This is a genomic window from Chengkuizengella axinellae (assembly GCF_030730905.1).
In the GTDB taxonomy this organism is placed as follows: domain Bacteria; phylum Bacillota; class Bacilli; order Paenibacillales; family KCTC-33759; genus Chengkuizengella; species Chengkuizengella axinellae.
On the sequence record NZ_JAVAMP010000001.1, the window covers coordinates 1 to 55,749 of the forward strand.

At 33.7% G+C, this 55,749-nt stretch carries 65 protein-coding genes, 17 tRNA genes and 1 other annotated feature (1 of these 83 only partly in view); of the genes, 65 read left to right on the forward strand and 17 right to left on the reverse strand.

The window, feature by feature from the left end:
* Window positions 1–130: 130 nt before the first annotated feature.
* The 24 genes from Q5Y73_RS00005 (at window position 131) to Q5Y73_RS00120 (ending at window position 8,018) form a co-directional block, all read left to right on the forward strand.
* Window positions 131–206, forward strand: a tRNA-Asn gene (locus tag Q5Y73_RS00005).
* A 1-nt stretch (window position 207) separates the two neighbouring features.
* Window positions 208–299, forward strand: a tRNA-Ser gene (locus Q5Y73_RS00010).
* A gap of 23 nt (window positions 300–322) precedes the next feature.
* Window positions 323–397, forward strand: a tRNA-Glu gene (locus tag Q5Y73_RS00015).
* 49 nt (window positions 398–446) lie between these two features.
* Window positions 447–522, forward strand: a tRNA-Val gene (locus Q5Y73_RS00020).
* Window positions 523–531: 9 nt separating this feature from the next.
* Window positions 532–608: transfer RNA gene (locus Q5Y73_RS00025), tRNA-Met, on the forward strand.
* A gap of 11 nt (window positions 609–619) precedes the next feature.
* Window positions 620–696: transfer RNA gene (locus tag Q5Y73_RS00030), tRNA-Asp, on the forward strand.
* 125 nt (window positions 697–821) lie between these two features.
* Window positions 822–897: transfer RNA gene (locus Q5Y73_RS00035), tRNA-Phe, on the forward strand.
* A 17-nt stretch (window positions 898–914) separates the two neighbouring features.
* A tRNA-Thr gene (locus Q5Y73_RS00040) sits at window positions 915–990 on the forward strand.
* A gap of 4 nt (window positions 991–994) precedes the next feature.
* Window positions 995–1,079: transfer RNA gene (locus Q5Y73_RS00045), tRNA-Tyr, on the forward strand.
* Window positions 1,080–1,084: 5 nt separating this feature from the next.
* Window positions 1,085–1,158: transfer RNA gene (locus Q5Y73_RS00050), tRNA-Trp, on the forward strand.
* A 26-nt stretch (window positions 1,159–1,184) separates the two neighbouring features.
* A tRNA-His gene (locus tag Q5Y73_RS00055) sits at window positions 1,185–1,260 on the forward strand.
* 1 nt (window position 1,261) lies between these two features.
* Window positions 1,262–1,336, forward strand: a tRNA-Gln gene (locus Q5Y73_RS00060).
* A gap of 6 nt (window positions 1,337–1,342) precedes the next feature.
* Window positions 1,343–1,417 (forward strand) — tRNA-Gly (locus Q5Y73_RS00065).
* Between the two features lie 10 nt (window positions 1,418–1,427).
* Window positions 1,428–1,501: transfer RNA gene (locus Q5Y73_RS00070), tRNA-Cys, on the forward strand.
* A gap of 26 nt (window positions 1,502–1,527) precedes the next feature.
* A tRNA-Leu gene (locus Q5Y73_RS00075) sits at window positions 1,528–1,616 on the forward strand.
* Window positions 1,617–1,623: 7 nt separating this feature from the next.
* A tRNA-Arg gene (locus Q5Y73_RS00080) sits at window positions 1,624–1,700 on the forward strand.
* Window positions 1,701–1,869: 169 nt separating this feature from the next.
* Window positions 1,870–1,956: transfer RNA gene (locus Q5Y73_RS00085), tRNA-Leu, on the forward strand.
* A 329-nt stretch (window positions 1,957–2,285) separates the two neighbouring features.
* Entirely contained in the window at window positions 2,286–3,005 is a 720-nt protein-coding gene (locus Q5Y73_RS00090) for a hypothetical protein (RefSeq protein ID WP_305989816.1), read from the forward strand.
* Between the two features lie 180 nt (window positions 3,006–3,185).
* Entirely contained in the window at window positions 3,186–3,410 is a 225-nt protein-coding gene (locus Q5Y73_RS00095; protein ID WP_305989817.1) for a hypothetical protein, read from the forward strand.
* Window positions 3,411–3,519: 109 nt separating this feature from the next.
* Entirely contained in the window at window positions 3,520–3,852 is a 333-nt protein-coding gene (locus Q5Y73_RS00100) for a metal-sensitive transcriptional regulator (RefSeq protein ID WP_305989818.1), read from the forward strand.
* 117 nt (window positions 3,853–3,969) lie between these two features.
* A complete protein-coding gene (locus tag Q5Y73_RS00105; RefSeq protein WP_305989819.1) occupies window positions 3,970–4,170 on the forward strand; it encodes a copper ion binding protein in 201 nt (66 codons plus the stop codon).
* 126 nt (window positions 4,171–4,296) lie between these two features.
* A complete protein-coding gene (locus Q5Y73_RS00110) occupies window positions 4,297–4,497 on the forward strand; it encodes a copper ion binding protein (protein WP_305989820.1) in 201 nt (66 codons plus the stop codon).
* A gap of 67 nt (window positions 4,498–4,564) precedes the next feature.
* Entirely contained in the window at window positions 4,565–6,985 is a 2,421-nt protein-coding gene (locus tag Q5Y73_RS00115) for a heavy metal translocating P-type ATPase (RefSeq protein WP_305989821.1), read from the forward strand.
* Window positions 6,986–7,289: 304 nt separating this feature from the next.
* Window positions 7,290–8,018, forward strand: coding sequence for a class I SAM-dependent methyltransferase (locus Q5Y73_RS00120; protein WP_305989822.1), 729 nt, complete (start codon window positions 7,290–7,292; stop codon window positions 8,016–8,018).
* A gap of 201 nt (window positions 8,019–8,219) precedes the next feature.
* Here the strand turns inward: Q5Y73_RS00120 and Q5Y73_RS00125 are convergent, their stop codons facing one another.
* Window positions 8,220–8,693, reverse strand: coding sequence for an Hsp20/alpha crystallin family protein (locus Q5Y73_RS00125; RefSeq protein ID WP_305989823.1), 474 nt, complete (start codon window positions 8,691–8,693; stop codon window positions 8,220–8,222).
* Between the two features lie 141 nt (window positions 8,694–8,834).
* Here Q5Y73_RS00125 and Q5Y73_RS00130 point away from each other — a divergent pair, with 141 nt between their 5' ends.
* The 12 genes from Q5Y73_RS00130 (at window position 8,835) to Q5Y73_RS00185 (ending at window position 15,680) form a co-directional block, all read left to right on the forward strand.
* Window positions 8,835–9,074 carry a spore germination protein gene (locus Q5Y73_RS00130; protein WP_305989824.1) on the forward strand — a complete coding sequence of 80 codons (240 nt, stop codon included), beginning with the start codon at window positions 8,835–8,837 and terminating at the stop codon, window positions 9,072–9,074.
* Window positions 9,071–9,280, forward strand: coding sequence for a spore germination protein GerPB (locus tag Q5Y73_RS00135; protein ID WP_305989825.1), 210 nt, complete (start codon window positions 9,071–9,073; stop codon window positions 9,278–9,280). Before Q5Y73_RS00130 ends, Q5Y73_RS00135 begins: the two co-directional genes overlap by 4 nt.
* A 31-nt stretch (window positions 9,281–9,311) precedes the next feature.
* Complete coding sequence (gerPC, locus tag Q5Y73_RS00140) at window positions 9,312–9,920, forward strand: spore germination protein GerPC (protein WP_305989826.1); 609 nt, start codon at window positions 9,312–9,314, stop codon at window positions 9,918–9,920.
* A 2-nt stretch (window positions 9,921–9,922) separates the two neighbouring features.
* The gene (locus tag Q5Y73_RS00145; RefSeq protein ID WP_305990829.1) at window positions 9,923–10,108 is read left to right on the forward strand and encodes a spore germination protein GerPD; all 186 of its coding nucleotides are present in this window, start codon (window positions 9,923–9,925) and stop codon (window positions 10,106–10,108) included.
* Window positions 10,109–10,121: 13 nt separating this feature from the next.
* Window positions 10,122–10,532 carry a spore germination protein GerPE gene (locus Q5Y73_RS00150; RefSeq protein ID WP_305989827.1) on the forward strand — a complete coding sequence of 137 codons (411 nt, stop codon included), beginning with the start codon at window positions 10,122–10,124 and terminating at the stop codon, window positions 10,530–10,532.
* Between the two features lie 334 nt (window positions 10,533–10,866).
* Window positions 10,867–11,163 carry a LiaF transmembrane domain-containing protein gene (locus tag Q5Y73_RS00155; RefSeq protein ID WP_305989828.1) on the forward strand — a complete coding sequence of 99 codons (297 nt, stop codon included), beginning with the start codon at window positions 10,867–10,869 and terminating at the stop codon, window positions 11,161–11,163.
* A gap of 15 nt (window positions 11,164–11,178) precedes the next feature.
* Window positions 11,179–11,847, forward strand: coding sequence for a PspA/IM30 family protein (locus tag Q5Y73_RS00160; protein WP_305989829.1), 669 nt, complete (start codon window positions 11,179–11,181; stop codon window positions 11,845–11,847).
* 7 nt (window positions 11,848–11,854) lie between these two features.
* Window positions 11,855–12,244 (forward strand): PspC domain-containing protein, encoded by a 390-nt coding sequence (locus Q5Y73_RS00165; RefSeq protein ID WP_305989830.1) that lies wholly within the window; start codon window positions 11,855–11,857, stop codon window positions 12,242–12,244.
* The gene (locus Q5Y73_RS00170; RefSeq protein ID WP_305989831.1) at window positions 12,244–12,918 is read left to right on the forward strand and encodes a PspA/IM30 family protein; all 675 of its coding nucleotides are present in this window, start codon (window positions 12,244–12,246) and stop codon (window positions 12,916–12,918) included. The genes Q5Y73_RS00165 and Q5Y73_RS00170 overlap by 1 nt, the downstream gene beginning before the upstream one ends.
* A gap of 151 nt (window positions 12,919–13,069) precedes the next feature.
* Window positions 13,070–13,717 carry a cell wall-active antibiotics response protein LiaF gene (liaF, locus tag Q5Y73_RS00175; RefSeq protein WP_305989832.1) on the forward strand — a complete coding sequence of 216 codons (648 nt, stop codon included), beginning with the start codon at window positions 13,070–13,072 and terminating at the stop codon, window positions 13,715–13,717.
* Between the two features lie 258 nt (window positions 13,718–13,975).
* Complete coding sequence (locus Q5Y73_RS00180; RefSeq protein WP_305989833.1) at window positions 13,976–15,052, forward strand: sensor histidine kinase; 1,077 nt, start codon at window positions 13,976–13,978, stop codon at window positions 15,050–15,052.
* Complete coding sequence (locus Q5Y73_RS00185; protein ID WP_305989834.1) at window positions 15,036–15,680, forward strand: response regulator; 645 nt, start codon at window positions 15,036–15,038, stop codon at window positions 15,678–15,680. Before Q5Y73_RS00180 ends, Q5Y73_RS00185 begins: the two co-directional genes overlap by 17 nt.
* Window positions 15,681–15,873: 193 nt before the next feature.
* Here Q5Y73_RS00185 and Q5Y73_RS00190 read toward each other — a convergent pair whose 3' ends face one another.
* Window positions 15,874–16,221: a hypothetical protein gene (locus Q5Y73_RS00190; RefSeq protein ID WP_305989835.1), complete on the reverse strand. Its 348-nt coding sequence runs from the start codon at window positions 16,219–16,221 to the stop codon at window positions 15,874–15,876.
* 254 nt (window positions 16,222–16,475) lie between these two features.
* Between Q5Y73_RS00190 and zwf the strand changes: the two genes are divergently transcribed.
* The 3 genes from zwf (at window position 16,476) to Q5Y73_RS00205 (ending at window position 20,395) form a co-directional block, all read left to right on the forward strand.
* The gene (zwf, locus tag Q5Y73_RS00195; protein WP_305989836.1) at window positions 16,476–18,023 is read left to right on the forward strand and encodes a glucose-6-phosphate dehydrogenase; all 1,548 of its coding nucleotides are present in this window, start codon (window positions 16,476–16,478) and stop codon (window positions 18,021–18,023) included.
* 12 nt (window positions 18,024–18,035) lie between these two features.
* Window positions 18,036–18,659 (forward strand): cyclase family protein, encoded by a 624-nt coding sequence (locus Q5Y73_RS00200; RefSeq protein ID WP_305989837.1) that lies wholly within the window; start codon window positions 18,036–18,038, stop codon window positions 18,657–18,659.
* A 149-nt stretch (window positions 18,660–18,808) separates the two neighbouring features.
* A complete protein-coding gene (locus tag Q5Y73_RS00205; RefSeq protein ID WP_305989838.1) occupies window positions 18,809–20,395 on the forward strand; it encodes a peptide chain release factor 3 in 1,587 nt (528 codons plus the stop codon).
* A 122-nt stretch (window positions 20,396–20,517) separates the two neighbouring features.
* On the opposite strand, the gene sspI is transcribed toward Q5Y73_RS00205, so the two are convergent.
* Window positions 20,518–20,721: a small acid-soluble spore protein SspI gene (gene sspI, locus Q5Y73_RS00210; RefSeq protein WP_305989839.1), complete on the reverse strand. Its 204-nt coding sequence runs from the start codon at window positions 20,719–20,721 to the stop codon at window positions 20,518–20,520.
* Window positions 20,722–20,817: 96 nt separating this feature from the next.
* Between sspI and Q5Y73_RS00215 the strand changes: the two genes are divergently transcribed.
* The 3 genes from Q5Y73_RS00215 (at window position 20,818) to yunB (ending at window position 23,195) form a co-directional block, all read left to right on the forward strand.
* The gene (locus tag Q5Y73_RS00215) at window positions 20,818–21,477 is read left to right on the forward strand and encodes a potassium channel family protein (protein WP_305989840.1); all 660 of its coding nucleotides are present in this window, start codon (window positions 20,818–20,820) and stop codon (window positions 21,475–21,477) included.
* A gap of 9 nt (window positions 21,478–21,486) precedes the next feature.
* Window positions 21,487–22,269, forward strand: a complete 783-nt coding sequence (locus tag Q5Y73_RS00220; RefSeq protein WP_305989841.1) for a TrmH family RNA methyltransferase — start codon at window positions 21,487–21,489, stop codon at window positions 22,267–22,269.
* 167 nt (window positions 22,270–22,436) lie between these two features.
* Window positions 22,437–23,195 carry a sporulation protein YunB gene (gene yunB, locus Q5Y73_RS00225; RefSeq protein WP_305989842.1) on the forward strand — a complete coding sequence of 253 codons (759 nt, stop codon included), beginning with the start codon at window positions 22,437–22,439 and terminating at the stop codon, window positions 23,193–23,195.
* Here the strand turns inward: yunB and Q5Y73_RS00230 are convergent, their stop codons facing one another.
* Entirely contained in the window at window positions 23,196–24,161 is a 966-nt protein-coding gene (locus Q5Y73_RS00230; protein ID WP_305990830.1) for a M23 family metallopeptidase, read from the reverse strand.
* Between the two features lie 254 nt (window positions 24,162–24,415).
* Here Q5Y73_RS00230 and lipA point away from each other — a divergent pair, with 254 nt between their 5' ends.
* Complete coding sequence (lipA, locus tag Q5Y73_RS00235) at window positions 24,416–25,312, forward strand: lipoyl synthase (RefSeq protein ID WP_305989843.1); 897 nt, start codon at window positions 24,416–24,418, stop codon at window positions 25,310–25,312.
* Between the two features lie 60 nt (window positions 25,313–25,372).
* Window positions 25,373–25,663 carry a YutD family protein gene (locus Q5Y73_RS00240; RefSeq protein ID WP_305989844.1) on the forward strand — a complete coding sequence of 97 codons (291 nt, stop codon included), beginning with the start codon at window positions 25,373–25,375 and terminating at the stop codon, window positions 25,661–25,663.
* A gap of 127 nt (window positions 25,664–25,790) precedes the next feature.
* Here Q5Y73_RS00240 and Q5Y73_RS00245 read toward each other — a convergent pair whose 3' ends face one another.
* On the reverse strand, window positions 25,791–26,597 hold the full coding sequence (locus tag Q5Y73_RS00245; protein WP_305989845.1) for an NAD kinase: 807 nt from the start codon (window positions 26,595–26,597) through the stop codon (window positions 25,791–25,793).
* 97 nt (window positions 26,598–26,694) lie between these two features.
* A complete protein-coding gene (gene spoVV, locus Q5Y73_RS00250) occupies window positions 26,695–27,927 on the reverse strand; it encodes a dipicolinic acid transporter SpoVV (protein ID WP_371320115.1) in 1,233 nt (410 codons plus the stop codon).
* A 148-nt stretch (window positions 27,928–28,075) separates the two neighbouring features.
* Between spoVV and Q5Y73_RS00255 the strand changes: the two genes are divergently transcribed.
* Window positions 28,076–28,447: a globin domain-containing protein gene (locus Q5Y73_RS00255; protein ID WP_305989846.1), complete on the forward strand. Its 372-nt coding sequence runs from the start codon at window positions 28,076–28,078 to the stop codon at window positions 28,445–28,447.
* 17 nt (window positions 28,448–28,464) lie between these two features.
* Here Q5Y73_RS00255 and Q5Y73_RS00260 read toward each other — a convergent pair whose 3' ends face one another.
* Window positions 28,465–28,614 (reverse strand): YycC family protein, encoded by a 150-nt coding sequence (locus tag Q5Y73_RS00260; protein WP_305989847.1) that lies wholly within the window; start codon window positions 28,612–28,614, stop codon window positions 28,465–28,467.
* A 239-nt stretch (window positions 28,615–28,853) separates the two neighbouring features.
* On the opposite strand from Q5Y73_RS00260, the gene Q5Y73_RS00265 reads away from it, so the two are divergent.
* Window positions 28,854–29,951 carry an SDR family oxidoreductase gene (locus tag Q5Y73_RS00265; protein ID WP_305989848.1) on the forward strand — a complete coding sequence of 366 codons (1,098 nt, stop codon included), beginning with the start codon at window positions 28,854–28,856 and terminating at the stop codon, window positions 29,949–29,951.
* 94 nt (window positions 29,952–30,045) lie between these two features.
* Here the strand turns inward: Q5Y73_RS00265 and Q5Y73_RS00270 are convergent, their stop codons facing one another.
* Complete coding sequence (locus Q5Y73_RS00270; protein ID WP_305989849.1) at window positions 30,046–31,296, reverse strand: methyl-accepting chemotaxis protein; 1,251 nt, start codon at window positions 31,294–31,296, stop codon at window positions 30,046–30,048.
* A 304-nt stretch (window positions 31,297–31,600) separates the two neighbouring features.
* Between Q5Y73_RS00270 and Q5Y73_RS00275 the strand changes: the two genes are divergently transcribed.
* The 3 genes from Q5Y73_RS00275 to trpS all read left to right on the forward strand — a co-directional run bounded on the left by Q5Y73_RS00275 (window position 31,601) and on the right by trpS (window position 33,880).
* Complete coding sequence (locus Q5Y73_RS00275) at window positions 31,601–31,990, forward strand: O-methyltransferase (protein ID WP_305989850.1); 390 nt, start codon at window positions 31,601–31,603, stop codon at window positions 31,988–31,990.
* A gap of 81 nt (window positions 31,991–32,071) precedes the next feature.
* Window positions 32,072–32,569: a hypothetical protein gene (locus tag Q5Y73_RS00280; protein WP_305989851.1), complete on the forward strand. Its 498-nt coding sequence runs from the start codon at window positions 32,072–32,074 to the stop codon at window positions 32,567–32,569.
* 30 nt (window positions 32,570–32,599) lie between these two features.
* Window positions 32,600–32,840, forward strand: a binding site (T-box leader).
* Between the two features lie 50 nt (window positions 32,841–32,890).
* Complete coding sequence (gene trpS, locus Q5Y73_RS00285; RefSeq protein ID WP_305989852.1) at window positions 32,891–33,880, forward strand: tryptophan--tRNA ligase; 990 nt, start codon at window positions 32,891–32,893, stop codon at window positions 33,878–33,880.
* Between the two features lie 21 nt (window positions 33,881–33,901).
* On the opposite strand, the gene Q5Y73_RS00290 is transcribed toward trpS, so the two are convergent.
* Window positions 33,902–34,075: a DUF5325 family protein gene (locus Q5Y73_RS00290; protein ID WP_305989853.1), complete on the reverse strand. Its 174-nt coding sequence runs from the start codon at window positions 34,073–34,075 to the stop codon at window positions 33,902–33,904.
* Window positions 34,076–34,191: 116 nt separating this feature from the next.
* Between Q5Y73_RS00290 and Q5Y73_RS00295 the strand changes: the two genes are divergently transcribed.
* Complete coding sequence (locus Q5Y73_RS00295) at window positions 34,192–34,410, forward strand: alpha/beta-type small acid-soluble spore protein (RefSeq protein WP_305989854.1); 219 nt, start codon at window positions 34,192–34,194, stop codon at window positions 34,408–34,410.
* 186 nt (window positions 34,411–34,596) lie between these two features.
* On the opposite strand, the gene Q5Y73_RS00300 is transcribed toward Q5Y73_RS00295, so the two are convergent.
* From Q5Y73_RS00300 to Q5Y73_RS00310, 3 genes are all read right to left on the reverse strand, one after another.
* The gene (locus Q5Y73_RS00300) at window positions 34,597–35,592 is read right to left on the reverse strand and encodes a metal-dependent hydrolase (protein ID WP_305989855.1); all 996 of its coding nucleotides are present in this window, start codon (window positions 35,590–35,592) and stop codon (window positions 34,597–34,599) included.
* 166 nt (window positions 35,593–35,758) lie between these two features.
* Window positions 35,759–36,220, reverse strand: a complete 462-nt coding sequence (gene gerQ / locus Q5Y73_RS00305) for a spore coat protein GerQ (RefSeq protein WP_371320150.1) — start codon at window positions 36,218–36,220, stop codon at window positions 35,759–35,761.
* 153 nt (window positions 36,221–36,373) lie between these two features.
* Complete coding sequence (locus Q5Y73_RS00310) at window positions 36,374–36,796, reverse strand: cell wall hydrolase (protein WP_305989857.1); 423 nt, start codon at window positions 36,794–36,796, stop codon at window positions 36,374–36,376.
* A gap of 377 nt (window positions 36,797–37,173) precedes the next feature.
* Between Q5Y73_RS00310 and cyoE the strand changes: the two genes are divergently transcribed.
* Together cyoE and Q5Y73_RS00320 are read left to right on the forward strand one after the other, a co-directional pair.
* Window positions 37,174–38,097: a heme o synthase gene (cyoE, locus tag Q5Y73_RS00315; protein ID WP_371320116.1), complete on the forward strand. Its 924-nt coding sequence runs from the start codon at window positions 37,174–37,176 to the stop codon at window positions 38,095–38,097.
* A 10-nt stretch (window positions 38,098–38,107) separates the two neighbouring features.
* The gene (locus Q5Y73_RS00320; protein WP_305989858.1) at window positions 38,108–38,740 is read left to right on the forward strand and encodes an SCO family protein; all 633 of its coding nucleotides are present in this window, start codon (window positions 38,108–38,110) and stop codon (window positions 38,738–38,740) included.
* Between the two features lie 109 nt (window positions 38,741–38,849).
* Here the strand turns inward: Q5Y73_RS00320 and Q5Y73_RS00325 are convergent, their stop codons facing one another.
* The 3 genes from Q5Y73_RS00325 to Q5Y73_RS00335 form a co-directional block, all read right to left on the reverse strand.
* A complete protein-coding gene (locus Q5Y73_RS00325; protein WP_305989859.1) occupies window positions 38,850–39,179 on the reverse strand; it encodes a toprim domain-containing protein in 330 nt (109 codons plus the stop codon).
* A 147-nt stretch (window positions 39,180–39,326) separates the two neighbouring features.
* On the reverse strand, window positions 39,327–40,178 hold the full coding sequence (locus Q5Y73_RS00330) for an SDR family oxidoreductase (RefSeq protein ID WP_305989860.1): 852 nt from the start codon (window positions 40,176–40,178) through the stop codon (window positions 39,327–39,329).
* 85 nt (window positions 40,179–40,263) lie between these two features.
* Entirely contained in the window at window positions 40,264–41,409 is a 1,146-nt protein-coding gene (locus Q5Y73_RS00335; protein ID WP_305989861.1) for an MFS transporter, read from the reverse strand.
* 193 nt (window positions 41,410–41,602) lie between these two features.
* Between Q5Y73_RS00335 and Q5Y73_RS00340 the strand changes: the two genes are divergently transcribed.
* From Q5Y73_RS00340 to Q5Y73_RS00370, 7 genes are all read left to right on the forward strand, one after another.
* Entirely contained in the window at window positions 41,603–42,019 is a 417-nt protein-coding gene (locus Q5Y73_RS00340) for a hypothetical protein (protein ID WP_305989862.1), read from the forward strand.
* Window positions 42,020–42,055: 36 nt separating this feature from the next.
* Window positions 42,056–43,213 carry a transglutaminase domain-containing protein gene (locus Q5Y73_RS00345; RefSeq protein WP_305989863.1) on the forward strand — a complete coding sequence of 386 codons (1,158 nt, stop codon included), beginning with the start codon at window positions 42,056–42,058 and terminating at the stop codon, window positions 43,211–43,213.
* A 52-nt stretch (window positions 43,214–43,265) separates the two neighbouring features.
* Entirely contained in the window at window positions 43,266–45,347 is a 2,082-nt protein-coding gene (locus tag Q5Y73_RS00350) for a peptidoglycan D,D-transpeptidase FtsI family protein (RefSeq protein WP_305989864.1), read from the forward strand.
* Between the two features lie 261 nt (window positions 45,348–45,608).
* The gene (locus Q5Y73_RS00355; protein ID WP_305989865.1) at window positions 45,609–46,352 is read left to right on the forward strand and encodes a metal ABC transporter ATP-binding protein; all 744 of its coding nucleotides are present in this window, start codon (window positions 45,609–45,611) and stop codon (window positions 46,350–46,352) included.
* Window positions 46,352–47,227 (forward strand): metal ABC transporter permease, encoded by an 876-nt coding sequence (locus tag Q5Y73_RS00360; RefSeq protein WP_305989866.1) that lies wholly within the window; start codon window positions 46,352–46,354, stop codon window positions 47,225–47,227. The genes Q5Y73_RS00355 and Q5Y73_RS00360 overlap by 1 nt, the downstream gene beginning before the upstream one ends.
* 136 nt (window positions 47,228–47,363) lie before the next feature.
* Window positions 47,364–48,257, forward strand: coding sequence for a metal ABC transporter substrate-binding protein (locus Q5Y73_RS00365; protein WP_371320151.1), 894 nt, complete (start codon window positions 47,364–47,366; stop codon window positions 48,255–48,257).
* A gap of 214 nt (window positions 48,258–48,471) precedes the next feature.
* Window positions 48,472–48,648 (forward strand): hypothetical protein, encoded by a 177-nt coding sequence (locus Q5Y73_RS00370; protein ID WP_305989868.1) that lies wholly within the window; start codon window positions 48,472–48,474, stop codon window positions 48,646–48,648.
* Between the two features lie 169 nt (window positions 48,649–48,817).
* Here the strand turns inward: Q5Y73_RS00370 and Q5Y73_RS00375 are convergent, their stop codons facing one another.
* Window positions 48,818–49,438 carry an HAD-IA family hydrolase gene (locus tag Q5Y73_RS00375; protein WP_305989869.1) on the reverse strand — a complete coding sequence of 207 codons (621 nt, stop codon included), beginning with the start codon at window positions 49,436–49,438 and terminating at the stop codon, window positions 48,818–48,820.
* A 326-nt stretch (window positions 49,439–49,764) separates the two neighbouring features.
* Here Q5Y73_RS00375 and Q5Y73_RS00380 point away from each other — a divergent pair, with 326 nt between their 5' ends.
* From Q5Y73_RS00380 to Q5Y73_RS00395, 4 genes are all read left to right on the forward strand, one after another.
* A complete protein-coding gene (locus Q5Y73_RS00380) occupies window positions 49,765–50,364 on the forward strand; it encodes a response regulator (RefSeq protein WP_305989870.1) in 600 nt (199 codons plus the stop codon).
* Window positions 50,365–50,623: 259 nt separating this feature from the next.
* Window positions 50,624–51,784, forward strand: a complete 1,161-nt coding sequence (locus tag Q5Y73_RS00385; protein ID WP_305989871.1) for an ATP-binding protein — start codon at window positions 50,624–50,626, stop codon at window positions 51,782–51,784.
* Between the two features lie 257 nt (window positions 51,785–52,041).
* Entirely contained in the window at window positions 52,042–52,554 is a 513-nt protein-coding gene (locus Q5Y73_RS00390; protein ID WP_305989872.1) for an accessory gene regulator B family protein, read from the forward strand.
* Window positions 52,555–52,595: 41 nt separating this feature from the next.
* Complete coding sequence (locus Q5Y73_RS00395) at window positions 52,596–52,718, forward strand: cyclic lactone autoinducer peptide (RefSeq protein WP_305989873.1); 123 nt, start codon at window positions 52,596–52,598, stop codon at window positions 52,716–52,718.
* 128 nt (window positions 52,719–52,846) lie between these two features.
* Here Q5Y73_RS00395 and Q5Y73_RS00400 read toward each other — a convergent pair whose 3' ends face one another.
* The gene (locus Q5Y73_RS00400; RefSeq protein WP_305989874.1) at window positions 52,847–54,205 is read right to left on the reverse strand and encodes a sensor histidine kinase; all 1,359 of its coding nucleotides are present in this window, start codon (window positions 54,203–54,205) and stop codon (window positions 52,847–52,849) included.
* 241 nt (window positions 54,206–54,446) lie between these two features.
* Between Q5Y73_RS00400 and Q5Y73_RS00405 the strand changes: the two genes are divergently transcribed.
* Window positions 54,447–55,184 (forward strand): Cof-type HAD-IIB family hydrolase, encoded by a 738-nt coding sequence (locus tag Q5Y73_RS00405; protein WP_305989875.1) that lies wholly within the window; start codon window positions 54,447–54,449, stop codon window positions 55,182–55,184.
* An 87-nt stretch (window positions 55,185–55,271) separates the two neighbouring features.
* Window positions 55,272–55,749: the 5' portion of a Cof-type HAD-IIB family hydrolase gene (locus Q5Y73_RS00410; RefSeq protein WP_305989876.1), read on the forward strand. 266 nt of this gene lie beyond the right edge of the window; 478 of the gene's 744 nt are visible here — the first part of the coding sequence; its start codon is at window positions 55,272–55,274; its stop codon lies off the right edge, out of view.

The window sequence follows — 55,749 nt, forward strand, 5'->3', positions numbered from 1 at the left end:
AATTTGCACACAAAATTGGTGTTGACATTTGATTCATCATTTGATAAACTCGCTTTTGTGACATTAATTAATCACTTTCTTTCGTATCTAGTTTTCAGGGAACAACCCTGGAATGGTTAGTCTCTAATATTCCCTGATAGCTCAGTTGGTAGAGCACTCGGCTGTTAACCGAGTTGTCACAGGTTCGAGTCCTGTTCGGGGAGCCATGGAGAGGTGTCCGAGCTGGCCGAAGGAGCACGATTGGAAATCGTGTAGGCGTCACAAGCGTCTCGAGGGTTCGAATCCCTCTCTCTCCGCCACTCTCGTTCATATATATATCTGTGGCCCGTTGGTCAAGCGGTTAAGACACCGCCCTTTCACGGCGGTAACACGGGTTCGAATCCCGTACGGGTCACCACTTAACAAATTAACATCAAGGGATCTAGAATCTCGAAACAACTACATATGGACGCTTAGCTCAGCTGGGAGAGCATCTGCCTTACAAGCAGAGGGTCGGCGGTTCGATCCCGTCAGCGTCCACCATAATAACATCGCGGGGTGGAGCAGTCTGGTAGCTCGTCGGGCTCATAACCCGAAGGTCGTAGGTTCAAATCCTGCCCCCGCAACCAAATAAGGACATGGAGCTGTGGTGTAGAGGCCTAACATGCCTGCCTGTCACGCAGGAGATCGCGGGTTCGAATCCCGTCAGCTCCGCCATTAAAGAAACACATCAGGGGTGATGAACCCAGCAGGGTTCGTTGAAGCATAAGCTTCCTAAGGAATACTTCGCAGTTTCGTAACAAAGTGAAAAGTATCCCGTCAGCTCTGCCATTATAAAGTTTGGCTCGATAGCTCAGTCGGTAGAGCAGAGGACTGAAAATCCTCGTGTCGGCAGTTCGATTCTGTCTCGAGCCACCATTTTATAAATCATACTTGCCGTTGTAGCTCAACTGGTAGAGCAACTGACTTGTAATCAGTAGGTTGGGGGTTCAAGTCCTCTCGACGGCACCATTTTGGAGGATTAGCGAAGTGGCCAAACGCAGCAGACTGTAAATCTGTTCCCATCGGGTTCGGTGGTTCGAATCCATCATCCTCCACCATATATAGGGGCATAGTTTAAAGGTAGAACAGCGGTCTCCAAAACCGTTAGTGTGGGTTCAATTCCTGCTGCCCCTGCCAGAAAGATTTTGGATGAAAGTTATACGGCGGTCGTGGCGAAGTGGTGAACGCACCGGATTGTGGCTCCGGCATTCGAGGGTTCGATTCCCTTCGATCGCCCCATTGGGGATTAGCCAAGCGGTAAGGCAACGGACTTTGACTCCGTCATGCACAGGTTCGAATCCTGTATCCCCAGCCAATTTTTGCGGACGTGGCTCAGTGGTAGAGCATCGCCTTGCCAAGGCGAGGGTCGCGAGTTCGAATCTCGTCGTCCGCTCCAGAAATAATTTGGCGCCATAGCCAAGTGGTAAGGCAGAGCTCTGCAAAAGCTTTATCCCCAGTTCAAATCTGGGTGGCGCCTCCACAAATTTAATAGAATATGTATAATGTGCCGGGGTGGCGGAATTGGCAGACGCACAGGACTTAAAATCCTGCGGTAGGTGACTACCGTACCGGTTCGACTCCGGTCCTCGGCACCATTTTTATACGCCCTTAGCTCAGCTGGATAGAGCGTTTGACTACGAATCAAAAGGTCGGGAGTTCGAATCTCTCAGGGCGTGCCATCTGAAACAATATTGAACTACTAAACGCTTGAGATAATTCGAACATTAGAGTTCGTCGAAGCATATGCCTCGAAAGCAATAACTTCGCAGTCAGGTAAACTGTATCTCTCAGGGCGTGCCATTTAGAACATCATAGAATTATAAAGCGAAAATTAAATAATAATAATATGCCGGTGTGGCGGAATTGGCAGACGCGACGGACTCAAAATCCGTTTCCAGCAATGGAGTGGGGGTTCAAGTCCCTTCACCGGCACCATATATAAACAATAACATCTATCACAGGTGTTTTTTTTGTTTTTTAAAAATATATGAAATAAAGTTTATTATTTCATATATTCAGATCTATTTATATAAAATAGGAGAAAATTATATCTATATTTTGATTTTATCCTCGTTTACTTATCGATTATTCAAATACTGATATAGATCCTCATAACTTTTCTTTAAGTCATTAATCATGGATTAGTTAATATCAAAATAAATGTGATGATTAATTTTTCTTATTTAATTTATTCCCCTGATGCACTCATCTTATTACAAACACATACAATTTTATATAATTTATTAAATTGGTGGTGTATTTAAATGGAAATTACGCCTATTGAAGCTGCTAAAAAGTTTATTAATATGACTTTTCCTAACTGTAGCGCTGCATTTTTAGCAGCTAGTGCAAAAAAAGGTAGTATTAAAAAAAATTCTGACCTAGATCTAGTTATATTTGATGATTCGTTCGATATTCATTTTAGAAAGGTTTATGATTTTGAACCATGGCCTGTCGAGGCATTTGGATTTAATATAGACTCTTTTGATCATTTTCTTAATGAAAACAGTGTATTTGCATTACCAACAATAGCTAGAATTTGTACAAAGGGTATGCTTGTGTGTGATAAGGGAAATGCTCAATGCATTATAGACATGTGTTCAAAGAATTTAGAAGAAGGTCCGCCGAGTTGGAGTTTTGATGATTTGAATTTCGCAAGATTTGAGATAACAGATCAGTTAGAGGATTTAATTACTTCTCAAAATATGATGGAGAATTATTTTATTGTTAATAAATTATTTACGTTATGTGCTACTTATATTTTAAGAGTAAACGACCTGTGGTTAGGAGATGGGAAATGGTTGTATAGAGAGTTAAGAAATTTCGATGATGAGGTCACGAATAATTTCATGTCTGCATTTGAGAGTTATTATAAAAGCAATGATAAAGAGCCAATAATACATTTTGTAGATTCTATCTTAAAACCTTTCGGAGGCAGATTATTTGTTGGATTTTATCAGGAAGAAATTAAAGATAAAGACTGAACGTAGTTTATAATTAAAAAAATTGAGTAGTTAAATTTTTTTACATTGATATATACTATAGTGGGGTATACTATATTTTTATGAGATAATTATTTACCTTTATAAGTGGAATTTCTTAAATTAGCTAGAATAGACTTCTTAGTAATTATAAGTTAGACAATTATTTAAGGGGGAAGGTTTATGTTAAATAAAGACCAAAGGTATGTATTGGATGAACTGAAAATTATTTTTGAAACAGAGGGTAAGGAAACGATTGAATTTAATAGACGCGATTTAATAAAACGTTTTTCTGAAATTGATGCTCCGATTGTGATTAAATCGCTAGTAATGAGTGGTTATTTAAATATTGAACATTTGCCAAAAGGAAAGATTTTAGTTACTTTAAATAATAAGAATATGATTTAAGATAAATAAGGATCGATTTTATCGATTCACATAATTAAAAATTCCAAATTTAGTATTGACATATACCCTTAGGGGGTATATTATAATAAGTGTAGGGAGGATGAAGTTAATGGATGCTATTCAAAATAAAGATGGGTTAAATTCTTGCCATTCTGAAGATGAAGAAAGAAAGAGTCATCATTCTGATAAAATGAAATCTGATTTGATAAAACGATTAAATCGGATTGAAGGTCAAGTGCGCGGTGTTAAAGGTTTAATCGAAAAGGATACTTATTGTGATGATGTATTAAATCAAATAGCCGCAGTAAAATCGGCATTAAATAGTGTTGGGAAGTTATTATTAGAAGCACATATGAGAAGTTGCGTAGTTGAACGTATTCAAGATGGAGAAGATGAAGTAGTAGATGAATTATTAACTACAGTTCATAAGTTATTAAAGTGATCCATTAGGATCTATGTTTGTAAATAATCATAGTCCATCTAATTTGTGGAATCCTACAATAAAGAATCAATGATTTTTAAAGAAATAATAAAAAGAAATTAAAGGAGAGTATTATTTATGAAAAATCAAGTCTTAAAAGTAGAAGGAATGTCTTGTAATCATTGTGTTAATGCAATTGAAAGTACTTTAAAGGACATAAATGTAAAAGGAACTGTTGATCTAGCAAAAGGATCAGTTGAAGTGAATTATGATGAATCAAAAATGAATTTAGAAGTGATTAAAGAAGCGATTGAAGAACAAGGTTACGATGTAGCATAGAACATAAATTAGAAATTTTTTAAATCATCTATATACCCTTAATAGGTATGAAAAGGAAAATGATACAAATAAAAGATCAGTATTTTTTATAAAAATAAAAGAAAGATATAAAGGAGAGCATTATTTATGAAAAATCAAATCATAAAAGTAGAAGGAATGTCTTGTAATCATTGTGTTAATGCGATTGAGAGTACTTTAAAGGACATAAATGTAAAAGGAACTGTTGATCTAACAAAAGGATCAGTTGAAGTGAATTATGATGAATCAAAAATAAAGTTAGAAGTGATTAAAGAAGCGATTGAAGAACAAGGTTATGATGTAGTGTAAAAAAACTTGGGGGGATTTTTTTTAAATATTTATATACCCCCACTAGGTATATAGGAAGGTGAGAATCATGGAATCAAAACAACCTTTATTAAAACAAACATCTTTACAAATTACGGGTATGACATGTGCAGCATGTGCTAACAGAATTGAAAAAGGTTTGAGTAAAGTAGAAGGTGTAGAGGAGACAAATGTAAATTTCGCCTTAGAAAAAGCAGCTGTATCATTTGATCCTAACAAAGTGGATAATAATCAACTTGAGCAAAAAATAGAAAAGCTTGGCTACGGAGTTGTTAAGGATACTATAGATTTTGATATCACGGGCATGACATGTGCGGCTTGTGCGAATCGAATTGAGAAAGGTTTAAATAAATTACCTGGTGTAGCAACCGCTAATGTAAATTTTGCTTTGGAGACTGCCCATGTAGAATATTCATCTAATGAAGTTTCCATTCAAGATATGATTGAGAAAGTAAATAAATTAGGTTATACAGCAATTGAGAAAAAAGATGAAGAGGGAGAGGATCATAGGACAAAAGAAATAAAAGCACAAAAACGGAAGTTTATCATATCTGCAATTTTGTCTTTTCCGTTACTTTGGGCAATGGTTAGTCATTTCTCATTTACGTCCTTTATTTGGCTCCCAGAGTTATTCATGAATCCCTGGTTTCAGTTTGCATTAGCAACACCTGTGCAGTTTATTATCGGGAGAAATTTCTACATTGGTGCTTATAAAGCTTTAAGAAACAAAAGTGCTAATATGGATGTTCTAGTGGCTTTAGGTACATCAGCTGCATACTTTTATAGTTTGTATTTAACTATAGAATGGACACTGGGGAGTGCAATTGTTCATGCACCAGCATTATATTATGAAACAAGTGCGGTTTTAATTACATTGATCATTCTAGGGAAGTTATTTGAGGCTTTAGCCAAGGGAAGATCTTCAGAAGCTATTAAATCACTCATGGGTTTGCAAGCTAAAACTGCTTTAGTTATCCGTGATGGTGTAGAAGTTAATATACCAGTAGAAGAAGTAATTAAAGGTGATATATTTATCGTAAAACCTGGTGAAAAAATACCTGTAGATGGAGAAGTTGTAGAAGGTAGTTCATCTATCGATGAATCTATGTTAACAGGAGAAAGTATTCCAGTAGAGAAAAGAACTGGTGATGCTGTAATTGGAGCAACGATGAATAAAAACGGAATTCTTCAGGTTAGAGCTACAAGAGTAGGTAAAGAAACAGCATTGGCTCAAATTATAAAGGTAGTTGAAGAAGCCCAAGGTTCCAAAGCACCAATTCAGCGTATAGCTGATAGAATTTCTGGAATATTCGTTCCAATCGTTGTAGGGATTGCTTTAGTAGCATTTCTAATCTGGTACTTTGTAATTACACCTGGTGAATTTGCAACTGCATTGGAAATAGCCATAGCCATATTAGTTATAGCATGTCCATGTGCTTTGGGTTTAGCAACTCCTACTTCTATAATGGCTGGATCAGGACGTGCAGCTGAATTGGGTATTTTGTTTAAAGGTGGAGAACATTTGGAATCCACACATCGAATTGAAACCATTGTATTAGACAAAACTGGAACTATCACTAAGGGAGAGCCTGAGTTAACTGATATTGTAACTGAGATGGATGAAACAGCATTTTTAAGATTAATCGGGTCTGCTGAAAAAAATTCTGAACATCCACTTGCTGAAGCTATTGTGAATGGAATCATCAATAAAGGAATTGAACTGCCATCAACTAGTGAGTTTGAGGCAATTCCTGGTTACGGTATACGTGCAGTTGTAGAAGGAAAAAAGGTTCTTGTTGGAACCCAAAAATTAATGGAGAAATATAACATTCCAATAAACAGTGCTTTACAATTAAAGGAGACATATGAACATGATGGTAAAACAGCTATGATAGCAGCTGTTGATCAAAAGTATGCGGGTTTAATTGCTGTAGCCGATACGATAAAAGAGACTTCGAAAGATGCAGTAAAACGGCTTAAAGAGATGGGTATTGAAGTAGTTATGATTACTGGAGATAATGAACGAACAGCAAAAGCGATTGCTGCTCAGGTTGATATTGATCATGTCTTAGCACAAGTTTTACCAGAAGGTAAAGCTGAGGAAGTGAGAAAACTCCAAAATCAAGGTAATAAAGTTGCAATGGTTGGTGATGGAATCAATGATGCTCCTGCATTAGCTACTGCTGACATTGGAATAGCGATTGGAACAGGTACAGACGTAGCAATGGAAGCAGCCGACGTAACCCTCATGAGAGGAGATTTAAACAGCATTCCTGATTCAATATATATGAGTCGTAAAACAATGAATAATATTAAACAAAACTTATTTTGGGCGTTAGCATACAATTCGTTGGGAATTCCAATAGCTGCTATTGGTTTGTTAGCTCCATGGGTAGCAGGAGCTGCAATGGCATTAAGCTCTGTATCTGTAGTATTAAATGCTTTAAGGTTGCAGAGAGTAAAAATTTAATTTAAAGTCTGAATTCATCATCCTCAGTTTGTGGGGATGATTTTTTTTGTGAATATGATAATCACATGATTGTTGTCTTTCATACAATATATAAAGAGAATCTTGCTGTTAATGGGAGTTTTAATATTTCCGCTGAAAGTTAGATGACCTTATCAAGTGAAATCAAGTTGTAACTCCCCCTCGAAGAAGAGGGAACCTTACGGCTTGTAGAACGTGGAAAATTCGTTCAATTGAACTTTTTGAACATATTTTATCATGACAAAGTTCGCTGACTAGCGAGTAGAGACTTGAAAGGAGAAAGTAAATGGATTACTTAGATATGCTTGCCAAATTAGGAGTTGGAAATGCACATCCTGGTGGCTTCTCCGAAACTATAGAACAGTTAAAGCAATACCCTATAAAAAAAGGGTCTAAGGTTTTGGAGGTTGGGTGTGGGACAGGTCGAACAGCTTGTTATTTAGCAAGTCAAGGTTACACAGTGACTGCAATAGATATTAGAGAGGATATGATAGAAAAAGCCAAAGCAAGAGCTAAAGCTGAGAATGTAAAGGTTGTTTTTAAGAAAGGAGATGTAACCTCTCTTCCCTTTGGTTCAAATAAGTTTGATGTCATAATGGTAGAATCAGTAACTGTTTTTACTGATCCAGCAATATCATGCAGTGAGTATTTTCGTGTATTGAAAAATAAAGGTGTTTTATATGACAGAGAAATGCTTGTAACAAATAAAATACCAGAGAATATTAAAAAAGAAATGACTGAATTTTATGGATTTAAAAAAATGATGACTGTGCTTGAATGGACAGAACAATTATATGAATCGGGCTTTAGTCATGTAGAAGTATGGAAACCTACTAAATTTAATTCAGATATGTGGAAAAAAGAACTGAAATTCCCTGATGAGCATCAACAAGCGGATGAAGATGCATATGATAATACTGAGGTTTTCAAAGCAGTTAAGAGGTATGAAGAGCTTATGAATGCGTATCATAAGTATATAGGTTATGGAGTTATGATTGGTAAGAAATTATTATGATAAGGGAACATTGATCTATTTTTTGAAAATAATATTTAATTTATTAGGTTAATAAAAAAGACGTAGAAATACGTCTTTTTTTCTCTTCAATTAATAAATTTTATGGAGTAAAGATATGCGGGGCTTACTTTTAAAGATGAAAGAACAAAAGGTAATATGCTCAACTAGTGAGCATATTACCTCATAATAATCTTTAATTATTCATTCATCAAAATGTACTTTTACGTGATTATAATTGTCGTCGTTATCAGGCAGTTTAGGCATGCGTACTTCTAATATATGATCTTTATAAATTGCTTTAGTATCATGAGTGTCAATTTGAGTTGGGAGGTCTACCATTTGAGAATCACCTTCTGGCAGTCCTCTAATTTTAAGCTTCGTTGCATTGATTGATAGTTTGATTTTTTTATGATCGATATGTTTTGGAATGTGAATTTTTGCAATTAAATAGTGATGAATATCCAATAGATCCGTTTTTAATTGTTCTGTAGAAGAGGGAGCTTCTCTTGTGTTTATAGTACCAGTTCTTGAAAAAGCTTTGTCTAATGTTTCAGAGACATATTTATCTATCCAAGATAAATCTAAATTTGTTGGGTCAATATCACTGGAAGAAGTATTAGCTAATTGGTCTTTAATTAACTTATTAAATTGGCGTTGATCAAATAAATTATTCATATTCCTTACCTCTTTCATATACATATTATTAATTAGTTTATTCTGTATTTGAAAATGTGTGATTTAAGAAAAAGAGCAGAACATCTGAAGAAATGAGAACATACAATACAATATTGAATACGAGAAAAAGGATGTCTGCTTATGCCTGCTATTGTTGGAACGATAAAAATAATAAGTGTAGGAAGCGGTGCTATAGTTCAATTCGGTGATTCAATTCAAGTGTCTCCTGTAAGTTCATCTAAAACTTACGCTGGATCAGGTTCATTTAATACTGGGGATTTACCTGTTACAAATAACCTTTTAAGTGCAACGAATACTTTTGATCCTGATGTGAAAGATCAAACTCAAGATAACTTTGGTGTTGAGGGGAATGTGATATGAACCTAACAGTAAATCAAAGTATCCAAATTAATGTAATTAAAATTGGAGCTGTGACGAATTCCTCTTTTGTACAAATAGGAAGCGCAGGTGTAATTAATTGTTTATCTAATTTGTACAATACAGGAGGATTTACAGGACCAGCACCAGAATTGGAAGCCATCTCAGAAGCTTCAACTGCTTTTGTTCCATTATCACCACCTTCATAATTATTAATGAATAGATTTAGGAGGACTATATATGTATGTGGACCCTCAACTGGAACAATATATAAAAAAACTATCGGATAATATAAATCAACATCAAAATAAACTTAATGATTTAGAAAAATTGTTGACTCAAATGAAGGAAGATATGAACAAATTAATGAAAAATGGAAACCATACGATTGAAAAGATTGAGTACAATTTTGATCAACTTAAGGTAGAAACATTAGAGGGTACTTTAAACATAGGTATTACTCCTGGTGGTAAAGGCTCAATAGAAGAGTTTGAAGTTAATGGTCAGACACAAGAAGATGTAGAAATTCAAACGATAGAGGAAACAGATCAGCATCAAGGGATAAGGGATGAGATTCATCAGCATTTAGACAAGGAAGTTCCTAACACGATTCGAGCTTTACAGGATAAGTTTAATTTAGTCATTGGAGAAGAATACACCCAAAATATGATCGAAGATATTAAAAGACAAATTGATGGTCGAGTGAATCATTATTTAAATGGAAATCATAATGGTTTAAATGATAACGAGATTAAACATACAGTTATCAACAAAACAAAAAAGGATATAGAAACTTCAATTTTGGACCACTTTCATAAAATTACAGGTAAGGAGATGGAAAACGGATGAAAATGAATTATACAGTTGTAAATAAAGAAATTCATGTGGGAGATATCAATATCATAGGTTTAACAGGCTCCTCTGTATTATTAGTAGGTGATACAGAACACATTTCGAGTGCTTCAGCATTTGATACTCCACCAGAAGCATTAATTATAGGTCCTCTTGCTCCTCTAGCACCTGAGACACCGTTTTAATGGATCGATGGTTATGAGAAGAACTTCTGTTGTCGAGAGGATAAAAGTGATTTCTGTTACAAGAAGTGCCATTTTCCAGATTGGAGACTCTGTTAACTTAAAACCAAGATCCTTGGTTTATGCTGTTCAACGAGGAGTCCCTGTATATTTTCCATATGAAGGTGATTTTGCCCAACAGGAGCTGTTTAAAGAGCCAATACCAAAACTAGTTGTTAAGGAAGATGTAAAAACTACGTTTATTAATGAAAATCCTAATATTTATGTGGATAGTATTAGAATATTGGGGATGGGTGGATCATCCGTTTTACAAGTCGGGTCGAATTGCGAAATTGATACAGAATCAAAAGTAATCAATATCCGACAATTCATTAAAGAGGATTTGGAAAGCCATGCTTATATGATTCCAACAAGTAAAAAGGTTTAAATTTAAAACCGACCATGCAATATACATGGTCGGTTTATTATTTTACGATCTGAGCCGAATTAGTATGATGTTCTTAATTTTAGCCTGAAGTTATTTCCGTATTTTGATTTGTGTTTTGCTAGTGTTCATTATAGCGTGGTTTGATTGTGAATCAGACAAGCAAGTTATGCCAATCAATAGATAGTCCAGCAGACACCTATTCTTAGGTAGGTCAAGGACCTAGACTATAGTCTAGGTTCAAATATGGTCGGGGGTCTGTTTTGAAACCACCTAGAATCACCTACAATAATATTAAAGAAACACACAAGACAGCAATCAAAGGTGGTGAGAAAAAATGATATTTAATAAAAAGAACTTACTTGCTTTGTTTTTAATAATCATCGGTGGCTTGTTCTTATTAGAAAAGATTGGATTGAATTTTGGTCATAGTATTATTTCATTTTTGATTCCCTTCGTTATTCTAGGGATTGGTTATTTAGGAATTAAAAATGGCAAATTTATTGGATGGCCGCTATTAATTATTGGATGTTTCATGCTTTTAGGGAAATTTGCAGGTATCCTAGGGATTTTATTAGCTGTTGGACTCATTTTAGTAGGAGTTCATTTACTTAAAAAAAGAAGCATTGAATAGAAAGGGGTATAAGGGATGAGTCTTGTAAAACGAATTAGAGATATTAGTGTTGCTACCTTAAATGACAAAATAGAAAATGCTGAAGATCCAGTACGTTTCATTGATAAATATTTACAGACGCAAAAGAGGAAATTAACAGAACTTGAAAAGCTTTATCAACAAACGCTAACACATGCACACTCTGTGAAACAGCAATTTATGGAGGCTGAAAGCAACAGAATAAAAAGGGAAAATCAAGCTGAAGTTGCAGTGAAAGCAGGGGAAGAACAGCTGGCAAAATTAATTTTATTAGAAAAAATGCAAAGTGAGGAAAAAAGCGAGCAGTATAGATTGCTGTACGAAGATGGCAAGCAAACCATATTGGAATTAGAGGAGCAAATTCAAAACTTAAAGGACGAAGTACAAGAACTAGTTGATAAAAGAGCATTTTACGAAGCGAAAATTGAATCCATTCGTTTACAAAAACAATTAAATCAAGTCAATCGATTCATAGAAAAACAAAATTATTATGATCAGTCTAGATCCATTGATCAAAAATTTTCTGAATTAGAAATGCAAACAAATGCTTTAAGAGAAGTAAGATCCAATGACACTAAAACAGGTTCTTCCTTTGGGGGAAAATTACAATCAGAAGTTGATGCTCAGTTTCAACAATTAAAGAAAAAACTAGAAAAAGAGAGGTGAATTTAGAGTGTCAAATTTATATAGATCTCAAACAGATAAAAAACTTACCGGATTATGCGGTGGTTTAGCAGAATACTTAAATGTAGATTCAAATTTGTTAAGGATCATCCTAATCATTACAGCCGTATTTACTAGTGGAACAGTGATATTACTATACTTTTTAATTAGTATGGTTATCTCAAAGCAGCCTGCAATGCAAGCATCGTTCCAAGATTCTGGGTCAACTTACAGCAGTTCAAATGTTCAATCAAAGACTTCAGATGCAACAACTACTACTTTTGATAGTGGTTCTAAAATAGATGACATGATGAAAGATATTGAAAAAAAAGCAATGCAGCAAGAAATAGAAGATTTAAAAGCTAAATTAGCTAAATATGAGAAAGGGGAACAAAAATAATGGGAGTATTTAAAAGAATTTCAGATATGACGAAGGCATCTTTACATGAGGTATTAGATAAAATCGAGGACCCAGTTGTGATGCTGAACCAATATTTAAGAGACATGGAAGAAGAAATTGCAAAAGCCGAAGTGACAGTTGCTAAACAGCTTGCTAATGAACGTATGTTGAAGCAAAGATTGGATGAGATGATTGGAGCAAGTAAAAACCAAGAATTAAAAGCTGCTGAGGTATTGAAAAACGGGCAGGATGAGGAAGCAAAAACATTGCTTGAACAAAAAATTCAGCTTGATCAAAAAGCGGAAGAACTCACTCAAATGCATACAACATCTAAGAATCAAGCAGATGAATTGAAAAATCAGCTTCATGAGATGAAAGAAGAATTTTATAAAATGCGCAACAAACGTAATGAATTGGCTGCAAGAGCACAACTAGCAGATACTAAAAAACAAATGACACAGTTATCAGGCAATCAACAGATTGATCGTGGGAATGCTACATCAGGGTTTAGAAGAATTGAGGAGAAAATTGTACAGAAGGAAATCGAATCTCAAGTTTTTAAAAGCAACTCAGACCTAAAACCAACTAATCTTACTAATATAAATCCAGTCAAAAAAGAAAAATTAGATGCTGAATTTAAAGCTTTAAAAGATAAAAGCACAAAAACAAAATAATTTTGAATATCAAAACATATACCCAATAAATGTACAATTATGTTATGCTATTAAAGGATTAAGCCATACGGTTTGTTATTTGCCGCTATGGCTTTTCATAGCTTTTAGTTGTGAGAGAAAAACTATCGTATGAAGGGGGGAGCGACATTAAATGAAAGATCGAAATCGAAACACTGCTTTAGTTTTGATCTTTGCAGGACTGTTTTTATTACTTGGTAATATATTTGGTTTTTTAATCGTTGCTTCCCTTATATTGATTTGGTTTGGAGTGGATCGAATCCGCATCGGAGAAAAAAACAAAGGGTACCTTCTACTAGTCATTGGAGTTATTATTCTAATTAGTAATCATATGATGTTTGTAGTTGGCTTGGTACTTATTATATTTGGATATTTTTATATGAAATCAGATAAACAGAAGGTTGATGAGACTTTTATAGAGAAACAAAATTTAGTACAGAGTGTGAAGTGGAATAAAAATCAATGGACATTGAAAAACATGATGATTCGTTCCATCGTTGGTGAAATCCATATGGACGTTTCTCATGCATTAATAGATGAAAGAGAAACAACTATTATTTTGCAAGGGGTTGTTGGGGACATAGATATCATTGTCCCTGATCATATTGGTGTTACGATTGATGCAACTTTGATCGTAGGAGAAATTGGTGTAAACTGGGAGAAAGAAGCGGGGATGATGAATAAATTCACCTGGGCATCACCTAACTATGCATCCTCTGATATAAAGCTGAATTTTATGATTTCTTACATTGTAGGAGACATAGATATAAAAATCATCTAACATGCACCCCAAGAAGGACGCGAAACTTTGAAGCATAATCCGATTACTTTTCGGGGACCCCATAACAATTAAAGCATTATGAAATAAAGTAAAGCTATGGAAACAAAATTTCATCTCACAAAAGTGAAGTGAAGCTTTGTAATTTTAACGTCTAAGGTTACATCTGTTCTATAATTTGAAACCTTCTTAGAGGATAGACGTATTCCATTATAAGTGATTTTAATCTTCGGATAGTAATGTTAAGAAGGGAGGAATACTATGCCACGTAATAAAAAAAAACTGACTAACATGGTGTGGAGAAACATGGGAGAATCTATCTTTGCCACACTATTGATTTTTAGTATTGTCATATATTTTCTGCAATCCTATGGATATATAATAAAGATTGATTCATGGGTAATAGTTATTCAGCATAGTATTACTCTCCTTGTTATTATATTGGTGATCGGGGCTTTGTTTGGTTTTTTACAGAGCAATAAAATGAAAAAAAGATTGGATCGTTTATACGATTCGATGCTTTTATTAGAAAAAGGAAACTTACCTAAGGATATCCCATCACTAGGTGAAGATGAAATCGGTAGATTAGCAGATCAATTAAGTGAAATCAAAAAAAAATGGGAGGATCAAATCACCTCTCTTCAAAGGCTGTCAACGAATAATGCTCAGCTTGCAGAAAAGGCCCGCTTTTCAGCAGTTACGGAGGAGCGACAACGGTTGGCGCGTGATTTGCACGATGCTGTAAGTCAACAGTTATTTGCTATTTCTATGACAGCAACAGCAGTTGGCCGTACATTAAATACCGATTTTGAAAAGGCAAAAAGGCAAGTGTCGCTAATTGAAGAAATGGCATCTGTTGCTCAGTCTGAAATGAGAGCTTTATTGCTGCATTTAAGACCCGTACATTTGGAAGGGAAAAGATTATCCCAAGGATTACATGAATTATTACAGGAGCTCAATTCAAAGGTTCCTATACATATTACATTGGAAATGGACGAACATATTCAATTGACTAAAGGTGTAGAGGATCACATATTCCGCATCATACAAGAAGCTTTATCCAATACATTGCGCCATTCAAAGGCTTCAGAGATGGAAATTAAGTGTTCCTATAATGGAAACATTGTACGTTTAATGATTAAAGACAATGGGGTAGGTTTTGATATGAATCTTCAAAAACATGCCTCTTATGGGATTGTCTCCATGAAAGAACGTGTAGATGAAATAGGTGGTTCTATTCATTTTTTAACTGCGCCTGGTAAAGGAACGAGAATTGAAATTCGTATTCCTGTTGTAAATGTACAAAGAGGGGAGGAGCAAGATGTCTATTCCAATTAAGGTATTGATTGTAGATGACCATGAAATGGTTCGGATTGGTTTGTCAGCTGTTTTAAGTACAGAGGAAGATATAGAAATCATTGGAGAAGCTAGTAATGGTGCAGAGGGCATTAGATTAGCTCAGGACTATGATCCAGATGTTGTATTAATGGATTTGGTTATGGAAGAAATGGATGGCATAGAAACAACGAAAAAGTTGTTAAAACTTAAACCTAAATGCAAAGTCATTGTTTTGACAAGTTATTTGGATGATGAGAAGGTGTATCCAGTCATTGAAGCGGGGGCATTTAGTTATTTATTAAAAACCTCTCGTGCTACTGAAATTGCCCAAGCGATTCGCTCCGCGATGAACGGACATCCGATTCTTGAATCACAAGTAGCATCCAAAATCATGAATCGATTTCGTCAGCCACAACAAGAAAAAGCACCACATGAAGATTTGACTGATCGTGAAATGGAAGTTTTACGTTTAATTGCTCAAGGAAAATCAAACCAAGAAGTAGCGGATGAACTTTTCATTGGAGTAAAAACAGTTAAGTTTCATGTTACAAATATATTATCTAAATTAGGGGTTGAGGATCGTACACAAGCAGCAATCTATGCCTTTAAACATGGGTTAGCGGAGTAAATAAGGAGTAAATAATATATCCCAAAAAAAGAGAAGTATGGCTTGGAAGCATAATCCTAATCCTTTTTCGGGGTCCGAGTTTATATTGTTTTTAAAAGTGAAGTGAGATTCTGTAGATATCAAACAAAAAACCCACTTTAATATAAAAGTGGGATTAAATAAGGTTGAACTTACCCAGAACGTGTTATACTGTTTAAAAGAAACTTGTATCAAACAATAAATTAATGTCAGATACTTTGATCTCATATTTTGATCCAAAATCTAAATCTGATGTAAACCCAACTTCATTTGGAAAAAAGCCGATTCCTTCTTGGAAAGTCGTGGCTTTCTTTTTTTTGTTACTCTTCTTAGTTTTGATGTTTTTCTTTTTTAATTTTGAAGTATTGCTGGTTGTATGATTAAAATCATTAAAATATAGTTTGTTGCTGTCTAAATGGCTAAGAATTCCAAAATGCTCATTTCCATCTTTAGTTAAAATTAATAATGGATTGCCTATGTGATTGCTTATCGTTTTCTTATCCAATGGCTCTATAGAAAACATAGGCCATTCACCTCCTACAAATATCCATATATAAAATAACATATTCAAAAGTTGAGGATTTGGAATAGACGAATAACTATTTAGTACGAGCCCATTTTTAGCAGCTACCATATTCATCTTTTAAGTTAATTAATGAAGTTGGATTTTGTTTATTTATGGCTTAGAAATTGAATGGTTATTGAATCATATAATTTGGTTATGCTAAACTTCTATAAAGATAGGTAGAAAAATACGGATGAAAGAATGATGATGAGATGAATAATTTAAACAACAATCAATCAGGCGTTACTTTTTTTATTTTTGGAGCTACTGGAGATTTAGCAAAACGTAAATTGTACCCAGCAATTTATAGCTTGTTTAGAGAGGGAAAACTAAACGAACGCTTCACAGTCATTGGTCTTGCAAGAAGACATCGTTCTAGGGAAGAATTCCAAAACGATGTATATCAAGCCATTCAAGAATTTGCTCGTTATAAAATTGATCAAGATGATAACTGGGAAAGTTTTGTGCAGCATTTTGAATATATGTCTTTGAATACAAATGATTTAAATGCTTTTTATGAATTAAATCAACTTACAGAGTCCTTAGAACAAAGATTTGATATTAAAGGAAATAGATTGTTTTATTTAGCGCTTGCACCTCAATTGTTTGGTCAAGTTGCCAATCATCTTCGTGATGGTGGACTGTTAAACAGCAGTGGATGGCACCGATTGGTTATTGAAAAACCATTTGGGTACGATCTACAGTCCGCTGAAGAATTGAACGCACAAATTAGAGAAGTGTTTGAAGAGGAAGAAATATATCGAATTGATCATTACTTAGGGAAAGAAATGATTCAAAATATAGAAGTCATTCGTTTTGCAAATGCCTTCTTTGAACCATTATGGAACAATAAATACATAGCTAATATTCAAATTACACTAAGTGAAACGGTCGGAGTAGGAGATCGCGGTGGGTATTATGAGAACTCTGGCGCACTAAGAGATATGGCACAAAACCATATGCTTCAAATGGTTGCAATGATGGCTATGGAACCACCTAGCAGAATGGAGTCTGAAGATATAAGAGACGAGAAAGTAAAAGTTCTACGTTCTATTAGATCTTATTCAGATACACAGGAAGTAGGGGAGCATGTTGTTCGAGCGCAATACACAGAAGGTGTATTAAATGATAAAACTGTTCATGCATACAGAGATGAAGATTCTGTTTCTAAAACTTCAAACACAGAAACATTTTTCGCAGCAGAATTATACGTAGACAATTTTCGCTGGGCAGGTGTTCCTTTTTATGTACGTACAGGTAAAAGACTTCCTTCAAAAGCTACAGAAGTAGTAGTGGAATTTAAAAATATACCTGAGAATGTATATTTTGCTAAAACGAATCAATTAGAACCTAATCTGTTGGTATTCAGAGTTAATCCACAGGAAGGTATATATATTAAATTCAACGCGAAAAAGCCGGGCGGTAAATCTATGATTATTCCTGTAGCAATGGATTTCTGCCAAAGCTGTGAAGTAGGTTTAAATACCCCTGAGGCGTATGAAAGATTGGTACTTGATGCTATGAGAGGAGATTCAACCTATTTTACAAGATGGGATGAAGTTGCATCGGCATGGAAATATATTGATTCAATTTCCAATGCTTGGTCTCAAAATACAAATGATTTGCAGTTTTATGAAGCAGGTTCGTGGGGACCTGAAGGAATGATACAATTATTGCAGAAAAAAGGGTTTAAGTGGTGGCCGGTCCATGGTCAAGATGAAGCAGAAGTTACATGGGTACAGGCGAAAAGTGAAAAATAGGGGGCATTATTCATGTTTAAAATATATGATATATCCATGACGATTCACGAAGGGATGCAGGTGTATAAAAATAAAGAAGAAAAGAAGCCCAAAATTGAAACAGCTTCTGACTTTTCCAACTCATCTGCTTTTGAATCGATATTAAGTTTAAATGTACACACAGGAACACACCTTGATGCTCCTTTACATATGATTGAAGGTGGAGAGACAATTGAGACCATTCCACTTGAAAACCTTGTATCTACGGCAAGGGTGTTAGATTTAACTCATGTGGAAGGACAAATTGGAAGATCTGATTTAGAGCCTTTTGCTATTCAAGAAGGTGAATGGTTGCTTTTTAAAACAAAAAATTCATTTTCAGAACAATTTGATTTTAATTTTGTATATTTAAATGAAGATGGAGCAGCTTTTTTAAGAGATAAAAATGTAAAGGGCATTGGAACAGATGGTTTAGGAATTGAACGTGCCCAACCAGACCATGAAACGCATAAAATATTATTTGAGAATAAAATTGTTATTGTTGAGGGTTTAAGATTAAAGGACGTACCATCAGGAACATATTTTATGGTTGTTGCTCCCTTAAAATTAGAGGGTATTGATGCAGCTCCAGCACGTGCATTTTTATTAGGACAGTAAGAATTTTATTTAGTATAAGGTTTCACATTTCACTAAAGGTTAGACATATACAGCCCGTTAATTCCCTTATTGAGGTAAGTGGGGTTACGGGTTGTTAAAAAATATGATAGTTAAAATTATTGAATTGTAATTTTAGAAAGGGTTTATACATGAATCAAACTTCAAAAGGACCATTAGAAAATGAAGTGAATAAAAGACGAACATTTGCCATTATTTCTCACCCTGATGCAGGGAAGACGACTTTAACAGAAAAGCTGCTCTTATTTGGAGGAGCCATTCGCCTTGCAGGTACCGTAAAAGGAAGAAAAGCTTCTAAACATGCAACATCAGATTGGATGGAAATTGAGAAGCAGAGGGGAATATCTGTAACTTCAAGTGTGATGCAATTTGAGTATGAAGGACACAAAGTCAATATCCTAGACACACCAGGTCATCAGGATTTTAGTGAGGATACTTATCGAACTTTGACTGCAGCAGATAGCGCAGTCATGTTAATTGATTCTGCAAAAGGTGTGGAGGCTCAAACAAGAAAGTTATTTGAAGTGTGTCGCAAGAGAGGTATTCCAATTTTTACTTTTATTAATAAGATGGATCGGGAAGGACAGAATCCATTTGATTTATTAGAGGAAATTGAAAATGTACTTGGTATCCGTTCTTTTCCTATGAATTGGCCAATAGGCTCAGGTAAGCAGCTTTGTGGAGTATATGACCGTCATGCAACAAGAGTAGAATTGTTCCAGGGGGACAATCATGATGAAATTAAAGTTCAGGAAGTAAGTGGATATGATGATGAAATTATAAAAGAATTTACAACAGATTATTTATTTGAGAGTTTAAATGAAGATTTACAGCTGTTGGACGTAGCAGGAGACGAATTTGATCTTGAAAAAGTAAAAAAAGGAGAACTTACACCTGTCTTTTTTGGAAGTGCGATAAACAACTTTGGGGTTCAGACATTTCTTGATAACTTTTTAAAGCTAGCTCCTAGTCCAGTATCAAGAGAGAGTAATCAAGGAGAAATTAGTCCAAGTGATAAAAATTTCTCGGGTTTTGTTTTTAAAATCCAGGCTAATATGAATCCTGCTCACCGTGATCGTATTGCTTTTTTACGTATTTGTTCCGGTGAATTTGATCGAGGAATGAGTGTAAAACATATTCGTACAGGTAAAAATATAAAACTGGCACAACCTCAACAGTTTATGGCTCAAGATAGAGATATAGTTGAGCAGGCATATGCAGGTGATATCATTGGATTATTTGATCCAGGCATATTTAAAATAGGGGATTCATTAAGCACTAAAGCGAATGTGCAATTTGATGAACTGCCAACATTCCCACCTGAATTGTTTGCAAAAGTGCTCATTAAAAATGCACTAAAAACGAAACAATTTCAAAAAGGCATTGAACAATTAACCGATGAGGGAACTGTACAATTTTTCCGATCTATAGCAGGAGATGAAAAAATCTTAGGGGTTGTAGGTCAATTGCAATTTGAGGTTTTTGAATATCGAATGAAGGTAGAGTATGGTGTAGATATTGAGATGCATCGATTAAGCTATCAATTATCAAGATGGATTCAAGCGGATAAAATTGATCCAACAAAGTTCAGAATTAATTCACAACTGGTATTAGATAAAAATGGGAATCATGTTGCCTTATTTGAAAATGAATATGCGATGAGAACTGCGATGGATAAAAATGAAAATGTACAATTTTTAGAGCATCCTCCACAATAAAGAATCAGTTTATATAATTTGTGTTATTTGATTAGGTAATGGAAGAGAAAGGGAATGTCTCAGTGCTTTTAGAAATATATTGTTTTAAAATAACGGAGGCAACCCTTTCCATGGTTGAGCTATTAGTGAGGTATATGATTTTCCAAGGTAGAAACTAAATGGTTTTGAGTTTGTTCGTCCGATTTTTCCCAAATCAACTCAAATATTACACCTAAACCAGGTAAGGTCCTTTCATCATTGTTAACAGAATCATTAATAATATCATGCAGTTCTGACTGGTTTTTATTTTGCAGCTTTTGGAAAATAGCTTGTCTTAAGTCCATCATTATTGAAAACCTCCACATCATGTCGAATATTTATTATTTTGCTCCATTTTTATGTTTAATATCAATTTTGTTTACACCTCAAAGGAGGAGCTTTTTTTGAAAAAACAGTTTGCCGTTGTTGGAATGGGACGCTTTGGGTCTAGTGTTGCAAAAACGTTATATCATATGGGTTTTGAAATATTGGCTATAGACTCTAACGAAAGTCGCATTCAAGAAATTATTAATGAAGTTACCCATGCTGTCCAGGCAGATACTACTGATGAAGAAGCCTTAAAAGCGATAGGGATTAGAAATTTTGATGTCGTTGTTGTAGCCATAGGACAAGATATTCAAGCAAGTATTTTAACAACCTTGATACTTAAGGATTTAGGCGTAAATACTTTAATTGTGAAAGCACAAAATGATTTGCATGGTAAAGTTGTGCAAAAAATTGGTGCTGATAAAGTCATTTTCCCTGAAAGAGACATGGGTGTGCGAGTTGCACATCATTTAATATCTCCAAATATTATTGACTATATAGAGCTTTCTGGTGATTACAGTATTGTGGAAATTAAGGCAGCATCTAGAATGATTGGGAAAAACTTAAGTGAATTGCATATACGAGCGAAATTTGGCTGCAACGTAATAGCTATCAAAAGTTCGGATAAAATGAACATAGCTCCCCATGCAGAGGATTTAATTAAAGAAGATGATATCTTGGTTGTTGTGGGTGACAATGAACATTTGCAAAATTTTGAAATGTCATTTCGGGAGTAAGTGATACATATGAAAATTACCTCTTTAACAAATAGTCATGTAAAAGATTGGGTGAAGCTCTTAACTAAAAAGGGCAGAGATCGTCAGAGGAAATATATAGTTGAAGGAGCTCATTTAGTTAAGGAAGCACTCAATAGTACAAATGTAAATATAGAGCATGTTGTTTATTCAGAGGATAAAGGCATTCCAAATGAATTGTTGGAATACAAAGAAGACAGATGGATTAGTGTTAGTCGCGAGATCATGGTTAAATGCTCCGATACAAAAACACCACAAGGTATTTTTGCTGTTATTCATATAAAAAATTGGGGCGAGACATCATTATTTAATGACAAAGCTTTGGTAGTTGTTTGTGATGCGATACAAGATCCTGGTAATTTAGGGACGATTATTCGAAGTGCTGATGCTGTAGGTGCTTCTGGTATTATTTTAGGAAAGGGATGTGTGGATTTACATCATCCCAAAACGGTTCGCTCTACAATGGGGTCTCTTTTTCATTTGCCTATTGTAGAACGGGATTTAAATGAAATACTAAAGAAGGTAGAGAATAGTTCAATTCAGGTCATCAACACTAGTTTACAAGCAGAATCAAACTGTTATGAAATTGATTTAACTGCTGGAAGCTGGTTCATTGTAGGGAATGAAGGAAGCGGTGTATCTCCTGAGTTAAACCATTATGTTAATAAACAAATTAAAATTCCAATTGAGGGACAAGCGGAGTCTTTGAACGTAGCTATGGCTTCAACGATTATGTTGTATGAGGCTTTGAGGCAGCGTAAGTATAGGGTTTGATTGTGTTTACTCTTATACGCTCCACTTGTGATAAGCAAAGTATATTTGCATATTTGAAAGAAGGAAAAGACTTTTCATAAGCTATTCCTTCTTTTTTTTGCATTAAGAACATAAATTTATTTAAAAGGAAGTGTGGATGATATTGGTTAAGCGGGGGGCAATCATACATGAGAAGAAAAAGAAGGTGGAAAAGCAGAAAAGCTGTTAAAAGAGGGAGCAAAAAAAAAGTGTTTTTTTTAGTAGTTCTTATCTTTACGCTCATTTCTGTTCAAAGTTTTATTTTTGTAGAGCGAAACTTACGTCCCCCATTAATGAATGTTGCCAAAATTAGAATAAAACAGATTGCAACACAATCTATAAATGCATCAATTACAGAGCAAATATCTAGGGGAACTGATGTTGAACGATTAATTGAGTGGCAGTATGATCATACTGGAAAAATAACGGGGTTTATGTTGAATTATTCTGAGCATATGAGAATTGCATCTGAGACAGTGAGCATTGTTCAAAAGACGTTGGATGATTTACAGAAAGTACCGGAGTCTATTCCATTAGGTCAAGCGTTAGACAGTGCAATCATTGCTTCATTTGGCCCCGAAGTTCCGATTAAATTTGTACCTGCTGGTGCGGTCAAAGTTGATCTAAATACGAGAAAAGAAGACGCTGGAATTAATATGATTTTAGTTGAAGTTTACATTCGTATTATTACTGAAGTTACAATCATCATACCATTTGATACTGAACCTGAAATTGTAGAAACGGAAGTCCCTATAACATATCTATTAGTAGTAGGAGATGTTCCAACTTATTATTTTGATAATAATGGTAAACCAATGGATTCATTAAATGGAACGAGTCCGATTCCACCAATTTCTCTTCCTGAATTTAATCAAATTGAAGAAAATGATACGCAAACAGAAAACTAATCATTTACGATTTTTTCGCTCCTCACGTTCCCATTTTCTTAAGTAATGATAAGGGTCAAAAGACCATTCACTATATCCGTTATCTCGATATAATCCATAGTGTAGGTGAGGAGAAAATTTACCTTGTGTTCCTGGTTTACCATAACCTGAACTTCCTACCCATCCAAGGACTTGACCAGGTTCTACGATGTCTCCTTGTTCCACTTCTTTGTTGAATCCAGATAAATGAGCATAGTAGTGATAAACGTTATTTAGATCTCTTATTCCTACACGCCAGCCTCCATAACGATTCCAGCCCATGACTTCAATAACACCGTAACAAGTACTACGTACAGGCACACCATGACGAGCAAATATATCAGTTCCTTCATGTATTCGGAATCCACCAAAACTTCTTCCTGCTCCCCATGTACTGCGATACGAATAATCTGAACGAAGTGGTACTGGAAAAGCATGCTTGTGTAAATCTAATGTTCCATACTTTTCATAAATCGTAGCAAATTGTTCAATTCTTTTCACACTTCTTGAATTTTGATAATACTCCCACAAGGCAATATGTAGATCATCTTTGGATAAGCCATATTTTAAAATGTGCTGTGTTATCGTGTATAATACATCTTGATCATTACTCCACTCTGCCAGCCCGTCTCCTGATCCATCTCTTCCAACACCGTTAAAGAATAATATCGATTTTATATTTGAATCATCGATATCTGGGTTTAAATACCCTACCCAACTTTCTTTTGAAATATGAATACCTATTAGGCCTTCTCTGATCGGTCTTTGTTTTGGATTTGCGATACTAAGTGATCTTTCATATTGATCTATAGCTGCTAAATAAAACCAAGGTATTCCAGTGACCAAGCTTATTTCCTCGTATAGCTGTTGACGCTGTTCGTATATTTGTTTTATGCTAGGTTCTTCCTTTTTATTTGCAAGCGAAGGATTAACAATAGAAGAAAACATAAAGAGCATTAGGATAAGTATACGAATGCAATACAATTGTATTTTTTTCAATATGATCCCTCCAAAAATGTTGGCTATTTATATAGAAATGTAATGATTAGTTGTTATTTAAATGATCTGATTGTTTTTTAGATTGCTCGTTGAAACTTTGGTTTATCCAATCCAAATTTTACAAAGGTGGCAAGTTTTTAAATCCATTGTTATAATACATATACATATTAATTCTTAAGAACCCAGGAAGGGTAGGGATAAACATGGCTACACAAACACCACAGAGAAAACCAGAATGGTTAAAAATAAAGTTGCCTTCAGGTGAACAACTTCAAGAATTTAAAGAACTTAAAAAAACGATGCGAACAAAAACACTACATACTGTGTGTGAGGAAGCAAAATGTCCAAATATTCATGAATGCTGGGCAAATAGAACAGCTACTTTTATGATATTAGGGGATATTTGTACACGAGCTTGCCGTTTTTGTGCTGTAAATACAGGGCTTCCAAATGAGTTGGATATGCAGGAACCAGAAAGAGTTGGAGAAGCTGCTGAAAAGATGGGATTAAAACATTGTGTAATTACTTCAGTAGCACGAGATGATTTGGCTGATGGAGGGGCGCTTATTTTTGCAGAGACAATCAAAGAAGTAAAAAAACGTCTTCCTTTCTGTGATGTGGAAGTATTGATACCTGATTTTATGGGAAATGAGGATGCTTTATATAAAGTCTTAGATGCCAAACCAGAGGTGTTAAATCATAATATTGAAACTGTGGAGAGATTATCTGATCGAGTTCGCTCAAAGGCAAAATATAAACGTTCACTTGAATTGTTGCACAGATCAAAATTATATAAGAGTAAAATACCTACAAAATCAAGCATAATGATTGGAGTAGGAGAAGAATGGGATGAAATCCTTCAAACCATGGATGATTTAAGAGCAGTGGATTGCAATATACTAACTATAGGTCAATATTTGCAGCCAACAAAAAAACACTTATCAGTTAAGAAATTTTATACACCAGAGGAATTTGCTTTGTTGAAGGAAGAAGGTATGAAAAGAGGGTTTAGTCATGTAGAAGCTGGACCTTTAGTACGAAGTTCTTATCATGCACGCGAGCAGAAGGAAGCTGCTAACGAAACGTTAAATGCTAGATAAAACTTTCCTCATGATGAGGAATAAAGTTAGTGCTTTTTCTCAAGGAGGATAATTAGAAAGATGATCCAGATTACAGGGAAGTCATTTGAACTTATTAAAGATCATAAAAACGGCTGGAATCAAGAAGCATTTCGTTCAAGATACAGTGAAGTGTTAGATCGATATGATTTTATCGTTGGAGATTGGGGTTATAGCCAGCTTCGACTAAAAGGTTTTTACAATCATGGTCATACAAAGGCAACAAAAGAGTCTTCCATTAATAGCTTTGAGGATTATATTTACGAATATTGCAATTTTGGATGCGCATATTTTGTTTTAAAAAAGGTTAAAAAAACCAATCAACAAACATAAATGTATAAAAGAAATGGGCTGAAAAAGGCAGAATTTCATTATGTAATTGGTGTTTTCATAGTTAACGAATACTAAACGTAATAAACCGTCCATATTAGGACGGTTTATTACGTTTATGTAAAAATATTTAATTTGATTCATTCCCCACAAAAGCATCCTTAACACGATTCCAGAATGGAAACGGGCGATATCTTGCGAAACGGACCTTTTTATGAGATACACTGCTGCGAATTGAAATAATATCATCATGTTCAAATTGTAAATGGTCTACAGAAAGTAATATTTTTTGTTTTGCTTTTGGATAAATATCACAGTGATGATGTTTCGGTAAAATAATGGGTGAACCTAATGTTCTAAATACTCTATTATTGATAGATGCGATTTCTGTAATTTGAATGGAAGGCAATGCAGGGTGAATAATTCCACCACCCAAGCCCTTGTTATAAGCTGTACTTCCGGACGGAGTTGAAATACAAATACCGTCGCCTCTAAACATTTCAAATTGATCATCATTAATATCAAGTTGGGCTACTAAAGTAGCATGTATTCCTTTTATCGTAATTTCATTCAATGCATAATAAATCCTTGTATCCTTTATGGTTTTAATTTCTAATTGTACGATCGGATATTCAACAATAATCTGCTCTGAATTTCCTTTTTCAACCATCAAGCTTAACAGTTGTTCAATTTCATTAGGTTTCCAATCTGCATAAAACCCCAGATGCCCTGTATGTATACCTACGAATGATATATGGTCTAGGTTTTGAACAAATTTATGGAATGCATATAACATGGTTCCGTCTCCACCAATGGATACAGCAATATCAGGTGATTTTTCATCAAGAATCATATTGTATTGGTTTGCTAACTTATGAAATTTATGAGATAGCTTTAAAGAAGTTTCATCCCCACGGTTCAAGACGAAATATTTCAAAAGTGTAACCCCCTACAAATCATTTGCTTTGCTTTATCCATCATATACAAAAATCATTTATAAAACAATCTTAAATAGGACAACTTGCTTCTTACACTTAATGAAGTTTAAATACAAATTGAAATAGTTTGAAGAGCATATATATGAAATACAAGCTGAGTGTACAAATAAGTAAAAATGAAACAATCCATAATGAAAAGGAGAAAATGAGTGAGTGGTATTGAGTTTCTGAACTTATATTCATCGCAGGTATAAAAAAAGTAAGTGTTTTTTGATGAGATTGAAAGGGAGTCCATAATAAAAATACGAGAACAGCGGCAAAAATTCCGTGACATAGTCTAGCAAACAAAAATGGATGATAACGTAAATTTGTTGTATGTAAAAGACTCATGATTTGAGCATGGACGGAAAGTCCACCCCAAGAAACAACAAAAGCGGCAGCAGCAGTTTTGGTCATTAAACTTGAGTCAGCATCAGCTGCTGACTTAGCTCCTAAGGTTACTTCAAATATGCCGTTAATGATAACTTGGGAAAGTTCTGCAGGGAGTCCAAATATGGGCAGCAGCAGATGAAATATTTCATTAAATAAATTCAAAAAATTTGTGATGGTTAAGATTTCTAAAATAACTGAGAAAAAAACAACAAGTCCACCTACAACAAAGATTAATCTGATGGAAGCCTCTATCGCTTCATATATAATAACCCCTAGGGCTCTACCATCTTCTAAACGAGCTTTATGCATGGATCTAAAAGCTCGAAATAAAATAAACCCTGATTGTTTGGAAGTATGATTTGTAGTGTTTATAGCTAAGTTCCTTCCATGAAATCTCATCATTAATCCGACAATAATACCTGCTCCATAATGTGATGTAGCCAAGATAAGCGCGAGATTCGCATCGTGGAAAAATCCAACTGATACTGCTCCTATTAAAAATATCGGATCAGATGTAGAAGTGAATGAAACAAGCCTTTCTCCTTCAATTTGATTCACAAGTTTCTGTTCCCACAATTTAGAGGTTAATCTTGCACCAACAGGATAACCTGAAGCAAAACCCATTGTCATCACAAAGCCACCAATTCCAGGTACTCGAAATAATGGGCGCATGATGGGATCAAATAAAGTCCCGAAGAAATGTACAATACCAATTCCCAGTAAAATCTCAGACACGACTAAAAAAGGAAAGAGTGCAGGAAATAAAACATCCCACCAAATCGCAATTCCTCTTAAGGCAGCTTCTAAACTATTTGTCGGGTAAATAAAGAATAAAACAACAAAAATCAAACTGATGAATGGGATCATGTATAATGCATTTTTTGTGCTGGGGAGCATCAAAAGCCCTCCTTAAGGTTCTACATTTGAACAAGCTTATTTACCATAGTATGAAATGGTTGACGGGTTCATTCCGAGAATAAGTACGAGGATTCAATGTGATATAATAAATAAGCAGAACAAACTTTAAGTAAAGAAGGGCGAGAAAATGGAAGATAGAACTATATATGAAATGATTGGCGGGGAATCGACGATTCGAAAAATTGTGGAAACTTTTTATCTTATCGTGCAAAAGAATCCTATGATCGGACCATTGTTTCCAGAGGATATCACGCCAGTGATGGAGAAGCAATACTTGTTTTTAACCCAATTTTTTGGTGGACCTCCTCTTTATTCTGAACAATACGGACATCCTATGATGAGGGCAAGACATATCCCGTTTGAAATAACGAAAGAACGTGCTGACGCTTGGTTAATCTGTATGAAAACTGCACTTACTCAAATAGATCTTGATGAGAACCTTCAATCTATATTGTTAGAAAGGTTATCTGGTCCTGCATATCATTTTATTAACAGTTAAAATAGAACAAAGCGAATTTATTCGCTTTGTTCATCCTCTTTTTTAGATAACTCCGCTAGTTTTTGCATTAAAATATGCTGAGGCATATGCATTAAATGTTCGATCGGGACATTTAGCTTTTTAGCTAGTGCTTGAGCTGTTTCAGGTGAAATTTGTAGTGGTTTCATGTTAAACTCTCCTTTTGTTTTTATATCAAGGGATTTATGTTCTAAGCTTCACTTCACTTTTACCAAATATTCTTTAATCAATGGGGTCATATGTATATTATATCATTTTTAAATTGTCTTGAAAGATGAAAAAGGCATGTTAAAATAAAATTATAAACATTCTGACTTTTTTCGTCATTTGTTCAGACTCTTTGTTATCATACAAGTGAGAATGGGGACATAAAAGGGGGAAGCTTTAGATGGGTAATTCGTATTTTTTTACCGGATTTCCGGGTTTTATTGCTAGTCAGATTATACATCAATTGATTAAGGAGCAGGAAGAAGTAGATCACATTTATGTACTAGTTTTACCGAATATGTATAAGGAGGCTGAAATAGAAGCGGCTAATCTCTTAAAGGATCGAGGTCTACAAAAAGATTGTTTTACAATAATTGAAGGGGATATAACTAAAGAAAACCTTGGTATAGCAGATCATTATAGTGAAAATCTTTTTTCTACTATCACCCATGTTTTTCATCTTGCAGCCATATACGATTTAGCTGTTCCAAAAGATATAGCTTATCTTGTTAATGTAACAGGAACAGAACATGTTAATCAATTTGTTAAGCGCTTACAAAAATTAAAGCGTTACATATACTTTAGTACTGCATATGTAGCTGGAGATCGTAAAGGAAAAGTATTGGAATCGGACCTTGAGGGGAATCATCAATTTCAAAATTATTATGAAGAGACGAAATATGAAGCAGAGATATTAGTTAAAAAAATAATGAAAGACATACCAACTACGATTATACGACCTGGGATTGTAAAGGGACATTCTGAATCAGGGGAAACGATTAAATTTGATGGTCCTTATTTTATACTTAACTTCTTAGATCGACTTAAGTTTCTCCCAATCCTTCCGTATATAGGACCAGGAGAAGTAGAGCTTAATCTAGTCCCTGTGGATTATATTATTGCTGCTTCTTGTTATTTGGGTCATACGGAGGTTGGAAAAGGAAAAACTTATCATTTAACAGATCCATCTCCTTATAAAGTGAAAGATGTATATTCGGCACTAATGAACGAATTGCTGCAAAAAAAACCTACAGGTAGAATCCCAATAGTAGTTACAGCTTTCCTTTTAAATATAAAGTTTGTTCGAAAATTTTTACGAGTAGAAAAAGAAGCTTTGGATTATTTTAAGTATGAGGCCAAATTTGATTGTCAGAATGCCGTAGAAGATTTAAAGGGATCGGGGATCAGCTGTCCTGATTTTATGGAGAAACTGGAGCCGATGGTTAATTATTATAAAACACATAAAAATGATGAAAAGAAACAATTAGTCATTCGATAAGTTGAATGATGATTAATAAACAAAATCACCTGAATGTTCAGGTGATTTTTAACTTTAAATAGGTTTTGTTTGTGTAAATAAGAAGCTAATGTTATTACTTTAATTTGAAAATTTCTATGGATTGTTGAAGCTTAGACGCCTTATGAGTCATCTGTTCGGAGACTAGAACTACTTCTTGAACAGAAGAAATTTGTTCATTCATGGATGCTGATACCTCTTCTGTACCTGCTGCGGATTGTTGTGTAATAGCAGAAATGTTCTCCATAGATTCAGATATTTTTTTTGCACTTAAAAGCATTAGTTCGCTTTCCTTTGAAAATTCATAAATTCGATCTGTAATAAATTGAATGCTATGTACAATTTCACTAAAAACCTTTTCTGTTTCTTGGATCATAAACGTTTGATTTTTAACGATTTCTTCATTTTTCTCAATATTTTCAATTGCTTGTTTAATTCCATGGTCGATGCTCTTAACTAAATTAAAAACTTCCTTTGTTGATTCAGTAGATTCCTCTGCCAAATTCCTTACCTCTTGAGCAACTACTGCAAAACCTTTACCGTGTTCTCCAGCCCTAGCAGCTTCTATCGAGGCATTTAAGGAGAGGAGGTTCGTTTGTTCTGCAATTTCAGAAATCGTTTTAGTTATTTTTGAGATTCCGTCCGCTTGTTTAGCTAATTCATTTATGGTTAAAGAAACGTGATTAGTAGCTTCTACAGTATCCTTCATACCTGCACTTTGACTTTCTACTGCATTTCGTCCTTTGTCTACTAATTGTAATGTGTTTTGAGAATGTTTATTCATTTCTATCGTTGATTCAGTATATGTACTGACTTTTGTTTCAATGTTTTGAATAGATGTTGAGATGTTGGATACATCCTCTGAAATCTCATTTGCACCCGTAGCTAATTCATTTGTAGATAAGTTTACCTGATCTAAAACATCACTTAATGATTTGTTTTTTAAATAAATGCTTCTGCTTGAATCAGAAACCATTTTAGAAATACTTAATGTATCTTTTAATGTATTGTTCATCCGTTCAGACATTTTGTTAAAAGCGCTAGCCAGCTCGCCGATCGAATCTTCTGATGTGATATATAATTTTTGCTGAAGGTCTCCCTGCGCTATTTTTATTGCTGCTCTTGAAATATTATCAATAGATTCACTAACAATTTTTTCATGTTTTAAAATAAATGGATAGCTTAATGCTAATAAAACTACAACTATGATGGAAACGATCAGTTTGCTTTCGGCAAAGAGAATGGAAACTGTTGAAAATACAGCTAGAATGGAATATACTCCGATCAAAAGTTTATTTTTAATAGACAGCTCATTATACCAACTCACTACGTCAACTCCTTTATAAATGTTAAAATTTTCTGATTTTATTATATCATCAGTTATAAAAAAAAACTATGAAGTTGTCAGATTGTGATATATGATGACGAATGATGAAGAAAAAACAATTTACAAATATAGAATTTTGTATTATTATATTTACAAATATGTAAAATTTAACATATTTCTACTCTAGTCTTATACCCTTTTTATTTTAATCTTCTGCTTTTCAATTCACAATCCTCTCAACTACCTAATTTTTTTAAAAAAAGTAGTACTTAGGTTCTTAATAATTGAATAAGGGGTAATGCGTATGTATATTGAGCAGTTGTCATTAGCAAGACAGCTTGATTTAGTGTTTAATGAAATTCAAGAGGAATTATCCAGCCTGTCTTCAGGGATTGTATTTTTACATATACGTAATAATACAATTGGTAAATTTGGTGTCATTCATGATCCAATACAAGGGTGTGAATCTAAAGATCTCTCATTTCATCAAGGGTTAACAAGTAAACAAATTTATGCTTTTAAGAAAATGGCGATCCATTCTTTAAAGTATAAAAGTCATTGGACTCACGGTCAGATTTCCTTTGAATTTGCTCTCAAAAACAAAAAATTGGCAACAAGTGTACAATTCGAGTCAAATTACAATATGGCTAATTTGTTGAGCAGGTCTAATGAGAATATCTCTTCTCGGTGCTGATAATGGTTTGCAGATTGTGATATCACCATTCTGTTATAATCATATTTAACATGACGGTTATTTTGAAAGGGTGGATTCACTATGAAGTTAACTTACAACCATTTGTCGTTAAATAAGGAATTGCAAATTGTACAGGCAGATGTATACATGGAAATAGATGGTGATATCATCATTGATGAACCTTTATGTATAGATGTTGGACTACCTGCATTGATTTTGAGTACGTTGGAAGATACTCTACCAAACCGATTTGCTTCAGCAAATGAGTGGGAGAAAACACCTTTTTTCGTTTGTGGTTGTGGTGATCCAGACTGTAGAGGATTTTCCTTTGTAGTACAACACATCAATTCTAAAATGATTCATTATATTGAAGTTGAAGAATCAGAAGGTGAGGAACATAAGGAGATGGACGAATATTTTATTGATTTGCGACAATATCAAAATATCGTTTACAGAATAGGTACTCAGTTTTTAGATTTTATTCGTGATTTGGATTATTCTCCTTATTTTAAAGATACGATGCCAGTAATACAGGAATTGATGATGAAATTGAAGAAAGAAATAATTGACAACGAATAAGAGATGTGTATAATAAAATAAATCATAAGTTTAGAAGCAATGATAGGAAAAGTAAGAAATCATATTTGTTGTTCAGAGAGCCGATGGTTGCTGCAAATCGGTACAATGTGTTTTCTGAAATGGGTCCTTGAGCTTAAGGTCGAAAAAAGTTTTTCAAGTAGACTGCACGGAATTCCCCGTTATCGGATACTAAGGTTTCTTTACGCAAATGCGAATTCATGTTTTTTTAAAGAAATAAATTAGGGTGGCACCACGGTCTTTCGTCCCTTTCGACGAAAGGCCTTTTTTGCGTTATTAAAAAACAAATTTGGAGGTAAAATGATGAAAAGAGTATTGTCTGGTATTCAATCAAGTGGAAAGTTAACAATTGGAAATTATATCGGGGCTTTGCAAAACTATGTGAAGTTGCAAGAAACACATGAATGTTTTTTTTCTATCGTTGATTTGCATGCCATTACCGTCCCGCAAAACCCAGAAGATCTGAAAGAACAAACAGAATCGGTAGCTGCATTGTACTTTGCTGCAGGTGTAGATCCGAATAAATCCAGTGTGTTTGTTCAATCTCACGTTCCAGCACATGCTGAATTAGGTTGGATTATGACTACATTAGCTTATATGGGCGAATTTGAACGAATGACCCAATTTAAAGATAAGTCTGGAAAGCAAGAATCAGTCGGTGTAGGTCTGTTCACATATCCTGGTTTAATGGCCGCTGATATTTTATTGTACAATGCCGATCTAGTGCCTGTTGGTGACGATCAGAAACAGCATCTTGAACTTACTAGAGATTTAGCCAATCGTTTCAATCAAAGATATGGGGAGTACCTGAAGGTACCAGAACCGTATATTCCTGAAGTTGGTGCTAGAATCATGTCTTTAGATGATGGATCTAACAAAATGAGTAAAAGCAGCCCAAATCCAAATAGCTTCATTGCAATGTTGGATGAACCTGATGTATTACGTAAAAAAATAAAAAGAGCAACGACGGATTCTGGAAGAGAAGTTTTGTTTGATCCGGTTAATAAACCAGAAGTCAGTAATTTAATGACGATATATTCTTATTGTTCAGCTTTGAGTATTAAAGAGATAGAGCAGCAATACGAAGGGCAGGGATATGGTCCATTTAAAAAGGACTTGGCAGAGCATGTCGTAGCTACTTTTGAACCTATACAGCAGCGTTACAAGGAAATTCGAGCTTCAGGAGAATTACACAAGTATTTACAGCAAGGGGCTGAAAGAGCTGCTGAGGTTGCTAACGAAACTTTGAAGGAGATTAAACAAAGAATGGGTTTTTTGATGCCTCTAAAATAATAACAAAAACTCAAATAATTCTTATTCTTTTTTTCTTGTTTTAGCTTTTACCATAAAACCAATTCCAACTGTGAAGAAAGATAAGAAAATAAATAACAATGCTAATAGAGGTTGCTGATAGCTTAAAGAAACACCTGTTAAAACTAAGAAAAGTACACCAATAACAGAAAACAAAAGTGCAGATTTTTTACTCATAATATGACTCACCTTTCATGATATGAAAATAGGATGAATAGTTTTTTTCAAATGTTAACATAATAGTCATACAAGCAGCTTGTAAAAACAACATAGATTGAAAGGAGTGCTCATCAATGTCAAGATCTCGAAGCAGTAATCAACTAGTAGTACCTCAATCTACTCAAGCATTAAATCAATTAAAATATGAAGTAGCACAGGAGTTGGGGATTCAAATCCCTCAAGACGGGTACTATGGCAATATGGCTACACGTGATACTGGTACAATTGGTGGATACATGACCCGTCATTTAGTACAAATTGCAGAGCAAACATTAGCAGGTAGACAACCTTAATAGTAAATTAAAAGTGAAAAAAGCTCAAGGTAAATTACCTTGAGCTTTTCTTATATATTTAGAATTTATAAAGAGAATGTTGCTATCAGTGGGAGTTTTTATATCTCCCGCTGAAAGTTAACTTCATGATTGGCAAGTCACTGACGTAGACAGAAAGTCAAGCTGTCAATTCATGTATGTGTTAGATTATATCCCCGTTTCGTTCACGCCAAGACGTTTTTCAAGCTTCTCATCATTTATCCATCCTACATAAGATTTAATCGTTTTATACTCTTTATTCATTAATATAACACCTACGAATGGGTACTGTTTACGATGTCTAAATCGTACATCAAACCAACGTATCTCATAACCCCAATCGTGCTGTCTTAGGTCTGAACATGCATGTTCAGAAGAGAAATACAAGAATGCTGCGATGTCTGAATTTTGTTTTGAGGCTTCAATAGCAGGGTGTGATTTACATTTCACCTCATCAATCCATTCAATTTGGTGATCCTTTTTTAGTTCTCCTTGAAAATGTACCCCAACTGTATTTTCTTTTACGATCTTCCAATCAGAAAGACGGATGGTTGGGATAAGGATATATGAGTCTCCCTTTTGATAAGTTGCATCCTTTTTAAATAGGTTCTTTTGTAAGAAATAATGTATTAATGTTCGCCAAATATAATATATTACTAAACAACCATATAAGATTGGAAATAGTAAAGAAGCATTGACAATTTGAAAGGCCCAAAGAACAAGAGCAAAGACATGTGAAAAAAATATAATGGGATCAAAAATGTGGATAATATTCCAAGAAATCCATTTATCTGAAAGTGGTCTTAGTGCTTGAGTTCCATAAGTATTGAATAAATCTGAAAAAACATGTACACAAACGGCAAGGAATACCCAAAACATTACATTGAGAACAGGAATGTTCTGAAATATGAGAAATAAAAGTCCAGTAATCAAAAAACTCCAAATGAAAAGTGCTGGGAGTGAGTGGGATAATCCTCTATGATTTTTAATATATGCTGCATTTCCTTTAAGCCTAAATAACCCATCAGAATCTGGGGCTTGTGAACCTAATGCAGTTCCTACTAACACAGCTGTAAACACCTTTGGATCAGCTGCAACAACAGGATCAACCGTAGCCATTCCAGCTAATCCAAGACCTACCACAAAATGTGTACCAGAATCCAATGTGGTTCCCTCCAATAAATGAAATTATATATTTAGCTTGTTCTGCTTAGGAAAAGTTATACTATCAATTAAAAAAACTGTTCGGCAATTTAAAGTCTTAAATTATAATAAAAGACCCATTCATCAAATGTGATGATTTGGGTCCTTTTTTTTTTTTTAAAATTTCTTAAGATTGTGCTCCAAATGGTGGTATATAGTTTAATTCTTCATCAAATGTAATATAATCTAGATTTACCATTAACAGCAAATACCTTTTCCCTGTATCAGTATCACTAATTACGATGTGGTCTCTTCCGGCTGCTTCAAGCACACCTTTAAACACTTTTGCATTCCATTCGGTATTGTTTTCATATGTCATATAAATGGTCGCTTCTTTTCCTAAATTCAGTCTTAATATGTTTTCGATATATGAAACTTCCATCGGCAACTGCCCAGGTGGAGTTAATTCAGGCATTGCTGGCGTTGCACTGCCAAGTACCGAACCGCTAGGTGCATAGGGGCTTGCATAAGGACTTGCATAAGGACTTGGTTTTGCCATAGATGCAGGACTTACCATTGGATTTTCGTAAGGTTGACCCATTGCTTTTCCATAAGGTTGAGCCATTACGTTTGAATAAGGTTGGGCCATCACATTAGAGTAGGGCTGAGCCATTACATTAGAGTAGGGTTGAGCCATTGTATTCATAGCATTTGCATAAGTTTGGGCATTGGCCACCCCATAATTTGGATTTGCACTCATTGAGTATACCTCCTTGAATATAATTTTTTTGAATAATATACATTAGAACACGCTTGGACAAGCGCTTTGTACTGGTGAGAAAAAGCAATGTGCTTTATATCTCCCTGAATTGTATTGATTAAACCATTGGGTTGGACAAGCTCCTTCTGGTCTAAAAAACCATAATGAATTTGTTGCAGGATGGAATCTTTCACCATTGATCACTCTTCTTGCTAATCGGATTTCTCTATCCCTTGCTCTTTGATAAAAATATCCTTTTTGTGTAGCTTCAAAACCTCCTGGACTTTGATAAACCATATTTGGTATGGAACGAATATTTTTAAAATCCAGACAATCTGCCCTTACCCTGTTGACACCAACATTTCCTACCATTAACATCCCAAGTTCCCCTTCACCTTCTGCTTCTGCTCTCAACAATCTTGCTAATAATTCTACATCTCCACTATTTACTTTTATGACTGCCATTTGATCTTGTCACATCCTTTCAATAGGGAATATATAAAGTCATATAATGAATGAATTATTTATACAAAACAATACATTAATATAGTTATGGGACACTGCTTGACTAAATGACAAAAAAATTTAAGTCTAAAATATGAATAAACTTCGATTTTGTTGTCAAATGTACTACAGACTGATATGATTATAAATATGTTTTTTAAGGTGGTATAGGAATGGTTAACTTTCCATCCTTATTAGGCTCAAGACTTCACAAAAGTAATAGATGACTAAGGTAGCATTACTTCCATGTGGTGTGAATTTAAACTAGCTTATAGGGGAGTACGTGCAAGTATATACTTTTGTGGGTTATTTTACGCTCTAAGGAGGATTTTTGATAGGTGGGCAAACAGTTAGATGTTCAAGTGATGAATGATTCAATATCTGATGCTAGTGAAATAGAAAAAGCTTCTTGGAGAGATTTTATCCAGTTAACAAAACCAGGAATTATAAGATCAAATTTAATTGCAGCATTTGGAGGTTTTATGTTAGCCTCTAAGTGGGATATTGATTGGTTCATATTTGTTTATATGATGATTGGAACAGCATTGATTATGGCATCTGGATGTGTATTAAACAACTTTTTGGATCGGGAAATGGATCAGAAGATGGAAAGAACAAAAGAACGTTCATTGCCATCCGGCAGAATTCATCCTAAAGTTGTTTTTTGGTATGGGATTACATTAGGAATCATTGGACTGATTTTCCTATATTTTTTAGTTAATCCTCTTTCAGCATTATTAGGATTTATTGGATTTTTTGTTTATGTATTTGTTTACACAATGTGGCTGAAAAGGAATTCTACATGGAGTACATCCATTGGTGGGATTTCAGGGGCAATGCCCCCAGTTCTTGGATATTGTGCTGTAACGAATGAGATAGATGCAGGAGCTTGGCTATTGTTTGCTCTATTATTTTTGTGGCAGCCTCCACATTTCTGGGCATTAGGGATTCGCAGGAAAGAAGAGTATCGTGCAGCAGGATTTCCTTTATTACCTGTAGTAAAAGGTGTAAAAAGAACAAAAATTCAAATGATTCCATATGTATTGCTTTTATTTCCTGTAAATATCATGTTGTATCAATATGATTATGTGGGTTGGATTTATTTGATTATCTCAACTTTATTTACTGCAGTATGGTTAGTTTATTGTTTAGCAGGATTTGTTACTAAAGATGATGAAAAGTGGGCAAGAAAAACGTTTTTGTTTTCTATCAATTACTTAATGGTTATTTTTTTAGTTATGATTATAAATACAGCAAGTTAGGTGAATGAATATGAATAAAAAATGGCTACAAATTACTTACTTTAGTGTAATGGGAATTCTAATTATAGGGATGTCGATTTATTTAATATCCAATTTACTTCCTGAATCAGAGTCAGAAGTGAGTTTTATAACGGAAGAAAACACTCAAAAAGCACCAGAGTTTGAATTGGAAAATATTGATGGCAACAAGGTAGCTCTAGAAGAAACAGATGGAAAAGTACGATTAGCTTATTTTTATTTTTCAACCTGCGTAGATGTTTGTCCGCCTACTACTTATATATTATCTCAAGTTCAGGATCGTTTAAAAGAGGAAGGGAAGTTTGGCAATGATACAGCTATTTTTTCTATTACCTTTGACCCTGAAAGAGATACTCGTGAAAGATTAATTGAATTCTCAAATGGATATAATCCAGATTTGTCTGGTTGGTATTTTCTTAGAGGTGAGGAGCAGTATTCAAGAGATCTTGCTAAACAATATGGTGTAAGTGTAATGGAATTAGAGGGTGGAGATTTCGGGCATACGAACTTTTTCACATTAATTGATAAAGACGGAAACATTAAAAAATACTTATTTATTGATGATGAGTTGACTGTTGAAGAGAATGTTGAGAATGTAGTAAAACATGTGGAAGCATTATTATAATTTATGAAGTAAAAACCAGCGCTTAATATCTTTTAAGTGCTGGTTTTTTTCTGTTACTTTAGAAGGACTCAATGACATCGTTGGGTCACTGATAAGAGATTATCTTACTTTACTTCAGTATGTAGTCGTCTAATTCTGCTTTTTCAAGCTGGGATAAAATATGTTCATCTGGGGTTCCTTCAACCCCGGCATATCCTTTTTTCGTATATAAATGTTCCGCATCGGGAAAAACATCTGCTAATATTTTTCTGATTTTTTTACCTGCAGAGTCGTTGTCAGTAAAAATAATTACCTGTTTCTGATCTATCTGATGAATTAAAGCCTCTAATCTTTGTGAGTTTAATGTACCGTTAGTACATAAAATCTCAATTTCATCAGTAATAAATTTCCGCAAATGAATTCGATCATTATGACCTTCTACAATGATAACTGCATCCAATAGACTATCCTCCTATACAGGCAATTATATTATGGGCTTAAGAAAATAAAGGGCCCCGCAAAAGTATTAGGCCGAGAATAACCTGCCACATCCTATGGCAATTCCGGAACCAGTTCCTCCATGAACTGGGTCTCTAAAGAAGCTTCTTCACTTTTGTGGGTAAATGCTTACTTGTTGTTCGCTCCAAGTCCATAATCTTTTGGAAAGGTCACCATCTAAGGCAGCTTTTGAAACGAGAGATATTTTCTTTTTATAAAAATATTCACCTGTGATATGTCTAACTTCATCATTAGTTGCAAGATAAATAGCAGTGGATGCACCTTCTTCAGGTGACAAGAAAAATAGTTTCATTAGTTTCATAAAGCTTTTCCCAAAGCCTGTTTTACGGTTTACACCAATACTTGTTGCTACAGCCCCTGGGTGTAATGCATTTACAGTAATATTGGTATTTTTAAGTTTTCTTGATAGCTCTTTAGTAAATAATATATTAGCTAATTTAGACTGAGCATATCCTTTCATTAATCCGAACCTTTTTGTTAAAAAAGGGTCTTGAAAATGGATTTTGCCTACTTTATGAGCTCCAGAAGATACATTAATAATTCTTGCCTCTTCAGCATTTTTTAAAAGCGCTATAAGTAAATTTGTCAGTAAAAAATGACCTAGGTGATTTACCCCTAATTGCATTTCAAAACCATCACGAGTAACCTCTCTTTTTAAAGTCATTACACCAGCATTATTAATTAATATGTCTAGATGATTATATTTTTCCTTAAACTGATTAATAAATGAGTGAATACTTTCGAGTGATCCAAGGTCACATATCATCATTTTAATGTTTGTAGATCCGCTTTGTTCAATTGCAGTTTTGAGAGCCTCTTCACCACGTTGTTTGTTCCTGCACATCATAATGACAGTTGCACCTTTTTTAGCGATTTCAATCGTAGTTGCCAATCCCATACCAGCATTAGCACCGGTAATAAGTACGATTTTTCCATTCATTTTTTTTCCCCCTTGAATATAGATTTATTTACATTTAAGAATAAACGAATTTCATAAATAGTTAAATATTGAAAATTTCTACTAGTTATGTTTTCCTGCTTGTTAATATAGAAAAACGTTTAGGGTAAGGCAACATAGAAAGAGCGATGAATAAAAAGATAAAAGCAATGAAATAAGGTGATAATACGTCACGAATTTGACCAGCAATAACTGGGCCTATAAAAGCTCCTAATGACATAGCAATAGAAAGCACTGCAAAAATTCGACCATATTTCGAAGCACTGGACATATGTGTTAAATAGGTAGCCATGGCTGGATAAATGATTCCTTTTGCCATTCCTATGATAAATAAAGAGATGGTTAAGGGAAAAAGCTGATGTAAGGCCATATCAAAAAATATCATTGCTAATAACAAACATCCTGAAACAGTTCTTAAAAAGGGGGATATTCGATTTAAAAACAACAAGCTTAAAGTGCATAAAGCACCAAGACTAACAATAGAAAATAGAAGTCCAGAAGCCATAATGGAGTTTCTAGACAATGGAATTAAAGGTAATTCAAAAAATAATATGCCCTGAGAGCACGACAAAGCTAATGGAAGAATATAAAACAACCAGGGGATTTTATGATCGTCTATTGTAGTTAATGGCTGAGAATGTTTAGTCGTATTCTGAATATTGGTGGTTTTAATATTTTGTATTCCCCAAAAAGCCATAATTCCAGTAATGATCAGCACCCAACCTAAGAGAGAAAAGGCAACCGTATACCCAACCTTTGCTACCAATAAAGCACCTGCAGCTGGAGATACGATGGATGCTAACGTATGTACAAGTCCATTTCCAGCCATTAATTTACCCTGATGAATTTGATCTTTTGCAATCTTAGCCAACAATGAGAGACATGCTGGTGATAGGAAGGCAAGAATGAAACCACTGATAGAACGAATTGTTAACAGCTGCCAAGGATTAGTTACAGAGGATTGAATTACTAAAAGCACTCCAGCGATGATTAAACTAAAGATAATAAAATACTTGCTGCCATAACGATCTACACCATAACCTGCAAGTATATTTCCAGGGATGTGGGTTAATGAATACATCCCCATAATCAAACCGATAAAAGAAGGTGTAGCCCCTAGTGAAATGGCAAATGGAGACAAAATAGGGAATTGAGCATGTAAGTCAAAAAAAGCGATGAACATAAATAAATAGAGCCATATCGCTGTCTTCATCTAAACACCATCCATTCGTAGATACATAAGTTACTATACATATATAGCTTGTTATTACTTGTACGTTACTTTTATAAAAATATGCTTATTGTATGTTTGGAATCTTTTATTTCATGTTTGAACATGCGATACAGGGTCTTTTTTTGTATAATGGTTATAATAGTAACTAGTAGAGAAAGATAGGAGGGGTTAGATGGATATTGAGAGTTGGATACTGTTTGCTGAGGAAAAATGGTATATCATTCTAGCTGCCATCATTGTGTTGTTTATTGTAATAAAACTAGTAAAAACATTAATGAAATGGTTAATCGTAATAGCAGTTGTTGCGGTATTAATCTATTATGGCTCTAGTTACAGCGATACTCTAAGAACTGCAGGTGATCAAATTATAGATTTAATTACACAAGAGGATTTAGTAGACCTAGCCTTAGATGAAATAAAAGAGTATGTAATTAATGAAGCGATTGACGGTGAATTTATCATTAAAAATGATAATGTAACGATTCAGGGGGAAGAGGATTCAAAAGTATTAACGATTACATACGGTGGAGAGACTTATACTATAGAAATGAATGATGAAATAAAAAAATTGTTAGAGGATTCAAGATAAATCAGAAACTTGTTTATGTATGTTGGAGGGAATAACTTGCAAACTTTAATTGAAAACATCCAAAGCATAAATCTAATTACCTTGTTCTTAGTGATCATCTTTCTATATTCCTTTTTTCAAGGGATAAAAAAAGGGATGTCCAGGTCTGCATTTCAATTATCCCAAGCAGTTCAAGAAATAATGATCAACATCGTTGTTATTATAATCTCTTGGAAATTAACAAACTGGCTTTCTCCAATGTTGCAGACCTGGTTAGTTTCAATGTCAATTCAAATCCCCTCTGATGATTTGAACATGTTGCAAAAGGGCTATTACATCTTATTGTCTTCTATAAGAGATTTTACATTTATCCGCTTTATATTTATTTTTTTAATTGGATATTTTATTATTCAAGTTATGATGATGATCGTATTAGGTATAATACTGAAAATATTCGAGACGAAGAGATTGATAAATAAAAAGCAAAAAGAAAAAGAAATTCCGAAACTCATAAGTCATTTACTTGGAGGAGCTATTGGTGGAATTATGGGTTTTGGAAAAGTAGTTTTGGTTGTATTCATTTTGTTTATATATGTTACTTTGTTTCCCCAAGCTCCTTATTCTTCTTATATTCAATCTTCTATTGTCTATCAAAATGGTACAGAGAAAGTACTGCAGCCATTAAGTCACAATTTTGTAGAGACTACTTTACCTGTAATAGCTAAAGAAGCAGAGGATGAATATAGAGAAGTTTTGCAAAGGAAATATGAAATTATAGACTACAATATTTCAGAAGATATAACTGAAGCCGCCCAAGTCATTGTAGAAGATAAAGAATCAGATGAAGAAAAAGCGAAGGCTTTATATGATTGGGTTGGTACAAGAGTTCAATATAATTGGGAAAAAGTAAAGCTTTATGAGGAAGATAATATTTGGTTGGAACAAACACCGGAAGATACATTTCGATCCAAACAAGGGGTTTGTATCGATTTTTCTCGTTTGTATGCTGTGATGGCAAGAGCCATTGAGTTAGATGTAAAGGTGGTTACTGGATTAGGTTCTGATGGTCGGGGAGGCATGGGACCTCATGCATGGAATGAAGTATATTTATCAGAATCGGGTGAGTGGATACCACTAGACACTACTTGGGTTTCATCTGGAGGAAATTGGTTTAATTCCAAAGATTTTTATGAAACACATATAAAGGATGCATAGAGATATATTTTCAATTATAATAAAGATGACTAAAAGATGATGGGAGACGGATATGAGCAGCTTGAATGATCCAAAAAAACGCGAATGGGCAAAGCGAAGAAACTTTGCTTTTCGATTGAATATATTTTTCTTTGCAGTTTTTATTGTTTTCTCAGTATTAATTGTCAGACTAGCTTTTCTTCAGTTTGTGGAAGGAAGTGAGTTGAAGGAGTTAAAAAATACAAACTCAGAAGTTGTTAATCCAATTCCTCCGATACGTGGAAACATATATGATGTAAATGGGTATGCGATTGCCTATTCAACATCCAGTCAATCTCTGTATTACGAACTACCTAATAATCCAGATGAAGATGAAGTCATTGATTTAGCTCATAGATTAGCAGAAGTTTTTGAGCAGTATGGAGACAAGGAAAAATCAACTAAATCCGCTGCTGAAATCGTAAATGATATGGATGTTGGTTTTGATATTAATAAAGAAGAAAAAACAATTTTGAATTACAGTTCAAGTCCTAGAAGATTGAAAACAGATCTTACTAAGGAAGAAATTGCTTATATTTTAGAGCACAAAGAGGAATTTTCTGGGGTCTATGTAAGAGAGGAAAGTGTTCGTAAATATAGTGAAGATACAATCGCAGTTCAATTAACAGGTTATTTAAAAAAGTTTAATTCTGCGAGTAATTTAACTGGATATTTAGAGGGAAAGTATGGTAACCAAAATATAATAAAAGAATACTTAGATCAGGAATATGTAGGCTTTGATGGTCTAGAATTTATGTATCAGGAAACATTACGTGGAAAAAACGGGACGATGACCTATCCAGTTAATGCACTAGGAAGAATAATTGGAGATCCTGTTGTCCAACCTCCTATTAAAGGAAATAACTTATATTTAACCATTGATAAAGATGTACAGCTTGCGACAGAAGAAGGTATTCTTAAACATATTGAAGACTTGAGAACAGATCCTTATTATACTAGTTGGAACAAAAGCGGAGTGAATGCAACCACAGGTTATGCAGTTGCCATGGAGGTGGATACTGGAAAAGTAATTGCCATGGCTAGTATGCCTGATTACGATCCAAATATTTGGGAAGGGGGATTGTCTCAAAAAGACTATGAGGAAAACAAGATATATTTTACAAATGGAACAATTTCAACCTCCTATTCGAATTATGAAGATCCTGTTGAAAGAGGAAAACATCCAAGTTCAATCGTTCCACTAGGATCAACAATTAAACCGCTAACTATTTTAATTGGATTAAATGAAGGGTTAATTACTGCGAATACAACATACAGTGACACTGGAATTTTTTATTTCGGGAATGATAATTCATTTATTAGAAATGCACGTTCTAAAGCATTTGGAACCATAAATGCATTTTCAGCAATTGAAAATTCATCAAACACTTTCATGTCAGCCATGATAGGTGAGCCGTTATCAAAGCAAGGGCAAGAGGGACTTGATCTTTGGGATTCCTATATGAAACAATTTGGATTAGGTGTTTCAACAGAGAGTGGATTACCAAAGGAATTAACCGGAATTATTGAATATACGGATACACAACAAACAGGGAGTATATTATCTTCCTTAATCTTCTCTTCCTGGGGGCAGGGAGCACGATATACGACCTTACAATTAGGTCAATATGCTACAATGCTTGCGAATAAAGGCAGACGTCTACAGCCACAGTTTGTAGACAAAATAACAACCTATGAAGGTGAAACGATAGAAGAGTTTGAACCTAATGTGTTAAATGAAGTTGAATATTCAGACTCTTACTGGGAACTAGTTCACAGTGCGATGACACAGGTTAATAAAGCTGGTTTTGAAGACTTTCCATATGTTGTTGCAGCGAAAACAGGGACGTCTCAGCAATCAGTTGCTGGAAAAACTGTAGAAAATGCAGTGTTTGTTGCGTTTGCACCTGCTGAAGACCCTAAACTAGCGGTTGCGATTGTTGTTCCAGAAGGAGGTTATGGTTCCTTTGGGGCGGGTCCAATAGCTAGAAAGATATTTGATGCCTATTTTGGTTTCGAGAATGAAAATGATGAAGAAGCTGAAGCCGCTGTTGCTGAAGTTGAGGGTGAAGAGAATGACAATAATGCAGATGAAGATGAAACTACTGAAAACTAAAATGTACATTTGATCTGTCAAGTTTAAAAGGGCGAAATCATTGCGATTTCGTCTTTTTTGAAAATAAATGTTGCACAGGTTCAACTTTTTTGTGTATAATAAATTTATTAAATGGGGAATAAAGAATCACATTTCCATTTTTTGTGTATACAACTACAATTTTAAATTCAATCATATTTTTTTTAATATAAAGTTTCCCTAAGGCAAAATTTATACCTTGAACAAACATTTACATATTTCATAAAAAGGAGTTGATTTTATATGTCTAATGCGATTCATGTGGAAGATTTACACGTATCTTATCACGGGAATATAGCAGTTAAAGACGTTTCTTTTAAACTAGATGCAGGGAATTTATTAGGTGTTATAGGACCGAATGGAGCTGGCAAGTCAACGTTGATTAAAGCGATTTTACAGCTGATTCCAAAAGATAATGGGCAAATTATGTTTTATGATAAAACGGTAAAAGAAATTCGTAAACAAGTCGCTTATGTACCTCAACGAAATGATATAGATTGGGATTTCCCAATTACCGTATTAGAAACCGTGCTTCTTGGTACTTATCCTAAAATAGGTATGTTTAAAAGACCTAAAAAAAGTGATAAAGAGTGGGCTTATGAGTGTTTAAAGGAAGTAGGAATGGAGGAGTTTTATAAAAGACAAATTGGAGAGCTTTCAGGTGGCCAGCAGCAAAGAGTTTTTCTTGCTAGAGCTTTGGCACAAAAAGCTGAATTGTTTTTCTTAGATGAACCGTTTGTCGGTGTGGATTTAGGAAGTGAAGAAACAATTATTAACATTCTTAAACAGCTTAGCAGTCAAGGAAAAACAGTGACAGTAGTCCATCATGACTTAAGTAAAGCAGAAAGCTATTTTAACAAGTTACTGCTAATTAACAGAGAGTTGATTGGATTTGGTTCTGTACATGAAGTTTTTCGCCCTGAAATTATGGAAAAAGCATATAAGGGTCAGTTTGCTTTTATGAAGGAGATTGGAGTGAGTGTTTAATGTTTGGCGAAATTATAAATTATTTTAACTATGTGATGGAGTATGAATACATGCAAAGGGCATTCCTCACTTCTGTTATCGTAGGAATTATATGTGGTGCCATCGGCTGCTTTATTATTTTGCGGGGTATGGCTCTAATGGGAGATGCTATTTCACACGCTGTATTACCTGGTGTTGCATTGTCCTATGTGTTAGGTATTAATTTCTTTTTTGGGGCTGTAGTCTCTGGTGTATTAACAACGATTGGAATTGGTTACATCAGTCAGAATAGTAGAATCAAAAATGATATAGCCATTGGAATTATGTTTACCTTTGCTTTCTCGATCGGGATTATCTGGGTAACATTGTTGAAAAGCAGCACGGATTTGTATCATATTTTATTTGGAAATTTATTAGTTGTTAGAACTTCTGAATTATGGGCTACGTTTGGAATCGGAGTGTTTGTTTTAGTTATGATTTATTTGTTTTATAAAGAGCTTTTAGTAAGTTCATTTGATCCAACGATGTCAGCAGCCTATGGATTACCGAATAAAATGATTCATTACTTATTAATGATTTTACTTACGATGGTGACTGTGGCTTCTATACAAACAGTAGGAATTGTTCTTGTTGTAGCGATGTTAATTACACCTGCAGCAACAGCGTATTTACTTACAGATCGATTGTGGATCATGATTTATTTATCTTCAGGATTCGGTGCACTATCTTCCATCGTGGGACTATTTTTCAGCAACAGATTTGATTTGGATTCTGGAGCAACGATTGTACTCACAGCTACTTCAATGTTTATACTTGCATTTATTTTCTCTCCAAAACAAGGAGTGTTATGGAGAAGTATCAAATCGAAAAGTACCAAATCATTAGCTAGAGGTTAATCGTTTAAGGCCTCGTAAAAGTAAAACAAAAGTTCATTAGAAGCATGTCTAGCTTTTGCGGGTAAATTATATATACTTAGAGGTGATTTTGTTGAAAAAGTTTTTATTCATAAGTTCATTAATTCTGATTATTCTTATGGGGTTAGTTGGATGTAGTTCAGAAGAATCTGAGAGTGGATCTCAAGGAGATAAGCTACAGGTAGTCACTACGTATTCTATTTTATATGACATAGTTCAAAATGTAGGTGGAGATCAAGTTGAAGTTCACAGTATGGTTCCGATTGGTGCCAACCCTCATGAGTTTGACCCACTACCGTCTGATGTAGAAAAAACTACAGATGCCGATGCCGTATTTTATAATGGATTAAATCTAGAAGGTGGGAATTCTTGGTTTGAAAAATTACTTGAAACAACAGGCAAAGCTGGTGAAGATGCACCAGTCTTCCGATTAAGTGAAGGTGTAGAAGTGAAATATCTTACATCAGAAGGAAAAGAGAATGAGTCTGATCCGCATGCATGGTTAGATGTAAGAAATGGAATTATTTATGCAGAAAATGCTAGGGATGCATTGAAACAAGTAGATCCAGAGCATGCAGATATTTACGATGAAAATGCTGCGGCATATATTGCACAGTTAGAAGAGCTTCATCAGCAAGCTGTTGATCGTTTTAGTGAAATTCCAAAAGAAGAGCGATATTTAGTTACGAGTGAAGGTGCATTTAAATATTTTAGTGCAGCTTATGATTTTGATGCAGGATATATATGGGAAATTAATTCAGAGAATCAAGGTACACCTTCACAGGTCAGTTCCATTGTTGATTTAATTCGTGAAAAAGATGTATCTGTATTATTTTTAGAAACAAGTATTGATCCGAGATCAATGGAGACTGTGTCGAATGAAACAGGAGTTCCGATTTTTGGTAAAGTGTTTACAGATTCTATTGGAAAATCAGGTGAAGATGGAGATACTTACATCAAAATGATGGAATGGAATATTGATATGATTTATAATGGTGTAACTTCTAAGTAAGAAGAGATAAAGAAAACCATCTATGTTTGAAATTCATAGATGGTTTTTTGTTTGTTAGTAACCTGTTTCAATAAATGAATACAGTAAGAAGTAAGGAAGGGTGAAATAATTTCACCCTCCTTTTGTCATCTTCAGAGCTATATAATGGGAATAAAAGCTAATTTAATGGAAATTTGAAATGCAACTTGACCTGCAAAACACGGGGGTATGTTTGATGAAGCTAAAAAGATCTCTTTTAATTACATTATGTGCATGTGTTTTAGTTGGTGGTGTTACTTTTGTTGGAAGTAATATTTACTTTGATGATAGAAGTGAAGATGTTGATCCTATTAATATCAATAATACTGAAGATTACGAACGTCTTATTGATATCTCAGAAGTGACCGTTTAATCAAATAAATCTTATTAAAAGGAGTAAACAGTATGGAAATATTATTTTTTTTGTGGATTTTTCTAATTTTATTTTTTATATGTGCAATCATCATAGAAATTAGAATGACGGAGAAAATCAGAAGACGTTCTTTTAACAAATAAAGATTCATCATCAGATGAATTGTTGATTAAATAACGACATGTTTAATTTGTTTAGGTTCATCTACTATATAATCTGGCTCTCCTTGCTCTAGAAGCTCTTTTGCATCGAAGCCCCATGAAACAGAAATGATTTTTATTTTTGCCTTTTTACATGCTTCAATATCTCTTATTTCATCTCCAATGTAAATGACATTTTCTTTATCTGCATTAAAGTGGTTTAAATATTTATATATAAGTTTATGTTTTCCGAATAAATTAGTAGAACAAAACACTTTGCTGATATGATTAATATTGTGAATAGACAAGTATTCAGTTATGTTCTCCTCTGTGTTTGTTGATATAATCCCAAGCTGGTATCCAAATCTGTGTAATTCTTTTATCATTTCTGGTACACCTTCTACAGTAGGAATTTTTAAAATTCTTTGAGTATATTTTTTTCTAACTTCTGTTAGTAGGTGAGGTAGTTTCCACAATGGCACTTTCAGGTATTTACTTCGTTGGGGTATACTTAACGTGCTTATATATGGAATTTCATTCATTTCAACAATTTTGTATTTATTCTTTTTTGCAAGCTCATTGTAAATGTCTATAGTTAATCTTTTCGATTGTACGATAGTTCCATCAAAATCAAAGATAATATGTTTCAATTTTTTCTCCTCTCCTTACTTCTTGATATTATTTCCTCGGAAATTTCACTTTAGTTTATATTCATACTGACGAGATATTATTCTGATATTTTATTTGAAATAGATTATATCACAAAGTTGTGATTCGTCAGTACTTCCTGCACCAGCCTAATTTTCAGTGGGAGATAAAAAACTCCGACTGAAAGCAAGTTTCTCTTTATCAATTTATGGTATATTGGTATAAGGTGTTAATTATTATATAAAAAAAGTTCCATAAATGTGTGGAATGGATAATTGACCTCTTAAAATGATGCACTTCATGAAGATAGGGAAGCAGGTGCAGTCTAATGGAGAAAATAAGTATTTTATTAGTAGAAGATAGTTCTTTTTGGTTGGAGAATATATCTAAAGGGATATTAAATGAAACAGATTTTCATTTAATGGGTACCGCAACAACTAAAGAAGAAGCATTGGTTCTGGCTGTTGAGTATAATCCAGATATTATCATTTTGGATATAAATTTAACCGATAATAATCTAGATGGGATTGTTATCGCTCAAGAGCTATCAAATAAAAAAGAAGTAGATTCCAAGATTATTATTCTTTCTGGAATTATGGAAGAATACGTAATATTAGAGTCATTCGCAGCAAATAATGTTGTTAATTATTTATCTAAATATAGTGCTTTGGAAATTTATCAGGCGATACGTGATGCATACTATGGAACAGCCGGAATTCATTCTGATGTTGCTGAAATTCTAAGAAAAGCATATCGAAAAAATCGTACAGAGGTAAAACTATCACTTTTAACTCCTGCTGAACGAGAGCTGTATGAATTAAACGAGAGAGGGTTTACCAAAAATGAAATGGCTAATAAGCTGCATAAATCATTCGAAACTATTAAATCTCAGTTAAGAAGTATGAGAAATAAAATGAAGAATAGATAAATGATTGATATTTTCAAATTGAAAGGGAGCGATTTATCTGACTTTGATCGATTTTTTTGAATTCTCATTTTTTTCATTACTAGAGTACTTTGCTTTATTTTTCCTAATGTTTGCTATTTTCCGAATCCGTGTAATGAATTATTTACCCCAAACTATAATCACTTCTTTAATTCTTTTATATATATCCATTTCGATGCGTGAAGGTTTTGATTTAGAATTTATAGCTCCTGTTTCTCAAATGGTTATATTGTGTATATTCATGTGGCAGTTATTTAGGTTAAAGCTCATTCATGCAATTATTATATCGGTAGTAGGATATGTTGTATATGGTTTGTTGCAAACGATTTTATTTTTGTCGTATAAACCAGATATTTCTTTATTTTCAAATGAAGTATACCTTCTTCAAACTCTAACAGCTTTTATTGCATTTGTTATTTCATTTATATTGAAAAAGTATAATTTGGGATATTCATTTATTTTAAATGAAAGGGCGAGTAAAGAAGCTTCTACATTGAAAGTGGCTACAACACTCATTTTTTTATTGGGTTTTATAGTTGTTGGACCTATGTATTACTTTTTATATAATTCGTTAATATTTTTATATGCATTATTCTCTATATTAGTTGTAATTACCCTTTTTTTCATTGTAACGAAAAAATGGGAACAGGAATTTAAGCAGCAAGTATTAAATAAAACATTAAAAGCTATGGATACAGGAACATCAATCATTAATCATACTATAAAAAATGAAGTTGCCAAGATTAATGTATTAGTGAGTCAATTATCTGAACAAACAAAAGGTAACCTACATAATGAAAATGTAAAAAATACTATAAACCAAATATTGAAAAGCACAGAACATATGAATGAAATGACGGTGAGAATAAAAGAAAAAACAGAAGATGTGCAAATCATTATTTCAAAAATAGTGATACCTGATTTAATTGATGAAGTCATTTCTAGTTTACATACAGTGATAGAGGGAAAGCATATAAAGTTTAATATTATGAAAATGAATGACACTGTTGTTTATGGAGACCAGATTCATATTAAAGAAGTAATATGTAATATTATTAACAATTCAATTGAGGCTGTAAAAAAAGGTTCAGATCTTCAAATCAATATAGGAGTAAAAGAAGATAAAAAGTATATACATTTATTCATTAATGACAATGGAACTGGCATTCCAAAACAGATACAAAACAAAGTATTTGATCCATTTTATACTACAAAAAAATCATCTAATAATCATGGATTAGGACTAAGTTATGCATTCAATATTATGAAGAAACATGGTGGAGATTTGATTATAAATAGTGAAGTTGATCATGGTACAGAGGTTGTCATGAGGTTTCTTAAGAAAAATTCTAGTTCTAAAATCAAGGTGGATTTGAAGAAGGATAGGTTTTTTGATACCTGATATTTTTCTGAAATACATAGGAATGTGTGATGTAAAAAAACACTATTACATTGATTAAATAGTGTTTTTTTAGTTACATTTTTTACACTGATAAATATTATCCGCAAGTTTTTTTCTTGATTTTTTTAGCAAAAAGTACTAAAAATATCAACTTACATACATTATTGAAAATATATTACCTATGTTTTATTCTAAAAATATTGTAGAATTAACTCAGGTTTTGAAAAATATGAAACTAATTCACAGATGAGGAAAAAATGATAGAAAGAATTTCAACAAACATAGCTAGGAAAATAAATTACTATGATCCAACGTCAGATGTCGAAATTATGGAGTATGGTTTGAAAATAATTTTAAATCTTCTCTCTGTAGTTTTAATATGTTTTATAGTTGGGAGTTTGATAGATAAAGTAGGAGAAATATTTTTAGCTTTTTTTGCTTTTGCAATTTTGAGAATGTTCTCCGGAGGATTCCACTTTAAATCTTTAGATATTTGTGCTATTGTATCGGCTTGTATCTTTATATCCATCCCCATAGTTGTAATAAATAATCATGTGATTAATATGCTAAACATCGTTTCGTTAATCATTGTATTGTTTAGAGCACCAGTAAATATCCATTCAAATACTAAAATCTCTATGAATTCAATTCCATATTTCAAAATTATTTCAATCATTATAGTTGCTTTTAACTTATTAATAGGTTCTAGTGTAATAGCATTATCATTTTTTGTACAAGCCTTAACACTATTTACAAAAAGAATTCATTAATATTTGAAGCATCCATCCACTTTGTCAGGAGGTGAAATAACTTGAAGTTTAAAGTTGCTAGATATGCTAGTGTAGTATTAACATTTGTTACATTAATTTTTAGTCATATTCAAAAAGGGATATTAGGTGAACCAGAAATACCTAAAAAAATGTTAAAAAAATAATTTATCACGTTCTCATGCTGTAAGGCGCCTTTTTTCAAGGAGGAGATAAAGTTAGATCTCTTTATAACATAATTCATGTATGTATTATAAATTATACACAGGATTATTAAAGTGTAACTAATGAATAGTTACACTTTAATAGGAAGTGCGATTTTAAATTCTATTTCATGATTGTTATTACATACTACATCAATAGAACCTTTATAATAATCAACACGTTGTTTTATAATGGAAAGACCTATTCCTAGATGGTTATTTTCATTTTTAGTTGAAAACCCTGGTTCGAAGATATTTTTAATTTTTATATCTTCAATGTTTTTACAAGGATTTTTACATGTTATGACTAAGTTATCATCATCAATAACACCACTTACAAAAACCCTTCTATTCATTTGAGGTAGCTGTTCAACTTCTTGCATTGCATTATCAATTAAATTCCCTATTATTTTAATTATATCAATAGAAGTAACGCCTAATGATAATTTGTGTAAATTATTAAAATTATATTGAAAATGTATTTTTTTCTCTAAAGAAATTACAGTTTTACTTTGAATTAATGCTGCTAGAGCAGGGTGTCCTATTTCTAATATATCATTTACCTCAGATATTTCCCCAGTAAGATCATTTGTATATTTACTTAATTCTTCATATTTTTTTAATTTTACTAATCCTGAAATGACTTGTACATGATTTAAAAAGTCATGCCGTTGACCACGTATACTTGTGAACATTTTATTTACATCTTCAATATAAAACTGTTGAGTGATTTGAACCCCTTCATTTTTGGCTAGTTTTAATGTATTTAAAGTAAATAAGATGACGATAAGACTTATGACAACTGAAAAAATTAATAAGAGAAACATAATTTGAGATAACTGATGAAATAGTCCAGTATATCCTAATGTGATAATAAAACAGATGGAAATAAATTGAATGATTAAGATACATAATAATAATGTAATTCTTTTATTTTTTTGAATAGATAAAATAAGCTCTTTTCCTGGAGACAAATTTCTGCTTTTCAGTAAGTATATCATAGCAAGTGTGATGATCATGATTGGTAATGAAATATAAACTATATGTAAAGGAGTTTTTAATAGCTCTTCTCTGGTAGTTGATAAAATAGCTATTGTGCTGATTACAACTACTATTTCTAAAAATATTAAAGTAATAAATGAAAATAAAGATATGGCTAATTTATAAATAAATTTAAATCGATAAAAAATGAAGTAAAAAAAGATGAAGTAAGATAGTATGCTGTTTAGAAAATAAAAATAAGTAGGTAAATCAAAAATAAAAAAGTCTATATAGAAGGATTCTAATACAACAAATAGTAGAATTTTTTTCCAATATGTTTTAACTGAAAAGCCCCAGAAAATAAAAGCAAAGCAAGCAATTAAGAAATAAACAGGTATTGAATATATTAAAGTAATCGGTAAAGTATTTAAAATAGTTTCAAGCAAGTTAGTCACCTTTTCTATCATCATTAGTTAATCTACTAAAATTATACATTAGAAATCTCTAAACTTCAAAGAAAATTGTTATGTTATGTATTTTTTTGTCGAAAAACCTCGAAATATAATTTAACATGAATGATCGTATCTGAAAAGTCCTATGTCATATATTTTTGATTTGGAAACATTTAGGTAGTTTTTTAAAATGTTTAAGTAAAATGGTTATGATATACTTATTAATTAATAAATATTGTACGTGATAGGAGGGACTAGTTTGGGAAACAATTATAAATTGATAGCTTTGGATATGGATGGAACAGTTTTAAATGAAAAAGATAAGATTTCATCTGCAAATCAAGCTGCAATTAGAAAAGCAATAGAACATAAGGTGCTTGTTTGTTTTGCTACTGGTAGAGTCTATCAAGATATAGAACCATTTTTGCAGGAGTTAAATCTGGACACTCCTATAATAGCTTCAAATGGTGGAGAGGTTTGGAAAAATCCAAATGAAGTCTATCAACGTCATTGTATTGATGAAAAAATTATTAAAGAGCTTCGTGAGATTGCTATCTATAATAATTGCTGGTTTAAGGGCAGGGCAGTTGAGGGAGTCTTTAGTAGGGAGCAATGGATTGAAGATGATATAAGTGCTAACCAATGGTTATCATTTGTATTTTTTACAGATGAAGACAATAAAAGAAAACAAATTTTTGAAAAGATTAATGCATGGGGAACATTAGAAATCACAAATTCTCATCCATATAATCTTGAAATAAACCCAAGAGGAATCAGTAAAGCTAGCGGAATTCGTGAGATTTGTAAATGGAAAAATTTTGAAATGTCAGAGGTTATTGCGATGGGAGACAGTTTGAATGATTTAGCTATGATTTGTGAAGCTGGACTAGGTGTAGCGATGGGAAATGCACAGGATGAAGTGAAACAGAAAGCAGATATCGTAACATTAACAAATGATGAAGATGGTGTAGCAAAAATTATAGAAAATTATATTTAGTGAAATATAACTTTATGTAGACCCTTATATAAAGAAAAATTTACCTTATTATATTCAAATTCTATATAGACTTAGGAGGCTAATAGTTTGGCAAAAAAATATAAATTAGTTGCATTAGATATGGATGGCACAGTTTTAAATGAAAAAAGAGAGATTTCACCTGCTAACAAAAAGGCAATTGAACAAGCATTAAATAAAGGAGTCATTGTAAGTTTTGCCACAGGTAGAGGCTATCAGAGCATTGAGCCATACATACATGAATTAAATTTAAACACCCCGATAGTTGCAGTGAATGGAAGTGAGGTTTGGAAAAAACCAAAGGAATTATTAAAGCGAAACCTTATAGAATCAAAGGTTATTCAAGAACTACATGAGGTCGCTGTTCATTATGATACGTGGTTTTGGGGATATGCTGTTGAAGGTTTATTCAATAAAGAACAGTGGGCAGATAACTTAGATGATTATCAGTGGTTAAAATATGGCTTCTATACCGAGGATGATAATAAGATACGAGAAATAAATAACCTCATTCATTCATGGGGTACATTAGAAATCACAAATTCTC

Bases quoted from the DNA above. Each gene is read 5' to 3' on its own strand.
- Q5Y73_RS00090 (WP_305989816.1), top strand. From the start codon at position 2,286: ATGGAAATTACGCCTATTGAAGCTGCTAAAAAGTTTATTAATATGACT.
- Q5Y73_RS00095 (WP_305989817.1), top strand. From the start codon at position 3,186: ATGTTAAATAAAGACCAAAGGTATGTATTGGATGAACTGAAAATTATT.
- Q5Y73_RS00100 (WP_305989818.1), top strand. From the start codon at position 3,520: ATGGATGCTATTCAAAATAAAGATGGGTTAAATTCTTGCCATTCTGAA.
- Q5Y73_RS00105 (WP_305989819.1), top strand. From the start codon at position 3,970: ATGAAAAATCAAGTCTTAAAAGTAGAAGGAATGTCTTGTAATCATTGT.
- Q5Y73_RS00110 (WP_305989820.1), top strand. From the start codon at position 4,297: ATGAAAAATCAAATCATAAAAGTAGAAGGAATGTCTTGTAATCATTGT.
- Q5Y73_RS00115 (WP_305989821.1), top strand. From the start codon at position 4,565: ATGGAATCAAAACAACCTTTATTAAAACAAACATCTTTACAAATTACG.
- Q5Y73_RS00120 (WP_305989822.1), top strand. From the start codon at position 7,290: ATGGATTACTTAGATATGCTTGCCAAATTAGGAGTTGGAAATGCACAT.
- Q5Y73_RS00125 (WP_305989823.1), bottom strand. From the start codon at position 8,693: ATGAATAATTTATTTGATCAACGCCAATTTAATAAGTTAATTAAAGAC.
- Q5Y73_RS00130 (WP_305989824.1), top strand. From the start codon at position 8,835: ATGCCTGCTATTGTTGGAACGATAAAAATAATAAGTGTAGGAAGCGGT.
- Q5Y73_RS00135 (WP_305989825.1), top strand. From the start codon at position 9,071: ATGAACCTAACAGTAAATCAAAGTATCCAAATTAATGTAATTAAAATT.
- gerPC (WP_305989826.1), top strand. From the start codon at position 9,312: ATGTATGTGGACCCTCAACTGGAACAATATATAAAAAAACTATCGGAT.
- Q5Y73_RS00145 (WP_305990829.1), top strand. From the start codon at position 9,923: ATGAATTATACAGTTGTAAATAAAGAAATTCATGTGGGAGATATCAAT.
- Q5Y73_RS00150 (WP_305989827.1), top strand. From the start codon at position 10,122: ATGAGAAGAACTTCTGTTGTCGAGAGGATAAAAGTGATTTCTGTTACA.
- Q5Y73_RS00155 (WP_305989828.1), top strand. From the start codon at position 10,867: ATGATATTTAATAAAAAGAACTTACTTGCTTTGTTTTTAATAATCATC.
- Q5Y73_RS00160 (WP_305989829.1), top strand. From the start codon at position 11,179: ATGAGTCTTGTAAAACGAATTAGAGATATTAGTGTTGCTACCTTAAAT.
- Q5Y73_RS00170 (WP_305989831.1), top strand. From the start codon at position 12,244: ATGGGAGTATTTAAAAGAATTTCAGATATGACGAAGGCATCTTTACAT.
- liaF (WP_305989832.1), top strand. From the start codon at position 13,070: ATGAAAGATCGAAATCGAAACACTGCTTTAGTTTTGATCTTTGCAGGA.
- Q5Y73_RS00180 (WP_305989833.1), top strand. From the start codon at position 13,976: ATGCCACGTAATAAAAAAAAACTGACTAACATGGTGTGGAGAAACATG.
- Q5Y73_RS00185 (WP_305989834.1), top strand. From the start codon at position 15,036: ATGTCTATTCCAATTAAGGTATTGATTGTAGATGACCATGAAATGGTT.
- Q5Y73_RS00190 (WP_305989835.1), bottom strand. From the start codon at position 16,221: ATGTTTTCTATAGAGCCATTGGATAAGAAAACGATAAGCAATCACATA.
- zwf (WP_305989836.1), top strand. From the start codon at position 16,476: ATGAATAATTTAAACAACAATCAATCAGGCGTTACTTTTTTTATTTTT.
- Q5Y73_RS00200 (WP_305989837.1), top strand. From the start codon at position 18,036: ATGTTTAAAATATATGATATATCCATGACGATTCACGAAGGGATGCAG.
- Q5Y73_RS00205 (WP_305989838.1), top strand. From the start codon at position 18,809: ATGAATCAAACTTCAAAAGGACCATTAGAAAATGAAGTGAATAAAAGA.
- sspI (WP_305989839.1), bottom strand. From the start codon at position 20,721: ATGATGGACTTAAGACAAGCTATTTTCCAAAAGCTGCAAAATAAAAAC.
- Q5Y73_RS00220 (WP_305989841.1), top strand. From the start codon at position 21,487: ATGAAAATTACCTCTTTAACAAATAGTCATGTAAAAGATTGGGTGAAG.
- yunB (WP_305989842.1), top strand. From the start codon at position 22,437: ATGAGAAGAAAAAGAAGGTGGAAAAGCAGAAAAGCTGTTAAAAGAGGG.
- Q5Y73_RS00230 (WP_305990830.1), bottom strand. From the start codon at position 24,161: ATGTTTTCTTCTATTGTTAATCCTTCGCTTGCAAATAAAAAGGAAGAA.
- lipA (WP_305989843.1), top strand. From the start codon at position 24,416: ATGGCTACACAAACACCACAGAGAAAACCAGAATGGTTAAAAATAAAG.
- Q5Y73_RS00240 (WP_305989844.1), top strand. From the start codon at position 25,373: ATGATCCAGATTACAGGGAAGTCATTTGAACTTATTAAAGATCATAAA.
- spoVV (WP_371320115.1), bottom strand. From the start codon at position 27,927: ATGCTCCCCAGCACAAAAAATGCATTATACATGATCCCATTCATCAGT.
- Q5Y73_RS00255 (WP_305989846.1), top strand. From the start codon at position 28,076: ATGGAAGATAGAACTATATATGAAATGATTGGCGGGGAATCGACGATT.
- Q5Y73_RS00260 (WP_305989847.1), bottom strand. From the start codon at position 28,614: ATGAAACCACTACAAATTTCACCTGAAACAGCTCAAGCACTAGCTAAA.
- Q5Y73_RS00265 (WP_305989848.1), top strand. From the start codon at position 28,854: ATGGGTAATTCGTATTTTTTTACCGGATTTCCGGGTTTTATTGCTAGT.
- Q5Y73_RS00275 (WP_305989850.1), top strand. From the start codon at position 31,601: ATGTATATTGAGCAGTTGTCATTAGCAAGACAGCTTGATTTAGTGTTT.
- Q5Y73_RS00280 (WP_305989851.1), top strand. From the start codon at position 32,072: ATGAAGTTAACTTACAACCATTTGTCGTTAAATAAGGAATTGCAAATT.
- trpS (WP_305989852.1), top strand. From the start codon at position 32,891: ATGAAAAGAGTATTGTCTGGTATTCAATCAAGTGGAAAGTTAACAATT.
- Q5Y73_RS00290 (WP_305989853.1), bottom strand. From the start codon at position 34,075: ATGAGTAAAAAATCTGCACTTTTGTTTTCTGTTATTGGTGTACTTTTC.
- Q5Y73_RS00295 (WP_305989854.1), top strand. From the start codon at position 34,192: ATGTCAAGATCTCGAAGCAGTAATCAACTAGTAGTACCTCAATCTACT.
- gerQ (WP_371320150.1), bottom strand. From the start codon at position 36,220: ATGGCCCAACCTTATTCAAACGTAATGGCTCAACCTTATGGAAAAGCA.
- Q5Y73_RS00310 (WP_305989857.1), bottom strand. From the start codon at position 36,796: ATGGCAGTCATAAAAGTAAATAGTGGAGATGTAGAATTATTAGCAAGA.
- Q5Y73_RS00320 (WP_305989858.1), top strand. From the start codon at position 38,108: ATGAATAAAAAATGGCTACAAATTACTTACTTTAGTGTAATGGGAATT.
- Q5Y73_RS00330 (WP_305989860.1), bottom strand. From the start codon at position 40,178: ATGAATGGAAAAATCGTACTTATTACCGGTGCTAATGCTGGTATGGGA.
- Q5Y73_RS00335 (WP_305989861.1), bottom strand. From the start codon at position 41,409: ATGAAGACAGCGATATGGCTCTATTTATTTATGTTCATCGCTTTTTTT.
- Q5Y73_RS00340 (WP_305989862.1), top strand. From the start codon at position 41,603: ATGGATATTGAGAGTTGGATACTGTTTGCTGAGGAAAAATGGTATATC.
- Q5Y73_RS00350 (WP_305989864.1), top strand. From the start codon at position 43,266: ATGAGCAGCTTGAATGATCCAAAAAAACGCGAATGGGCAAAGCGAAGA.
- Q5Y73_RS00355 (WP_305989865.1), top strand. From the start codon at position 45,609: ATGTCTAATGCGATTCATGTGGAAGATTTACACGTATCTTATCACGGG.
- Q5Y73_RS00360 (WP_305989866.1), top strand. From the start codon at position 46,352: ATGTTTGGCGAAATTATAAATTATTTTAACTATGTGATGGAGTATGAA.
- Q5Y73_RS00365 (WP_371320151.1), top strand. From the start codon at position 47,364: ATGGGGTTAGTTGGATGTAGTTCAGAAGAATCTGAGAGTGGATCTCAA.
- Q5Y73_RS00370 (WP_305989868.1), top strand. From the start codon at position 48,472: ATGAAGCTAAAAAGATCTCTTTTAATTACATTATGTGCATGTGTTTTA.
- Q5Y73_RS00380 (WP_305989870.1), top strand. From the start codon at position 49,765: ATGGAGAAAATAAGTATTTTATTAGTAGAAGATAGTTCTTTTTGGTTG.
- Q5Y73_RS00385 (WP_305989871.1), top strand. From the start codon at position 50,624: ATGTGGCAGTTATTTAGGTTAAAGCTCATTCATGCAATTATTATATCG.
- Q5Y73_RS00390 (WP_305989872.1), top strand. From the start codon at position 52,042: ATGATAGAAAGAATTTCAACAAACATAGCTAGGAAAATAAATTACTAT.
- Q5Y73_RS00400 (WP_305989874.1), bottom strand. From the start codon at position 54,205: ATGATGATAGAAAAGGTGACTAACTTGCTTGAAACTATTTTAAATACT.